This is a genomic window from Nocardia cyriacigeorgica NBRC 100375, assembly GCF_000308555.1.
GTDB classification, from domain to species: Bacteria; Actinomycetota; Actinomycetes; order Mycobacteriales; family Mycobacteriaceae; genus Nocardia; species Nocardia cyriacigeorgica.
On record NZ_BAFY01000031.1, the window covers coordinates 55,659 to 111,873 of the forward strand.

Consider the following 56,215-nt stretch of genomic DNA (forward strand, 5'->3'; position numbering starts at 1 on the left):
GCCGATGACCTGCTCGACGAGGGCGGGGTCCAGATGGGCGCGCTCGAGCAGGCCGCGCTGGGCGAGGCCGATGAGTTCGGCCGCGTGCAGGCCGGACAGCCAGCCGCGGCGCTTGCCGATGGGGGTGCGGGCGGCTTCGACGATGACGGGTGTACCCATCTCCAACCTTTCCTCGAGGACAGAATTGAAACGTGTTCTTGACACTTGTCACCGGCGGATCTGTCCGGTTTCTTTCCTAGTTTTCCCGCCTGTGCTTCAATAATTGTAGAACGTGTTCCAGTGTTGTCGACGGATGCACCTGGTGCTCGGCTCGGCTTGGTTGCGCACTCTCTTAAGGAGGCCACTGGTGGTAGCCCCTCGAACGGTCCGGCCCGATCTGCCGGACGGATTCGACGTCACCGATCCCGAAATCTATGCCCACCGCGTCCCGGTCGAGGAATTCGCCGAGCTGCGCCGGGCCGCGCCGATCTGGTGGAATCCACAGCCACCGGAGGTGGGCGGCTTCCACGACGACGGGTTCTGGGTCGTCAGCAAGCACGCCGATGTCAAGGAGGTCTCGCGGCGCAGCGACGTGTTCTCCACCTACGAGAACACCGCGATCCCGCGGTTCAACGACGACATCACCCGCGAACAGATCGAGCTGCAGCGGTTCGTCCTGATCAACAAGGACGCGCCCGAACACACCAAACTGCGCAAGATCATCTCTCGTGGCTTCACCCCGCGGGCGATCAACAGCCTGCGCGCCGAGCTGTCGGCGCGCGCGGAGGGCATTGTGAAGGCGGCCGCCGAGGCCGGTTCCGGTGATTTCGTCACCCAGATCGCGTGCGAGCTGCCGCTGCAGGCCATCGCCGAGCTGATCGGGGTGCCGCAGGAGGACCGGATGAAGGTCTTCCGGTGGTCCAACGAGATGACCGGCTACGACGATCCCGACAACGATGCCGATCCGGTGGTGGCCTCGGCGGAAATTCTCGGCTACGCCTACCAGATGGCCGCCGATCGCAAGAAATGCCCGGCCGACGACATCGTGACCACATTGATCGAGGCCGATATCGACGGCGACAAGCTCTCGGAAGAGGAATTCGGCTTCTTCGTCATCATGCTGGCGGTGGCCGGTAACGAGACCACCCGCAATGCCATCACCCACGGCATGATGGCCTTCCTCGATCACCCCGATCAGTGGGAGCTGTTCAAAAAAGAGCGCCCGGCCACCGCCGCCGACGAGATCATCCGCTGGGCCACACCGGTGACCTCATTCCAGCGCACCGCATTGGAAGACGTTGAGCTCGGCGGCGTGCAGATCAAAAAGGGACAGCGGGTGGTCATGCTGTACCGCTCGGCGAACTTCGATGAAGACGTCTTCGAAAATCCGGAGAAGTTCGACATCATGCGCGAGGACAATCAGCACCTGTCCTTCGGCGGCACCGGCGCGCATTTCTGTATCGGCGCGAACCTGGCCCGCCTCGAGGTCGATCTGATCTTCAATGCGATCGCCGATCATCTGCCGGATATCAGCAAGCTCGGTGACGCCAAGCGGCTGCGTTCGGGCTGGCTCAACGGCATCAAGGAATTCCCGGTCGATTACAAGACCTGCCCGGTCACCGGCTGAACCAGCGGCTGAACCCCGCCGGGCACGAGAATGCCCCCTCGATCAGTGGATCGAGGGGGCATCGTCGTTATCCGGGCTTCAGGCCGGTCGCGCCGTTTTCATGGCCCGGTCGACCTCCCAATATGCGCGCAAAGCGGCGATCTTGCCCGCCTCGTCGACCCGATAGGTGAACACGCCCTCGGCATCGATCACGTGCCCGCCGAGGGTGCTGCGGATGAGGCCGGTGAACGCGACCTCCGAACCGCAGGCGAACGAGTCACCGAACAGGAACTCGATCGATTCGGTGGCGGCGATCGCCTTGTCCCAGAAGGCTGCGATGGCATCGCGACCGCGGTGACCGCGGCCCTCCGGATCGAAACCCGAGGGCCCGATCGGGTCCTCGACGATGCCGTCCTCGGCGAACAGCTCCAACCAGGCGTTCTTGTCGCGAGCCCGCACCGCCGCCTGGGAGGCCAGGCCCGCGGCGCGCGCCGGATGATCGGTGATGGGGGAGGACTCGACGGTCATGGTTGCCCTTCCGGCTCAGACGATCGGATCATCGATATTGGCCGCCGCGAACTTGCGCAGCGACTCCTGTTTGGCCGACAGCTCCCCGTCGAACCCGATGCCGTCTATCAGCCAGGGCACCACGATCGCATCGGTGACGCCGGCGTCGGCCAGATCCTGATAGCCGGAGCGGCCGAACTTGTCGATGCACACCGCCTGGATCTCGAACGGTTCCTCGGCCCGGCCGTACTCGGCGCGCAACTGCCCCAGCGTCTCGATGGTCTCGCACAGCTGGTCGAACTTCATCATGGCCGAGGTCCAGCCGTCGCCGACCCGGGCCGCCCGGCGCAGCGCGGCGTCGGTGTGGCCGCCGATATAGAACGGCACCGGCTCGGTCGGCGCCGGACTCATCTGCAACGGGTCGAAGTCGAAGAACTCGCCGTGGTACTCGACCATCCCGCCGCCGAGCACCAGCTTGATGACCTCGATCATCTCGTCCACCCTGGCACCGCGCCGCTTGAACGGCACCCCGCACCATTCGAATTCCTCGGGCGCCCAGCCGATGCCGACGCCGAAGCCGAAGCGGTTACCCGACATGTTCGCCACCGACCCGACCTGGCGGGCCAGCAGCAGCGGGTTACGGGAACCGAGTTTGAGCACATTGGTGTAGAAGCGGATGCGGCTGGTCACCGCGGCCATGGCGGTGGCGCCGATCAGCGGATCCACCCATGGCGTCTCAGGGCCCCAGAAGCGACTGCCGTCGGGAGTGTAGGGGTATTTCGCCTCGGCCGTCTTCATGTAGAACAGCGAATCGGGCAGGGCGATGGAGGCAAACCCGCATTCCTCCGCGGTCTTGGCCAGCTCGGGCAGTTGCTCGAGCGGGCTCAGTGCGATGCCGAGGGTGAACTTCATGCCGGACGCTCCGACCCGACCACCCACATCGAGAAGTACTGCGAGCCACCACCGTAGGCATGGCCGAGCGCCTTGCGCGCATTCTCCACCTGGTAGGCGCCGGCCCGCCCCATCACCTGCTTGGCGGCCTCGGCGAAGCGGATCATGCCGGAGGCGCCGATCGGATTGGACGAGAGCACGCCGCCGGACGGATTCACCGGCAGGGTGCCACCGATCTCGGTTTCGCCCTTGTCGGTGAGCTTCCAGCCGTCACCGGGGGCGGCGAAGCCGAGGTTTTCCAGCCACATCGGCTCGAACCAGGAGAACGGGACGTAGATCTCGGCGGCATCGATCTCGCTGAGCGGATCGGTGACCCCCGCCTGCTTCCACAGTGCGGCGGCCGCATCGCGACCGGCCTGCGGGTTCACCTGATCGCGACCGGCATAGGTGGTCGGCTCGGTGCGCATAGCGGTCGCGTGCACCCACGCCACCTTCTTGCCCGCGGCTTCCACCGCGGCGGCCGAACTCTCGCCACCGATGACCACCGCGCAGGCGCCGTCGGAGGAGGGGCAGGTCTCGTCGAAGCGGATCGGATCCCACAGCATCTGGGAGGCCAGCACCGACTCCATGGTGATATCGGGCTGCTTCAGGTGCGCGTACGGGTTCTTGGCGCCATTGCGCCGGTCCTTGGCCGCGACCATCGCGCCGATATGGCCGGGCGCGTTGGAACGGCGGATGTAGGAGCGCACGTGCGGAGCGAAGTAACCGCCCGCGCCGGCGCCGACCGGCATGGTGAACGGCACCGGAATCGACAACGCCCACATGGCATTCGACTCCGACTGCTTCTCCCACGCCACCGCGAGCACCCGCTCGTGCACGCCTGCCTGGACCAGGTTGGCCGCGACGACGCCGGTCGAGCCGCCCACCGAACCCGCGGTATGCACGCGCAGCAGTGGTTTGCCCGGTGCGCCGAGAGCGTCGGCCATGTAGAGCTCGGGCATCATGACGCCCTCGAACAGGTCCGGCGCCTTACCGATCACGATCGCGTCGATATCGGCCATGGTGAGGTCGGCGTCGGCCAGCGCACGGTCGATGGCTTCGCGGACCATGCCGGACATCGACACATCGCTGCGTTTCGTCACATGATGCGTTTGTCCGGTGCCGAGCACCGCAGCCGGGAAACTCATCGGCCAGCCTCCGAATCCAGAACGGTCACAAGGTTTTGTTGCAGCGCGGGCCCGCTGGTGGCGTGCGCCAGCGCGCGCTCGGCGGAGCCGGCCATGATTTCGCGTGCCGCGAAGCCGATGCGTTCGAGCCCGGCCGCGAACATGGGATTGCCTGCCAGCGCGCCGCCGGAGGGATTGATCCTGGTGCGCTTGTCCAGGCCGATCGCCTCGGCGAGGATCAACTCCTGATGGCTGAACGGAGCGTGCAGCTCGGCGATATCGAAACCGCTGGTGTCGCCGCCGGTCACCGCCTCGGCGGCGGCCCGCGTCGAGGGCGAGACGGTCAGATCACGCCCGCCGAGCATCGACGAGTCGATCCGATGCGCCATGCCGGTGATCCAGGCCGGACGCTCGCACAGCTCGCGGGCCCGGTCACCCACCGCGAGCACGATGGCCGCGGCACCGTCGGTGATGGGGGCGCAGTCGTGTTCGCGCAGCGGATCGGCGACATACGGCGCGGCCAGCAGGTCGTCGATGGAGGCGCCGTCGGCGCGGTGCGCCTGCGAGACCGCGGCCATATCCCGTTCGCTCCAGCGGCCTGCGTCCAGACCGGCCCTGGCCTGCAAGCCCGCGATGGACAGCGAATCCGGCCACAGTGGCGTCACCAGATAGGGATCCAGCTGCATGGTCAGGACCTGGCGCAAGGTACCGGCGGAGGACTTGCCGAAGCCGTACACCAGCGCGGTGCGGGCCTGCCCGGAACGCAGCTTGACCCACGCCTCGTACAGGGCCCAGGCCGCGTCCATCTCGACATGCGATTCGTTGATCGGCGGCACGGCACCGATCGAGTCGACCGCCGAGATGAACGAGAAAGCCCGCCCGGCAAGGTAATCGGAGGAGCCCGAGCACCAGAAGTCGATATCGGACTTGGTGATGCCGAGCTGGTCGTAGAGCTGCTGGAAACACGGTTGCAGCATCTCCACGCCGTTGGTGGTGCCGAAGGTCTCCCGCACATGGGGCGCGTGCGCGAAGCCGACGACGGCGATGTCGGTGGCGTTATCGGTCGAACGCTCGGTGATGGTCACTCGGGAGCCCTCTCACAGGTGATGCTTGTAGGTGTCGTAATCGGCATCCGGCTCGCCGGAGGGCTCGAAGTGGTCGACGTTCTCCAGGCCGTAACCCCACTCCTCGCGCGGCTTCCACACCGCGCGCACCCGCATGCCCATCCGGACCTCCTCGGCCGCGCAGCCGAGAACCAGGTGCAGCACCGGGATGTCGGCGCCGTCGAGCAGCACGTAGGCGGCCACATAGGGCGGCTTGATCCGCTGCCCGAGGAACGGCACATTGACGATGCAGAAGGTGGTGACGGTTCCGGTGTCGGCCAGCTCCACCATGTCGTCGGTGGGCCTGCCGTCGGTGGGGTTGGCGCCACGCGGCGGGAAGTAGACCTTGCCGCCCGCGTCGGTGCGGCCGCCGATCAGCTTGCCTTCCTTGAGCCCGCGCAGATACACCGTCTCCTGCGGGGAGGCCGTGTGCTTGTAGCTCATGTCCACCGGCGTCACCAGCATGGTGACCGGCTCGGCGTCCGAATCCCCGGTTCGCTCACCGGCGGTGGAGGTTTCGCCGGGTTCGAAGCAGGCGATGTCGTGGATGGTGCCGGTGGTCTCGGCGGCCCAGCGGGCGCGAACCCGCATGCCGGTGCTGATCTCGTCGGGGCTCGCCACGTCCACCGCGTGCAGCAGGGTGGTGTCGGCACCGTCGAGCTTGATCAACGCGTAGGCGAACGGCCGGTCGAAGGGCTGACCCGGCAGTGGATCACGCACCCAGCTCCAGGAGACGACCGTGCCGACGTCGGCGACGTCGACGAACTCGCTGAGCGGGTCGGCGGTCACCGGGTCGTATTCGGCCGGCGGCACCAGGACCCGGCCGTCGCTACCGCGCACGCCGACGACGCGGCGCTCGCGCAGCCCGGTCAGGAACTTTCCGATGGTCGGTCCCACCGATCGGGTGTAGTCGAACTTCATTCGCAGCGGCGCGCTGAGTACGTCGCTCGGTTTCAATCCCGGCGGGCGATCCTGCGTGATTGCCGTGGGTGCAGTATTCCCATGAGTCACGATATCGAGTAGAACAGGTTCTTATTCTGCTGGCAAGCAGTGAATGTGAAAGGGGACCGATATGCGGTTCGGATTGCAGCTCGGATATTGGGGTGCGGCGCCGCCGCCGCATGTCGGTGAACTCGTGACGGCCGCGGAGGCGGCGGGCTTCGACGCGGTGTTCGCGGCCGAGTCGTGGGGCTCGGACGCCTTCGGTCCACTGGCCTGGTGGGGTTCATCGACCAGCAGGGTGCGGCTGGGCACTTCGGTCGCGCAGCTGTCGGCGCGCACGCCCGCCGCCACCGCGATGCACGCGCTGACCCTCGACCACCTCAGCGGTGGCCGCGCCATTCTCGGGCTCGGCGTCTCCGGCCCGCAGGTGGTGGAGGGCTGGTACGGGCAGCCGTTCGCCAAGCCGTTGCAGCGCACCAGGGAGTACGTCGACATCGTCCGCAAGGTGCTCGCGCGCGAGGCGCCGGTCGTCAGCCAGGGACCGCACTACACGCTGCCCTACGCCGGGCCGGGCGCCACCGGGCTCGGTAAACCGCTCAAGCCGATCGTGCACCCGCTACGTGCGGATTTGCCGATCTGGCTGGGGGCGGAGGGTCCGAAGAACGTCGCGCTGACCGCCGAGATCGCCGACGGCTGGCTGGCCATCTACTACGCCCCGCGGTTGGCCGGTATGTACAACGAATGGCTCGACGAGGGCTTTGCCCGTGCCGGTGCCCGCCGCACCAGGGAGACCTTCGAGATCGCCGCCAGCGCCCAGGTGATCGTCACCGACGATCCGGCCACCGAGATCGAACGGCTGCGCTGGGTGATGTCGCTCTACATCGGCGGCATGGGCGCCCCCGAGCTCAACTTCCACGCCCAGGTCTACCGCCGGATGGGCTACGAGAAGGAAGTCGAGGAGATCGGCAAGCTCTTCCAGGCCGGCCGTAAGGCCGAAGCCGCCGCTGCGGTACCCGACGAGATGGTGCTCGACACCACGATCATCGGCAACGAGGACGAGGTGCGTCGGCAGATCGGCGTCTGGGAGGCGGCCGGGGTGACCATGCTGCTGGTGTCGGTGGCCGACACCGAGCAAATGGGTAAACTCGCACCCCTTGTCGGTACGTAGAACGCGTTCTAAATTCGATGGGGTGACGCAGGAGTCGGCCGAAGTTCTCGGGCTGTGGAATATCGCCGCGGCCCAGCCGGGGCGCATTGCGCTGATCGCACCGTCCGGCCGGGAGGTGAGCTACCGGGAACTGGCCGCTCTCGCCGACCGGTATGCCGGTGGGCTGCGGGCGCTCGGGCTGCGGCCCGGCGACGCCGTGGTGAGCCTGCTGCCGAATTGCGTGGAGGCGGTGGCGTTCTCCTTCGCGGCCTATCGGAGTGGGCTGTACCTGGTCACAGTGGACTGGCATCTGACGGTGCCGGACATCGCCCATGTGCTCATCGACAGCGAGGCCAAGGCTTTCGTGGCGGGCCTGCGATTCGCCGAGTCGGCTCGGCTCGCCGCCGACGCCGCGGATCTGCCTGCCGCCGCGCGGTTTTCGGTGGGCGAGATCGAGGGCTTCAGATCGGTGGCCTGGCTCGGTGCGGCGGGCATCCGGCGGCCGGGTGATCGCACGGCCGGGGTCGAATCGGCCTCCGGCTCGTTGTCGGGCGGGCCGCACCTCGGCGTCCGGAGCGCGCTCGCCGGCACCGATCCCGATGCGGCGGCAGCGCATACCTCCGGCTTCTTCGGCCTGTTCGGGCTCGCGCCGCACGGTGCCCATGTGCATCTGGCCGGCCTGCCGCTGTACCGGTTCGAGGCGCTCGATTTCCTCACGGTTTCCGTGCAATTGGGGCACCGGGTGGTGCTGATGGACGGTTGGGACGCGGCCGAGGCGCTGCGGCTGATCGAACGGCATCGAGTGACCCACAGCCGATTGTCAGCGGCCCTGTTCGACCGGCTCCTCGCACTGCCGGAAGCGATCCGGTCCCGCTACGACCTGTCGTCCCTGCGCCGAATCGTGTACGGACCCGAGCCGTGCTCGCCGGAGCTCGAACAGCGGATGGCCGCCTGGTGGGGTCCGGTCTTCACCGATTACCGGGATGCGACCGCGGGCGGACCGGTCGCCGGCGCCGTCCTCGACGACGCCGGCGACCGTGACCGCCAGTCGGATCTGATTCCCGGCTGAGCCGGACTCAGACGGCTTCGCGCAGCTCCGGCTCCAGGCCGAACAGCGGGAACAACTTCTCGGTATCGAGGAAGAAGTTGAGCCCGGAGATCTCACCGTCGGTGAACTCCAGGACGGTGATCGACCAGGGCACCCAGACGCCCGGCTCGCCGCTGGGCTTGTAGTGGCCGAAGGCGGGCAGGCCATTGGCGCCTTCGAGCCGGACCAGCCGCGAATCGCGGCAGGCCGCGCCGTGGCCGAGCATGAACTCCGCGACATTCGCCGGGCCGGACACCCAGAACTCGAGCGGCGGCATGGACAGCGCCACATCGGTTTTCAGCAAAGTGGTGAGGGTGTCCATATCGTAGGACTCGAAGGCCTTGACGAAATCGTCGACGAGCCGGCGCTGCTGCTCGTCGGTCTCGTCGTAGGTGTCGGTGACCGCGGGCTGGACCTTGGACATGGTGGCGCGGGCGCGTTGCAGTGCGCTGTTGACCGAGGCCGGCGACATGGTGAGCGCCTCGGCGGTCTCGCTGGCGGAAAAGCGCAGCACCTCGCGCATGATCAGGATGGCGCGCTGGGTGGCGGGCAGGTGCTGACAGGCCGCGACGAAGGCCAGCCGCAGCGTGTCCTTGGCGGTGGCGTGCTCGGCCGGGTCCGCCCCGAAGGCGAGCGCGTTGGGGATCGGCTCGACCCACACGTAATCCGGCTGCGGCGCCGACAGCGGTGACTCCGGGCTCGACGGCCCGGACAGATCCATCGGCCGGGCCCGGCGCTGCGGACCGTCGAGCATGTCCAGGCAGACGTTGGTGGCGATCCGGTACAGCCACGATCGCAGGCTGGCGCGGCCTTCGAAGCTGTCGTAGGCCTACCAGGCGCGGGTGAATGTTTCTTGGACCGCGTCTTCGGCCTCGAACGAGGAACCGAGCATGCGGTAGGCGTAGGCGCACAACTCGCGGCGGTGTACCTCGAAGGAATCCATGACTTCCGCGGTGGCGGTGCCCGTCATCTCGCTCATGGATGCCACTGTGGCACACGCCACCGACAACAAACAGACGTCGCGGTGATCGTTTGCCGACGAAAAGACCACGTCAGCCACAGGAACCGCACCAGTACCGCAGGTAACGGGTACGGCGGCTGTCATCGGATTCGGCGGCGGCGATGACTTTCCGGAACCGGCCCCGTCTCTATCTGTGAAGCGAGCACACACCGACCGAGAGGCCGAAAAGACAATGAGCAGCAAGATGATCTTCATCAACCTCCCCGTGACCGACCTCGATCGGTCCAAGAGCTTCTATGAGGCGCTCGGCTGGAAGGTCAACCAGGACTTCACCGATCAGAACGCCGCCTGCATCGTGATCGACGACAACATCTGCCTGATGCTGCTGACCCGGGAATACTTCGCTACCTTCACCAAGCGGCCGATCGCCGACACCGCGGCGACCGCCGCCGCCGGCTACGCGCTCTCGCTGGGCAGCGCGCAGGAAGTCGACCAGCTGACCGACGCCGCCGTGGCGGCCGGCGGCCGGGAAGAGGTCAACGAGGACAAGCGCGCCCAGGAAGCCGAGGTCGGCATGCACGGCCGCACCTTCCTCGATCCCGACGGCCACCAGTGGGAGCCGTTCTGGATGGACTACCCCGGCGCCAACTGAGCGGACGCCACCGAGCGCAGACAGCGAAACGTCCCCGGCGCGTCGAGCCCGCCGGGGACGTTTGTCGTTTCGTGAGCCGCTATTTGCCGGTGAAAGTGGGCTTACGCTTCTCGGCGAAGGCCTTCGGGCCCTCCTTGGCATCGGCCGACTTGAACACCGCCATACCGAGTTCGGCATCGATCTTGAACGCGTCGTTCTCCGGCATGGCCTCGGTATCACGGATGGTCTTCAGGATGGCCTGCACCGCCAGCGGGCCGTTGGCGGCGATCAGCCCGGCCAGCTCCAGCGCCTTGTCGAGCGCGGTGCCGTCCGGCACCACATGCCCGATCAGGCCGATCTCCTTGGCCTCGGCCGCGGTGACGTGCCGTCCGGTGAGCAGGATGTCGGCGGCGACGGTGTAGGGAATCTGGCGTACCAGCCGCACGGCCGAGCCGCCGAGGGGGAACAGGCCCCAACGCGCTTCGGACACACCGAATTTCGCGCTCTCACCGGCGACCCGGATGTCGGTGCCCTGCAAGATCTCGGTGCCGCCCGCGATGGCCGGGCCCTCGACGGCGGCGATCAGCGGTTTGGTGAGCCTGCGGCCCTTGAGCAGTGCCTCGATCTTCGACAGATCCCAGCCGCCGCCGGAGAACGAATCGCCGGGATGCTGGGAGGTCATCGCCTTCAGGTCCGCGCCGGCGCAGAAGGCGCCGCCCGCGCCGGTGAGGATCGCGACCCGGATATCGGGATCGTTGTCGACCTGATCCCAGGCGTCGCGCATGATCGCCATCATCTCGCCCGAGAGGGCGTTCTTCGCTTCCGGGCGGTTCATGGTGACGATGAGAACGTGATCGCGCTTCTCGACGAGGCAGTGCGGCATCGCGGAAATCTCCTGGCTCGAGGACGTGGTGTGAAAAGGCACCCTTGTCAGGAACAGTAACACGTTCTATTTTTAGGTCTGTGAGCTACAACATAGCGGACCTCATCGAGCACACCATCGACCTCATGCCCGATCGCGTCGCACTGGTCGACGACGTTCGCGAGGTCACCTATGCGCAGTTGGAGGAGCGGACCAACAAGCTAGCCCATTACCTGCGAGAACAGGGTGTCCAGCCGGGTGACAAGGTGGGCATCTACTCGCGCAACACGATCGAGGCCGTCGAGTCGATGGTCGCGGTGTTCAAAGCGCGCGCGGTGATGGTCAACGTGAACTTCCGTTACGTCGAGAACGAGTTGCAATATATCTTCGATGATTCGGACATGGTGGCGTTGATCCACGAGCGTCGCTACACCGACAAGGTGACCGCCGTGCGGCCGAATGCGCCGAAGCTGAAGACCGTGATCGTGGTCGACGACGATACCGTCGAACAGGTGCCGCTCGCGGCGGATTCGGTGGAATACGAGGCCGCCCTTGCCGGTTCCTCGGGCGAGCGGGACTTCGGTGAGCGTTCCCCCGACGACATCTTCATGCTCTACACCGGCGGCACCACCGGCATGCCCAAGGGCGTGATGTGGCGCCAGGAGGATTGGTGGCGCGTGCTCGGCGGCGGCACCAACTTCGGCACCGGTGAGAAGATCGAAGACGAATGGACGCAGGCCAAGAACGGTGCCGCCGGCGCGGCGATGGTGCGCTACCCGATCCCGCCGATGATCCACGGCGGCTCGCAGGCCGCCACCTTCCACGGTCTGTTCGACGGCGGTAAGACCGTGATGCTGCCGGAGTTCAGCGGGCACAGCGTGTGGCAGGCGATCGACCGCCACGGCGTGAACATGATCTTCATCACCGGCGACGCCATGGCCCGCCCGATGCTGGACGCGCTGCGCGAGGGCAACCCGGAAACCGGTGAGCCGTACAAACATTCGAATCTGTGGGCGATGGCCAGCAGCGCCGCGTTGTTCTCGCCGACGCTCAAGGATCAGTACCTGGAACTGCTGCCGACCACCATGATCACCGACTCGATCGGCTCCTCGGAGACCGGGTTCGGCGGTTTGGCCGTCGCGGCCAAGGGCGCGACGCACACCGGCGGTCCGCGGGTGAAGATCGACGCCTCCACCGAGGTGCTCGACGAGGACGGCAACCCGGTCGAACCGGGATCGGGCAAGGTCGGCATGCTCGCTCGCAAGGGCCATATCCCGCTCGGCTACTACAACGACCCGGTCAAGACGGCCGCGACGTTCAAGGAGTTCAACGGGGTCCGCTATTCGATCCCGGGTGACTACGCCCGTGTCGAGGAGGACGGCACCGTCACCATGCTCGGCCGTGGTTCGGTGAGCATCAACAGCGGCGGCGAGAAGATCTACCCGGAGGAGGTCGAAGGCGCCCTCAAGACCCATCCGGAGATCTTCGACGCCCTCGTCGTCGGTGTCCCTGACGAGCGCTGGGGCCAGCGCGTCGCCGCGGTGGTCCAGTGTCGCGGGGGCAAGCGTCCCACCCTCGAGGAGCTGCGCCCGATCCTGACCAAGGAGGTCTCCTCCTACAAGATGCCGCGCAGCCTCTGGTTCGTCGACGAGATCAAGCGTTCGCCGGCGGGCAAGCCCGACTACCGCTGGGCCAAGGCGCAGACCGAAGCCCGTCCCGCCGACGAGCACGCCGAGGCGAGCAGCAAGTAGTTTCCCGATGACCGACGGTGAGGGCGCATCGCAAACCAGCGGTGCGCCCCGTGCCATTCGCCGGCTGTCGGCGGTTATGACGGAATTCGATGATGAGGACGCGACGACAGCCATCGCCGAGCGGTAGCGGCTGTTCGACGAGACTGCGACGTATGTCCTCGGCCGATAACTGAATCCTCGCCTGAGGTGAGCAGTGGATCGCACGAGATCGGCCCGCCGGATGATGTCCGGCGGGCCGATCTCGTTTCTCGGTGGCTCAGGCCGAGTCGGCCAGGTGCTCGGCGATGGGGAGCAGGTGGTCGGGGGCCGGGCCGAGGGCGAATTCGTTGTGTTTGGCGGCGGTGAAGTAGTTCTGCACGATGTGGTCGCGGTCGATGCCGACGCCGCCGTGCACGTGGACGACGGTGTGCGCGATGCGGTGGCCGGCTTCGGCGGCCCAGAACTTGGCGGTGTGCACGGCGGGCGCGGCGGGCAGGTCCTCGGAGAGCTGCCAGGCGGCCTGGGTGACGGTCAGGCGCAGGCCGCCGAGATCGATGTAGGCGTCGGCGAGGCGCTGGGCCACGGCCTGGAAGCTGCCGATGGCCTTGCCGAACTGCTCGCGCTCGCGGGCGTAGTCGGCCACCAGTTCGAGGGCGCGTTCGAGGGTGCCGAGTTGCTGGGCGCTGAGCCCGAGCCAGGCACGCAGCAGCAGCCAGTCCAGGATCTCCGCGCCGGTGTCCACGGTGCCGAGCAGCTGGGCCGGGGACTCGGTGAACTCCACCAGGAATTCGGCGCTACGGTCGACCACCTGCTGGGCGCTCACCCGCACCGAGGAATGCGACGGATCGACCAGGAACACCGCGGTCTGCCCGGAGACGGTGGCGGGCACCAGGATCCGGTGCGCCCGGTCGGCGACCGGGACGGTGGTCTTGGTGCCGGTGAGCTGCCAGCCGTCGGCGGTTTCGGTGGCTGTGGCGTCGGGGGTCGCGGTGTCCCAGTTGTGTTCCTCGGTCAGCGCGACGGTGAGGATCAGCTCGCCCGCACCGGCCCGCCTGGCGAGCTCCTGCTGCTCGGCATCGCCGTACCGGGCCAGCGCGCGGCCCCGAGCACGATCGAGGACAGGTACGGGACGGCGGCCACGTACCGGCCGAGTTCGCGCAGGATCGAGGTCTGTTCCAGCACGCCGAAGTCATTGCCGCCAACGGCCTCCGGCAGGGCGGCGGCAAGCACGCCGGTCTCGGCCAGCGACTGCCACAGCGGTTCATCGAAGCGCACGTCGGCGGTGTCGAGTTCGCGCAGCCGGTCGTCGGTGACCAGCTTGGCGCATACCTCGCCGGTCAGCCGGGCCAGATCGCCCTGGGCCTCGGTAGGGGTGAAATCCATGGTGAGTTCCTGCTTTCGAAATCCGGTCTCAGCGGGCGGCGGCGGGCTGCTTCAGCGCGGTCATGGCGATGATGTCGCGCTGGACTTCGTTGGTGCCGCCACCGAAGGTGAGGATCAGCGCGGCCCGGTGCATCCGCTCGAGCCGACCACGCAGCACCGAACCGGGGGAGTCCTGGCGCAGGTAGGCCTGCGGTCCGAGCACCTCCATCAGCAGCCGGTAGGCCTCGGTGGCCAATTCGGTGCCGTACACCTTGCAGGCCGAGGCGTCCCACGGACGCGGCGCGGCGTCACCGCCGGCGTCGGCGCGGCTGGCGATCTCCCAGTTCAGCAACTTCAGGTATTCGACCTTCGCGTGCACCTTGGCCAGGTTCAACCGCACCCATTCGCGGTCGATCACCCGCGAGCCGTCCGAGGACTTGGTCTCGCGCGCCCACTCGACGGTCTGGCGCAGCGCGAGCGCCAGCGGCGCGGAGGAGGTGAGTGCGACCCGCTCGTGGTTGAGCTGGTTGGTGACCAGCGGCCAGCCGCCGTTCTCCTGGCCGACCAGCGCGGTCACCGGTACCCGCACGTCTTGGTAGTAGGTGGCGCTGGTGTCGGGGCCGGCCATGGTGTGCACCGGCGTCCAGGAGAAGCCTTCCGCGTTGGTGGGCACGATCAGCATGCTGATGCCCTTGTGCTTCTTGGCCGTCGGGTCGGTGCGGCAGGCCAGCCAGACGTAATCGGCGTAGGCGATGAGGCTGGTCCACATCTTCTGGCCGTTGATGACGTATTCGTCGCTGTCGCGCACCGCGGTGGTGCGCAGCGAGGCCAGGTCGGTACCCGCGCCGGGTTCGCTGTAGCCGATGGAGAAGTGCAGTTCGCCGGCGGCGATCTTGGGCAGGAAGAATTTCTTCTGTTCCTCGCTGCCGTAATGCATGATGGTCGGCGCGACGGAGTTGATGGTCAGGAACGGCACCGGCGCGCCCGCGATGGCGGCCTCGTCGGTGAAGATCAGCTGATCGAGCATCGGCCGGTCCTGGCCGCCGAACTCCTTGGGCCAGCCCAGCGCCAGCCAGCCGTCGCGGCCCATCTCCCGCACGACCTCGCGGTAGACGTTGCCCTGCCCGTATTCACCGGTCTGCGCGCTGAGCGCGGCGCGGCGTTCGGGGGTGATCAGCGTGGCGAAGTAGTCGCGCAGCTCCGCTCGTAGCTGTTGCTGCTGCGGCGTATAGGCGATGCGCATGGGCGTTACCTCGGGCCTTCATTCATCGAATAGGGACACCCGGATAGGAAACCGGCGCTCCGATCATTGCATATCGAGTGAAACATGTTCCAGTATTGATGGTTGATCCACTCGATGTTCGCCCGCGCGGCGGCATCGGCTTGTTACTCTTCGGCGATAGCCGCGGTGAAGGAGTTCTGATGAAGGTCGTTGTTGATCTCGACCAGTGCGAAGCGAACGGAATCTGCGTCGGAATCGCCCCCGACGTGTTCGAACTCGATGATGAAGACGTGCTGCACATTGCCGAGGGTGAAGTGCCCGCAGATCGCGTCGCCGAGGTGGAGGACGCGGTCGCGCAATGCCCGAAAGCGGCGCTGAAATTGTTGTAATCGGCTCTTGCCGTGAACTGGAACACGTTCTAAAGTCGGCCCGGTGAACGATAACGATGTGAGCCTTGCCGGACGTGTTGCGATCGTGACCGGGGCGGGTGCCGGCCTCGGTCGCGCCGAGGCGCTGGCCCTCGCCGGCGCCGGCGCCTCGGTCGTCGTCAACGACCTGGCCGATTCGGAAGCCGTGGCCCAGACCATGGCCGAGATTCGCGCACTGGGTGCGAAAGCGGAGTTCGTCGCGGGTAGCGTCGCCGAGCGGTCCACCGCCGACGAGCTGATCCGCACCGCCACCGAAGCCTTCGGCGGGCTCGACATCGTGGTCAACAATGCGGGCATCACGCGTGACCGGATGCTGTTCAATATGTCCGACGAGGACTGGGACGCGGTGATCGCCGTTCATCTGCGCGGCCATTTCCTGCTCTGCCGCAATGCGGGCGCGTACTGGCGCGGCAAGTCCAAAGAAGCGGGCGCGCCGGTGTACGGCCGTATTGTCAACACCTCCTCCGAGGCCGGCCTGCTCGGTCCGGAGGGGCAGGCGAATTACGGCGCGGCCAAGGCGGGCATCACCGCGCTGACTTTGTCGGCGTCGCGCGCGCTCTCGCGCTTCGGCGTGCGGGCCAACGCGATCTGCCCGCGGGCCAGGACCGCGATGACGGAGGCTGTGTTCAAGGACGCGCCCGAGGGTGCGGTCGATCCGCTCTCGCCCGACCATGTCGCGCGACTGGTGGCTTATCTGTCCTCGCCCGCGGCCGAAGTGGTCAACGGGCAGGTGTTCGTGGTGTACGGGCCGATGGTCGCGCTGATGGCGGCGCCGGAAGTCGAGCAGCGCTTCGATGCGACGGGCGAACAGTGGTCGACCGGTGATCTGGCCGTCACGCTGAGCGGGTACTTCGCCCAGCGGCCCGAAGGTCGTACCTTTTCTGCAACGTCACTACACGAACTGGGCTGACCAGCCCCGTTGCCCGTCCGTCCGCTCGACCGCTTTCTGAACGGCCGTCCAAGAGTTGATCGGTCGTCCAGCAGTTGGTAGACATGGGGATCGTATGTGCCAGGACTCACAACAGTGATGCTCAACACGTATGAACTAGGTTCCAATCTTACTGTCTGAGATTGGATCGAAATAGCAGTTCAAATAGGGCCAAAAGCCCACCAGAAACTTAGTGAACGTGTTCTACTTGTCCGGGGCGCGGGACGGCTACGGCCGTCGCGTCCGTCAGCGGGACCAGTAGTCAGGCAAGGAGGATCGCCGATGAACGAGGTCCTTGCCGTGCCATTGCGGGCGGTCGGCGGGTTCTTCGACCTCACGGCGGAGGTGGCGCGTGCCAGCATGCGCCGGCCCTTCCAGGCGCGGGAGTTCGTCGACCAGTCATGGTTCATCGCGCGAGTCTCGATCGTGCCGACCCTGCTGGTAGCCATTCCTTTCACCGTGCTGGTCAGCTTCACGCTGAACATCCTGTTGCGTGAGATCGGCGCGGCCGACCTCAGCGGCGCGGGCGCGGCCTTCGGCGCGGTGACCCAGGTCGGCCCGATCGTCACGGTGCTCATCGTGGCAGGCGCGGGCGCCACCGCCATCTGCGCCGACCTCGGCGCCCGCACCATTCGCGAGGAAATCGACGCGATGAAGGTGCTCGGCATCGATCCGATCCAGCGCCTGGTGGTCCCGCGGGTGCTGGCATCGATGTTCGTCGCGCTGCTGCTCAACGGCCTGGTGTGCACCATCGGCATCCTGGGTGGGTTCCTGTTCTCGGTGCTGCTCCAGGATGTGAATCCGGGTGCCTTCGTCAACGGGATCACCCTGCTCACCAACCTGCCCGAGCTGATCATCTCCGAGGTCAAGGCGGGCCTGTTCGGCCTGATCGCCGGCCTGGTGGCCTGCTACCTCGGCCTCAACGTCAAAGGCGGACCCAAGAGTGTCGGTGATGCGGTGAACCAGACCGTGGTGTTCGCGTTCATGGCCCTGTTCGTGGTGAACGTCGTCGTCACCGCCGTCGGCATCAAGTTCGCGGTGCGGTGATCCGATGGCGTTCGTAATCCAGTCCAAGTTTCCGCGCACGGTGCGCCGGGTCCGCCGGATGTCGAACTCGATGGATGAGCTCGGCAAACAGGCGGTCTTCTACGGTCGCGCGATCGGTTCTATGCCGAAGGCGCTGGTGCACTACCGTACCGAGACCATCCGGCTCATCGCCGAGATCAGCATGGGCACCGGCGCGCTCGCCGTCATCGGCGGCACCGTGGTGATCGTCGGGTTCCTGACGCTGTTCACCGGCGGCACCATCGCCGTGCAGGGCTACAGCTCGCTCGGCAATATCGGCGTCGAGGCGCTCACCGGCTTCTTCGCCGCCTTCATCAATGTGCGCATCGCGGCGCCGGTGATCTCCGGTATCGGCCTGGCCGCCACCATCGGCGCCGGTTCGACCGCGCAGCTGGGTGCGATGCGGGTGGCCGAGGAGATCGACGCGCTCGAATCGATGGGTATCCGGCCGGTGCCGTATCTGGTGGGCACGCGGGTGCTGGCCGGGATGATCGCGATCATCCCGCTGTACTCACTGGCCGTGATCGCCTCGTTCGTCGCCAGCCGGTTCGCGACGGTGGTGATCTACGGGCAGTCCGCCGGCGTCTACGACCACTACTTCTCCACCTTCTTGATCCCGAGCGACATCCTGTGGTCGTTCGTGCAGGCGATCTTGATGGCGGTCGCGGTGATGATGATCCACACCTACTACGGCTTCCACGCCGCGGGCGGTCCGGTGGGCGTCGGTGTCGCGGTGGGTAATGCGGTGCGCGCCTCCCTGGTCGCGGTGGTCACGGTGACGCTGCTGGTCTCGCTGGCCATCTACGGCACTTCCGGCAACTTCAACCTCTCCGGATAGCGGCATGGTGAACACGAAAACTTCGGGGCGGTCCTCGGGTCTGGCAGCACGGCTGCGCGGCCCGCTCGGACTGAAACTGGCCGGGCTCGGGCTCGTGCTGTTCATGGTCGCTGTGGTGACCGTGTCGATGATCATGTTCGTCGGCGGGTTCACCCAGACCGTCGCGGTGGCCGTCAAGGCGCCGCGCAGCGGCCTGGTGCTCGACCCGGACGCGAAGGTCAAGGTGCGCGGCGTCGAGATCGGCCGGGTCTCCGATATCGAACTCGATGACGACGGCGCGACCATCAACCTGGCGTTGAACCCGGATCAGCTGAAGCTGGTGCCCGCCAACGCAGGCGTCGACATCCGCTCGACGACGGTGTTCGGCGCGAAATACGTGAACTTCACTGTCCCCGAGGAGCCGTCGGCCGAGTCGCTGAAACCCGGTGCGACGGTGGCGGCGAGCCAGGTGACCGTCGAATTCAACACGCTGTTCCAGCATCTGTCCGATGTGCTGGCCCAGGTCGAGCCGGAAAAGCTCAATGCCACCCTGGCCGCCCTCGGCACCGCGTTGCAGGGCCGTGGTGCGAAGCTCGGCGATCTGCTGGTCAACAGCGAGGCCTACCTGCGCGACATCAACCCGAGCCTGCCGACGCTGCAACGGGATCTGGCCACCACCGCGCAGGTCACCAATATCTACGCCGATACCGTCGGCGATCTGCTGCGCACGGTCGACAACGCGATCGTCACCAGCGGCACCATCGTCGACGAGACCGCGGGGGTGGACGCACTGCTGGCGAATCTGACCGGCCTGGCCGATACCGCGGGCTCGGTGCTGCGCGAGAACGAGCAGCCGCTGGTCACCGCAATGGACCTGTTGCGGCCGACGAGCGAACTGCTCTACGAGTACCGGCCCGCGCTGTCGTGCCTGATCCTCGGCCTCGGCAAGGCGCTGCCGCTGGGTGAGGCGGTCTTCGGCGGACTCCAGCCGGGCGTCGCGCTGAACTCGAGCTTCATGTACGGCCACCCCGCCTACACCTACCCTGAGGATTTGCCGAAGGTGAATGCCACCGGCGGACCGCATTGTGCGGGCACCGTGGACCGCGAGCCGGGTAGCCACGCCGACTACGTCGTCACCGATACCTCCGAGGGCGCGCCGTACGCGCCGTCGACGCAGCTGACGATCAACGCGCCCAAGGTTTTCCAGATTCTGTTCGCCGGGCTTCCGGGGGTGCGCCAGCCATGAGGAATACCGCAACGAAAGTCAAGCTGGGCATTTTCACGCTGGTGATGGCGCTGATCTTCACCGGTCTGGTGATCGTGTTCAGTGAGGTGCGCTTCTCCAGGGAATACGGCTACAACGCCGTGTTCACCAGCGCCTCGGGCATGCTGCCCGGCGACAAGGTGCGCATCGCGGGCGTCCCGGTGGGTTCGGTGACCTCGGTGGAGGTCGGCAAGGATCACCTGGCCCATGTCGAGTTCGACGTCGACCGGAAGTTCAAGCTGTACAGCAGTACTCGCGCCACCATCCGGTACGAGAACCTGGTCGGCGACCGCTACCTGGAACTGCTCGAGGGCCCGGGTTCGGCGGACATCCTGCCCGAAGGCAGCACCATCGGCCTCGAGCAGACCGCACCCGCGCTCGACCTGGACATGCTGCTCGGCGGATTCAAGCCGCTGCTGCGCGGCCTCGATCCGGCGCAGGTCAACGATCTGACCAACGCGCTGCTCCAGGTGTTCCAGGGGCAGGGCGGGACGCTGGTGTCGCTGCTCAACAGCGGCGGCTCCTTCGCCAAGACGCTCGCCGACCGCGATGCCCTGATCGGCAGCGTGATCGACAACCTCAACGCCGTACTGGCCACCATCGACGAGCGCGACGAGCAGTTCACCACCACGATCAACGAATTGCAGCGGCTGGTCAGCGGATTGGCCGCCGACCGCGATCCGATCGGTGCCGCGCTGCCGCGGATCGCCGGCGCCACCGGTGACCTCACCGATCTGCTCGCCCAGGCACGCCCGGACCTGAAGAACACCGTCGCGCAGATCGACCGGGTCGCCACCAATGTCAACAACGGTTCCGACACCGTGCAGTGGGTGCTGGAGCGGCTGCCCGAGACCTATAAGCAGTTGATCCGCATCGGTTCCTACGGATCGTTCCTGCAGCTGTATGTCTGCGAGACCAACTTCCTCGTCGACGGTCCGGACGGCAAGCCCATGAAGGTGGTCTTCCCCGGCGGGCAAGATACCGGAAGGTGTGCGAGCGAATGAGTGAGAAGTCAACGCCCGCAACAACGGTCGGCGTCGTCGGTCTGGTGCTCGCGGTGGCGGTCGCCTTGTCGGCGCTGCAGTTCGACCGGTTGCCGTTCATCCGCTCCGGCGCCACCTTCACCGCATACTTCGCCGATGCCGGCGGGCTGGTCCCCGGCGACGACGTCCAGGTGGCCGGCGTGCGCTCCGGACAGGTCGAGGATGTCGAGCTGGACGGTGCGAAGGTGCTGGTCACCTTCTCCCTGAACGAATCCATCGTGCTCGGCGACAAGACCTCCGCGGCGATCAAGACCAACACCGTGCTCGGCCGCAAATCGCTCAAGGTCACCCCGGACGGCCCCGGCGCGCTGCGCGTCGACGACACCATCCCGCTGGACCGGACCACCTCGCCGTACTCGCTCAACGAGGCGCTCGGCGATCTGGCCGACACCGTCGGCGGCCTGGACATGGACCGGGTCGACCAGACCCTCGACGCACTGTCGGCCACCTTCGCCGACACCCCGGAGCCGCTGCGCAACGCCCTCGACGGCATCACCGCGCTCTCGCGCACCATCAACACCCGCGACCAGGCGCTGTCGGATCTGCTGAGGCGGGCGCAGAACGTCACCAAGATCCTGTCCGACCGCGCGACCCAGCTCAACGCGCTGCTGCTGGACGGCAACGAGCTGCTCGGCGAGCTGGACCGGCGGCGCACCGCGATCAGTCAGCTGATCGTCTACGTCAACGGGCTGGCCCAGCAGCTGTCCGGTCTGGTGGCCGACAACGAGGCCCAGCTGCAACCGGCGCTGGACAAGCTGAACTCGGTACTCGACCTGCTCCAGCGCAACCGGGACAACATCTCCCAGGCGCTCGACGGTCTCGGCCCGTTCGCGGCCGCGCTCGGTGAGCAGGTCGGCAGCGGACCGTACTTCCAGGCCTACGTCGTCAACGCGACCAGCCCCGGCTTGCAGATCCTGGTGGATTCGCTGGTCTGGCCGCAGAACCTGCCCGAATCGCTGCGCGGGTACTTCGACCCGATGCCGTCCATCGGACCCGCTATCCAGGAGCCGCCGCGATGACATCGAGAATTCGCCGTCTGCCCCGATGGGTGTTCATCGCCGCCGCGGTGCTGGTCGCCGCGCTGGCGGTGTTCGCCGGCTACACCGCGCTGAACCGGATCGGCAAGACGAACATCACCGCCTACTTCACCTCCACCAGCGGCCTCTACGCCGGTGACGACGTGCGGGTGCTCGGGGTCAAGGTCGGCAGCATCGACTCGATCGAACCGAGCGCCGATCAGGTGAAGGTCGAGATGACCATCGACCGCGGCGTCGACCTGCCCGCCGACTCTCGCGCGGTGATCATCGCGCCGTCGCTGGTCTCGGCCCGCTTCATCCAGATCGCCCCCGCCTACACCGAGGGCCCGAAGCTGGAAGACGGTGCGACGATCGGCATCGAACGCACCGCCGTCCCGGTCGAGTGGGATGACATCAAGGCCGAATTGTCCAAGCTGGCAACGGCTCTGGGCCCGGTCGGCGAGGACCAGCAGGGTTCGTTCGGCCGCTTCGTCGACACCGCCGCCGAGAACCTCGACGGCAACGGCGACCGGTTCCGGGAAACGCTGCGGGAGCTGTCGGCGACGCTGACCACGCTCTCCGATGGCCGCACCGACCTGTTCGGCACCATCCGCAACCTGCAGCATTTCGTCGAGGTGCTCTCGGCGAGCAATGAGCAGATCGTGCAGTTCGGCGGCAGGCTCGCGTCGGTCTCGTCGGTGCTGGCGGGTGTGTCCAATGATCTCGGCGCGGGCCTGGACAACCTGGATATCGCCGTCGCCGACGTCAAACGCTTCCTCGACAGCAGCGGCGCCGAGCTCACCGAGGGCGTGCTGAAGCTCGCCGACGCCACCCAGATCCTGGTCGACAAGCGGCCGGAGCTGGAACAGGTGCTGCACTCCGGCCCGACCGCGCTGGTGAACTTCTATCAGATCTACAAGCCCGCACAGGGCACGCTGACCGGTGCCATCGGGTTGAACAACGCCGCGGACCCGCTCAGCTTCCTGTGTGGATCGGTGCAGGCGCGCGACGGCTACAACTCCGATCAGAGTGCGGCCCTGTGCGCGGAGTTCCTGGCGCCGGTGCTGAAGTCGCTGGCGATGAACTACCCACCGCTGCTGGCCAATCCGGCCACCGGTGTCACCGCGTTCCCGGACCAGTTGGTGTTCAGCCCGGAATCGCTGGCGGGTACCCAGCAGACCCATGCTCCGGCTCCGGCTCCGGCTCGCGGTGCCGCGCCGGTGACGGTGCCGAGCGGGATCGCCGGGCTTGCCATTCCGGGATTGCCCGCGCCGCCGGCGCCGGGAGGAGGGCGATGATGCGCAAACCAACGGTGCTCGGTGGCCGGTCGATGCCATCGCGTAAGCGTGCGATGCGCCGCACCGCGGCCGTCGCGGTCGGACTCACCCTGGCGCTCGGCGTCACCGGGTGTCAGTGGGACGGGCTGAACTCGCTACCGATGCCCGGTAACGAGGGCACCGGCGAGGGCGCGTATCAGGTGCGGATTCAGATGCCGAATGTCACCACGCTGACCCGTAATTCGCCGGTCCGCGTCGATGACGTCGCGGTCGGCACCGTCACCGGGATCGAGGTGGAGGGCTGGCACGCGCTGGTCACCGTCTCGCTCAATCCCGATGTGGTGCTGCCCGCCAACGCGGTGGCCAAGATCGGGCAGACCAGTCTGCTCGGCAGCAACCACGTGGAGCTGGCGCCGCCGCAGAACGTGGAGCCGCAGGGCAGGCTGAGCGACGGCGACCTGATCCCGCTCGACCGCGCCGGCGCCTACCCGACCACCGAACAGGTGCTGTCGTCGCTGTCGGTGGTGCTCAACGGCGGCGGTATCTCGCAGCTCGAGACCATCACACGCGAACTGAACGCGGCCTTCGTCGGCAACGAGGACGAGATCCGCGATCTGCTGCCGCAGCTCAACGACCTGACCACCAACCTGCAATCGCAGACCAACGACATCATCGCCGCGATGGCCGGGCTGGACCGGCTCGGCGGTCAGCTGAATCAGCAGAAGGACCTGGTGGCCGACGCCATCGAGCAGATCCACCCGGCACTGACCGTGCTGGCCGATCGCCGCGAGAACATCACCCATACGCTCACCGCGCTCGGCGACCTCAGCGACGTCACCCAGCGGATCATCGACAACGCCGGCGACAACCTGAAGGCGAATCTCGCCGCCCTCGGCCCGGTCCTGCAAACCCTGGCCGACACCGGCAACAACCTCACCGAGGCGTTGAAGATCGCGTTGACGTTCCCGTTCCCGATGAAGAACCTCGGCAACGCCATCAAGGGCGATTACCTCAACCTGTTCATGACGGTGGATATGACCGGCAAGCGCCTGGACTCCAACTTCCTCACCGGAACCCCGCTCGGCGGCCGGTTCGGCGGCGTGGAAGGCGTGCTCGGTACCTTCGCGCCGGATACCGCCGGGCAGCAAGGTAATCCGCTGACCACACCGATGCAGCCACCGGCCGGTCAACCCGGTGCGCCCGCACCCACGATCCCCGGGCTGCCGCCGATTCCGGGCCTGCCCGCCATTCCCGGGCTGACCGTGCCGCTGCCAGGCGCGGCCGCACCGGCACCCGCGCCGGAAGGGGGACAGGGGCGGTGACGCTCACCAAATTCGTCAAGATCCAGCTGGCGATCTTCTCCGTACTCACCGTGATCGGCCTGGTCGTCATGGGCGGCACCTACATCGGTGTGCCCGCGATGCTCGGTATCGGCCGCTACAAGGTCACCGTGCAACTCGAGGCGACCGGCGGGCTGTACCAGCAGGCGAACGTGGCCTTCCGCGGCACGAACGTCGGCAAGGTGACCGAGGTCCGGCTGACACCCGAAGGGGTGGAGGCGGATCTGTCCATCGACAGCGACTACAAGATCCCCAGCGACTCCGAAGCGTGGGTGCGCAGCGTGTCGGCGATCGGCGAACAGTACGTCGACCTGGTGCCGATCGAAGGCGGCGGCGACGGAAACCTCTACGACGGCAGCGTGATTCCGGTGGAGCGGACCAAGCTGCCGCAGGATGTCGGCGCCCTGCTGGACCAGACCGACCGGCTGCTGTCCAGTGTCGCCGACACCCGGCTGCGTCAGGTGATCGACGAGGCGTTCCGCGCATTCAACGGCGCGGGCCCGGACCTGCAGCGCTTCATCGACTCGGCGGCCCTGCTGGTGCAGGAGGCCAAGGACAGTGCCGAGCCGACCAAACAGCTGATCGAGCAGATCGGCCCGCTGCTGGACACCCAGGTTCGCTCCGAGGACGCCATCCGCTCCTGGACCGCCGACCTGGCAACGGTGACCGATCAACTGCGCGAACACGATCCGGCGCTGCGCAATATCCTGCGCGACGGACCGGCCGCGCTGGAAACCGTCACCAACCAGTTCGACTCGCTGCGCCCGACCCTGCCGCTGCTGCTGGCCAATCTGGTGAGCCTCGGCCAGGTCGCGGTCACCTACCACGCGGGCGTCGAACAGATCCTGGTCGTCTACCCGCCGCTGGTCGCGGCGCTGCTGACCTCGATTCGCGGGCCGCTGGAGTACGGCGCGATGGTCGACTTCATGACCACCCTCAACGATCCGCCGCCGTGCACCACCGGATTCCTGCCGCCGGATCAGCGGCGTTCGCCGGCCGACCTCACCCCGATCGACACGCCGTCCGGCCTGTACTGCAAGGTTCCGCAGGATTCGCCGGTCGCCGTGCGCGGCATCCGCAACACCCCCTGCGCGGAGTTCCCCGGACGGCGAGCGCCCTCACCGGAGCTGTGCCGCACCGGGTACGTTCCGGAGGGCAACAACCCGCCCTTCGGCCCGCCGCAGCCCGTCGCCCCCGCCTCCGCGCCGCTGATCCCGGGCTCGGCCCCGGCCGGTGCGCCGTCGGTGGGATCGGGCGCAATGACCACGCCCGCCGCCGCCAGGTCCTACGATCCGGGCACGGGCGTCTATATCGGCACCGATGGCCGCACCTACCGGCAGGGAAATATCGAACCTGGCGGATCGGGCACGGTCCCGTCGAGTTGGCAAGCGATGTTCGAGGAGCAGCAACGATGAGCGAAAAGAACAACAGCCGGACTCGTCGGCGCGCGAGCCGTTCCGCGGGCCCGCCGATCGACGACCTGCGCACCGAGGCGCTATCGGCCTCGGATACGGACCGCAGCGATGCGGTCGAGCCCGGTACCGCCGTACCGGGCTCTGCCCGTGTTCGGGGGGAGGAATCGGACAAGACGGACACGCGTTCGGTTGCGGGGGCCGGGGCCGGAGGTGCTGCTGCGGACACGGTGAAGGTGGGGGCGGGCGCGACCGGGTCGGCCGCGGACACGGTCGAGCCGAGCTCCGACACGGCCAAGGCAGATGCTGACACGGTCAAGCTGAGCTCCGACACGGCGAACGCCGATGCCGACACCGTCAAGCTGAGCACCGGCATGGCGAAGACGGATGCCGGCACCGCCGAGGCCGACACGGTGAAGCTGAGCATGGCTTCGGCACAGACCGACGCCGACACCGTGAAGCTGGACAAGGCGACCTCGGGCCCGGCCGACTCGGGCTCCGCCGACGACAAGCGCCCCCGTCGTTCCGCTGCCCGCATACTCGCCGTCGCCGCCTCGACCATCCTCGCCCTCGCTCTGGTGGCCGGTGCGGTGATCTCGGTGTTCGCGATGCGTTCCACCGAAGAACGCGACGCCCTGCGTGCCGAGTACATCCAGACCGCCCGCCAGACCGTGCTGAATCTGACCACCATCCGCGCGGACACGGCCAAGGAGGACATCGACCGCATCCTCACCATGGCCTCCGGTGAATTCAAGGACGAGTTCAACGGCCGGGTCGACCCCTTCACCGAGGTGGTCAAGCAGGCCAAGGTGCAGTCCACCGGCGAGGTCGTCGAGGCCGCACTGGAAAGCTCGGACGACGACTCCGCGCGCGTACTGGTGGCCGCCAAACAGACCGTGACCAATGCGGGCCAGGAAGGTCCGCAACTGCGGTACTACCGATTCCGGATCACCGTCACCAACAGCGATTCCGGTATGACCGCTTCTGATGTGGAGTTCGTGGCATGAGTGCTTTGGGTTTGCGTACCAAGATCTTGCTCGGTGTGACGGCGGTCGTGGTCACCGCGTCGGCGATCATCCTCGGCATCAACGGCTACCGCTACTGGGACGACCAGCGATCCGAGGATTCCCGCGCCGCCGCGGTCGAAGCCGCCAGCCGCACCGTCTCGGCCATGTTCAGCTACGAACACACCACGGTCGAAACCGAACTGCCGAAGGCCGCCGACAACCTCGCCGACCCGTTCCGCAAGGACTACCTGACGCTGATCGAGAAGGCCATCGTCCCCGGCGCCAAGGAAAAACAACTCACCGTAGCCGCCACCACCCAAGCCGCAGGCGTAGTCTCCGCCGACCGCGCCCACGCCGTCGTCATGCTGTACCTGAACCAGGTCACCACCAGCAAAGACAGCCCCCAGGGCACCACCTCGGGCAGCCGGGTGCGGGTGGAGATGGACAAGTCCGACGACCGGTGGCTGGTCGCGTCGGTGACACCGATCTGAGCTGAGCGGACGAGCCCCGACTCATCGCTTACGCGACCGGCCTCGAGGCGCGCAGGTTCACCTCGGCGTCGACTGCCCGCGCGGCAATCGGACGGTGAAGGTGGTTCCCTCGCCGACAGCGCTGTGCACGTCCACGCTTCCGCCGTGTGCGGTGACCAGGGCTTGCACGATCGACAGCCCGAGTCCGGTCCCGCCGCTGTCGCGGCTGCGTGAGGTGTCGGTGCGGTAGAAGCGTTCGAAGATGCGGGCGGCTTCCTCGGCGGGTAGGCCGGGGCCGGTATCTGCGACTTCGAGCCCGACCTCGTCGTCGCCCGGGGTCAGTGCGACGGTGATCGCCGCGTCGGGCGGGGTGTGGACGAGAGCGTTGTTCAGCAGGTTGGCCAGCACCTGGCGGAGCCGGGCGGCGTCGCCGGCGACCTCGTAGGTCCCGGTTCCCGGCCGCGCGTCGAGATCGATGGGGCGCGACGGCAGGTCGGGATGGCGGGCCGCGGCCGCGGCGCGGGCGCTGTGCACGGCGTCGCTGGCCAGGGCCAGCAGATCGACCGGTTCCCGTTCGAGGGGACGCTGGGCGTCGAGCCGGGCCAGCATCAGCAGATCGCCCACCAGCACGCTCATTCGATTGGCTTCGCTCTCGATCCGTTCCATGAACAGGCCCGCATCAGTGGCCGCGCCCTGGCGGTGCAGCTCGGCGAAACCGCGGATAGTGGTGAGCGGGGTGCGCAGTTCGTGGCTGGCGTCGGCGACGAACCGGCGCATCTTGGCCTCGGATCGGCGCGCCGCCTCTTCGGAGGCCTCCGTCGCCGCGAAACCGGCCTGGATCTGGGTGAGCATGGCGTTGAGCGAGGTAGCAAGGCTGTCGACCTCGGTATTATTGCCGCGCACCGGAACCCGCCGATGCAGATCACCGGCGGCGATCTCGGCGGCGATCTCCTCGACCTCGACCAGCCGCCGCAGACTGCGCCGGATGACGAAGTACGCCGCCACCGCCATCGCCGCCAGCACCAACGCGCCGATGACGAGTTCCAGCATGATGAGCCGGTCGATGATGGCCTCGGTTTCGTCCATCCGCAACGCGACCAGGCTCGAGCCCTGCGGGGTCTCGAGATTCAGGACCCGCCAGTTCGACGAATCGCCGTCGGTGGATCCGGTGGTGAAGGGGCCGGTCCCGGCGTCGGCGGGGACATCCGGTGCTCCGGCCGCCCGGTCGTCGAGTTGCAGCACCCGGCCGGACGAATCCTGAACCCGCGCGTAGAACAGCACCGGTGGGCGTTCGAAGCCGGGACGCCCGGGCAACCGGTGTAATGCGGGCCCGCCTGGACTCGCCCAGGTGTGCGCTGCTTCGACCAGCTGTTGGTCGAGACGGTCGACCAGCACCGTGCGCAGCGCGGAGGTGACCGCCACCCCCGAGGCCAGCAGTCCGCCCGCCGCCAGCATGACCAGCGCCAGCACCAAGGTGATGCGGAGCGGAATGGCGGCGAGTCGATCCGATATCGCCTGCTTGGCCGAACCCAGCCAGGTGGCGGCCTGCGCGCCTCCACCGGACGTTTTCTCGGCTCGCGTCTCGGCGTCCGTGGAGATTTTCACCGCCGCCCGCTATCGGGTTCGCGCAGCACATATCCCACCCCACGCAACGTATGAATCAGCCGCTGCTCACCGGTGTCGACCTTCTTGCGCAGATACGACACATAGGTCTCCACCACTCCGACCTCACCGCCGAAGTCGTAGCGCCACACGTGATCCAGGATGCGTGGCTTACTCAGTACCGTGCCCGCGTTGACGATGAAGTACCGCAGCAGGGTGAATTCGGTGGGCGACAACGACACCGGCGCGCCGGATTTCCACACCTCGTGCGTGTCGTCGTCGAGTTCGATATCGGCGAACCGCAAGCGGGCACGCGGCGGTGCCGGGTTCACCTGACCGGCGCGGCGCAGGATCACCCGCAGCCGCGCCACCACCTCTTCGAGGCTGAACGGTTTGGTGACGTAGTCATCGGCGCCGAGGGTCAGGCCGGTCACCTTGTCGTGCACCTCGTCGCGGGCGGTGAGAAACAGCACCGGCGCGTCGAAACCGTCGGCCCGCAGCCGGCGCAGCAGGCCGAACCCGTCCATACCGGGCATCATCACGTCGACGATGAGGGCCTGTGGCCGGAACGTCCGCGCCAGATCCAGCGCTTGCGCGCCGTCGGCGGCGGTGGCCACCTCGAAGCCCTGAAAGCGCAGGCTGACATCGAGCAGTTCGACGATCATCGGCTCATCGTCGACCACCAGCACCCTGGCCTCGGGCGTCTGTTGCGGCGTACCGGTCATGCTACCATGCTGGCCGGTGGCGCTGGGATCCGGCTGCGGACTGGCTGTGTGGTTGCTGTGAACCGCCGTCAGCGATGCGGTTCGGAGTACATGTCCTCCTCGTCGGAGAGCAAGGCGCTGCCCGCGACCTGATCGTGGGCCAGCGCGTCCAGGAACGCGCGCGCCCAGCGGTCGACGTCGTGGGTGAGCACCTGCCTGCGCAGCGACCGCATCCGGCGCCGTTTGGTATCGCGATCGTCGGTCAGCGCGGAGGCGATGGCGTCCTTCACCGAGTCGAGATCATGCGGATTGCACAGATAGGCCTGCCGCAATTCCGCTGCCGCACCGGTGAATTCGCTCAGCACAAGGGCACCGTTGAGTCCGCTGTGGCAGGCAACGTACTCCTTGGCCACCAGGTTCATGCCGTCGCGCAGCGGCGTCACCAGCATGGCGTCGGCGGCGACGAAGAAAGCGATCAGTTCCTCACGCGGAATGGGCCGGTGCAGATAATGCACCACCGGGTAGCCGACCCGGGCGAACTCGCCGTTGATCCGGCCGACCTGACGTTCGATATCGCCGCGCATCTTGATGTAGCTCTGCACCCGCTCGCGGCTGGGGGTGGCCAGCTGCACCATGACCGTGTCGGACGGGTCGACCCTGCCCTCCATCAGCAGTTCTTCCAGCGCGTTGAGCCGGATGTCGATGCCCTTGGTGTAGTCGAGCCGGTCGACGCCGAGCAGGATGTTCTTCGGATTGCCCAGTTCCGCGCGGATCTTGGCGGCGCGTTCGCGCACCGAGCGGCGGCGGGAATGCTCATCGAGTTCGGCCGAGGCGATCGAGATCGGGAAGGCGCCGACACGCACATTCCGGAACCCGACCTGCACCACACCCAGCTTCGACCGCACGCCGACGTTGCCGCGTGAGGTGGGCTGGCCGGCCAGCCTGCGGGCCAGGTACAGGAAGTTCTGCGCGCCGCCTGGCAGATGAAAGCCGATCAGGTCGGCGCCGAGCAGCCCCTCGATGATCTCGGTACGCCAGGGCATCTGCATGAACAGTTCCACCGGCGGGAACGGGATGTGCAGGAAGAACCCGATGGTCAGATCGGGGCGAAGCATCCGCAGCATCTTCGGCACCAGCTGCAGCTGATAATCCTGTACCCAGACCGTGGCGCCCTCGGCGGCGACCTTCGCGGTCGCCTCGGCGAAACGGCGATTGACCTGCACATAGGCGGCCCACCATTTGCGGTCGTAGACCGGGCGCACGATGACGTCGTGGTAGAGCGGCCACAGTGTGCCGTTGGAGAAACCTTCGTAGTAGTCCTCGACCTCCTGCGCCGTCAGCGGCACCGGATGCAGTTCGAGACCGTCCTCGATGATCGGGTCGACGTCGACGTCGGGAACACCGGCCCAACCCACCCAGGCGCCCTTGTTGGACCGCAGCACCGGTTCCAGCGCGGTGACCAGTCCGCCGGGACTGCGCTTCCAGCGCGTGCTGCCGTCGGGCAGTTTTTCCAGATCGACCGGGAGCCGGTTGGCGACCACGACGAACCCGGAGTTACCGCCCCCTGCGCCGATGGGCTGCGCCTGGATCGGTTCGGGCTCGGCGACCTCGGTGTCGATCGGCCCGGCACCGTTGGCTACCGAACCGTTGGGCGCGGAACCGTTGGGCGCCGGAGCGGGCCCGGACGGATCCGGCAGGGCGTAGTCGGAGGAGTCGTTGTCGTTGGACGGCTGGTCGGTCATCTGGTCCACTCACGCATCCTTGTCTGAGGGCGGCGTGCGACTGCCCGTCATGGGTCGGCTGTCGCCTTCGGGCCGTCGCTCACGCCGCGCTGCGCTTCGCTGTTCCCGGTTTCAGTTGTCGAAAGGATCGCCGGACGTGCCGCCGATCCGGTGCGGCGTCTTATTCGCCGCGTGCGCCGGGGCCGATGCCGAGCATCGACAGCAGCATCCGGCATTCGTCCGCGTCGGCCGCGTAGGCGGCCACGACGCGTTGGGCCTGACGAGCGGTTTCGTCGGCCAGCGGCTCCAGATCCTCGTCGGCGATTCCGTTCGCGCTGCTCTTCGTGGCCATCTTCAGTCCTCCCGGCGAAATTGCGCTCGTACGTGCGAGTAGTCAATGGTATCTGGCGCGCGGCCCGGACATACCCGGTGCTGGAGCCCACCCGGTGTACCGGCCTTCGCGGTACCGATACCGTGGGCAGCGCAGTACCAAACCTTACGAAAGGGTATGCGGATGCCACTGGCCACGGTGAACGGAATTTCACTCAACTACCAGGTCAAGGGCGACCGAGCCAAGGGCACCGACGTCAAGGGCGGCGGCCCGCTGGTCGTGATGATCATGGGCACCGGCAGCCCCGGCCGGGTCTGGGAGCTGCATCAGGTGCCCGCCCTGGTGGCGGCCGGTTACCGGGTGTGCACCTTCGACAATCGCGGTATCGCGCCGTCGTTCGAGGCCGCCGACGGGATGACCATCGACCAGTTGGTCGCCGACACCGCGGGCCTGATCGAACTGCTCGACGAGGGCCCGGCCCTGGTCGTGGGCACCTCGATGGGCGCGCGGGTCGCGCAGGAGCTGGCGCTGGCCCGTCCCGAGCTGGTGCGCAAGGCGGTCTTCCTCGCCGGACACGGGCGCCTGGACCAGTTCCAGAAGACGCTCTCGCTCGGCGAACACGAGCTGGACGCGAGCGCCATCGCGCTGCCGCCCAAGTACGAGGCGGCGGTGACCGCGGTGATGAATCTGTCGCCGGCCACGATGGCCGACCCCAATGCCGCCCGCGACTGGCTCGACCTGTTCGAGTTCACCGGCGGACCGGTCACCCCCGGCATCCGCGCCCAGCGGCGCATGGACCACGATTTCGATCGGGTGCAGGCCTACCGGGCGATCACCGTGCCATGCCTGGCGGTCGGTTTCGCCGACGACCGGATGATTCCGCCGTACCTGTCGCGTGAGGTCGCCGACGCTATCCCCGGTGCCCGCTACCAGGAGATTCCCGACGCCGGGCACTACGGCTACCTGGAGCGGCCGGAAGCGGTGAACAAGATCCTGCTCGATTTCTTCGCCTCCTGAGCAGGTCCGGCGAGGTAACCGCCCAGCCGTAACGTATCCCTTGCTAGGGTCGACACAACGCTCGGGGTTTCCGATGCCAGCGGTTCGCGTAACCCGGCGCCGGTCGACCCAGCAGCGATCCCGTACACAGCGCCAGTATCCAGTGAGGTGAAATGAGCACCAATCCCTTCGACGACGAAGACGGCCGCTTCTTCGTTCTGGTCAACGACGAGGAACAGCACTCCCTGTGGCCGGCCTTCGCGGAGGTCCCGGCCGGATGGCGAGTGGTGTTCGGCGAGGACAGCCGCGCCGCCTGCGTCGAGTACGTCGAGAAGAACTGGACCGACATGCGTCCCAAGAGCCTGCGCGACGCCATGGCTGCCGACGAGGCGGCCCGCCAGGGCGCCCAGTCCTGACCGCGGTCGATACTGCGCCTCGGGACACCGTCGACCGGACTGCGTACCGCATGGCACCGTGAAACCCGGTGTCACGCGGTGCGCACACCCGGTTATGATTGCTCCGCTTTCCGCCTCCTTAGCTCAGTGGTAGAGCACTCGCCTTGTAAGCGAAAGGTCGTCAGTTCAATCCTGACAGGGGGCTCAATGCGAAAGAAAGGCTCTGGCCCAGGTCAGAGCCTTTTTTACGCGCTAGCCACTGCCTTCAAACCGGCGTTTGGCCTCACTTTGGACGCACTTTCCTCCAGCCGTTCGGCCACGGCGTCCAAATCGTCATCGAACAAGTCGGCGTAGACGTCCAGCGTCATCGCCGCCGACTTGTGGCCGAGCATCTTCTGAACGGCCTTCACGTTCGCCCCGGCCGACACGGCCAGGGAGGCGGCGGTGTGCCGAAGATCGTGCGCGGTGACGCGGGGGAACGTCTCGTCGGCCTTCATGCACCGGGCGACCGCGCCGGACAGCCACGAGTCCTTGGACGCGGGCGGGCCGAGGTGTTCACCCTTCCGGTTCGTCCAGAGCAGATCGTCACGGCCCTTGCCCCTGCACACCTTCGCGAGTTCATCGGCCACGAACTTCGGGATCGGCACGGGGCGGTTGGTGTTGCCCTTCAGCGAGCCGACGACCACTTTCATGCCGACCATCGGCGCGTTCTCAGTGAGCGCGATCCGGCGGCGCAGGAAATCCACATCGCGCACCCGCAGCGCGGCCAGCTCACCCCAGCGCAGCCCGCAGTAGCTCAGCAGCAGCACGATGGCGCGGTGCTTCGGTGCCTGGTCGGCCAGCGCGGCCACCTGAGCGTGGCTCAGGTACTTGTGCGGCTTGTCCTTTCGTCTGGGCAACTTCACCCCGCGCGCCGGATTGCTGACGATTCGGCGGTCCGATACGGCATCGCCCAGCACCCCGGCGAGCACCCGCAAGCACGTCTCGATGGTGCTCGCGCTCAGGCCCTTTCCTGTCGTCCGGCCGGTCTCCGGGTCGGCGACACCCGTCTTCCGGCCCGTCTTCGGTGCCGTCGCGAGTTCGGTCACCCACGCCTTGACGGCCGTGGGCTTGATGTTGCTGACCGGCGTCTTGCCCCAGTGCGGTTCGACATGGATGCGCCAGGCCGAATCGTAGGACCGGTAGCCGCTGGGCTTCATGTGGCCGCTCTGGTTGCTCAGCCACTTCGGGCCGAGGTCGCCCACGGTGACCTTGCCCGCGCTGGGATCGACGTAGGCACCGGTGTGCTTGCTGACCTCCACACTGTTGGCGAAGCGCTCGGCGTCGCGTTTCGTGACGAACCCGCGCTTGCGGGTCGGGCGGTGGTCGGGGGTGCGGTATCGCACTTCCCAGCGCACGCCGGACTTGTTGGTGTACCGGTGGGTTGTCGCCATCGGTCTATCCCTTCTCTCGTGGTGATTCGTCGGTCAGTAGGTCCAGATCGCGAGCGCGGCGCAGCCAGCTCTTGACGGTGTTCTCGCTGGCCCGCTGCCCGGTGCTCTTCGCCATCTCGGCGGAGATGAATCGGTGTACGGACAGGCCGCGTACGTTCCGCGCGGGATCGCGGGCCGATCGCCATAGCGCGGCCACCTGTGCGTAGAACTCCGGTCGGTGGCCGCGCCGCCCCGGCCGTTTCGATGGTGTGCGGTCGCCCGGCTCAGGGTCGGCGAATGTCCTCATACCGGGTTCGTTGAGCCATGACATGGCCTCCCCGGTGCGCAGCGCCGCGACAGCATGAGCGAGTCGGTCCAACGGGATACGGCGCAGATCGTTCGACGTGATCGGCACGGCCTCACCTTCGGGGGAACGGATTTCGAGTCCAACCACCTGTGGCCCGTCGTCGGTGTCGGCAACCCGAACTCTGTAGACGAACGGGTGGCCCTCCAAGATCACGGTCCCGTCGTCGCGTATCTCGCGCACCTGACCGGCGCGCGCTCCGGGGGCGGTGAAGTCCAGTCGGCTTCGCATGAATAACACCCTAATTCTTGCTTGATCTGGGGTCAATTAAGACGGCAAACTCGGGGTGGCACATCAAGTTGGATCACCGCGAGGGGAATCGAAATGCGTTCCACCACTGTCGAATTGCCCGAACTGCTGACGGGTCGCCAGACCGCCGAATACATCGGCGTCTCGGAGGACACCCTGGCGCAGGATCGCTATCTCGGGCGCGGCCTGCCCTATGTGCGGGTGGGGCGGCGCATCCGCTACCGCGCCAGTGACATCGCCGCCTTCCTAGAGGCGAACGTGGTCAAGGCCGACTGATCTCGCCGCAACGAACGGAATCCGTTGCATTGCAACATCTCTGAGAAATGCGATGGCCGCCCCGGTGACCGAAACCGGGGCGGCCGAGAAAGGCAATTCACATGAACCCTGCGGCCAATCCTACCGGCGACGCTACTCCGGCGAAGTACGTGCCGAACCTGTTGGCGGCGGAACTGCTGAAGGTCGATCCGGTCAACCCACCGGCCGCGCTGGTGATCGAATCTGCGCGGCAATTCGGCGACCAGGATCACGGCTTGCTGGTGGCCGAGTCCCTTGTGAAGTACCTGGGGCGCGTCATCACGGCCGCTGAAGTTGATGCGTGGGAACGGGAGCATGGAATCCCTGACGCACTGCGCGCCGCGACGGTGGAAGCGCAGCATGAGGCAGCGCGGGAGCGTGACGAACGGACGGCGGCGAAGAACAAGGCCGCTCGTGAGCAGGCAGAGACGAAGGCCCGACGGCGCGCCGAGGAAGCGGCGAACCGCATGGTGCGCCGCGCAAAAGTGACGTGGGCCGTCGATATCGAGCCCGAACCGGTGGTGTGGGCATGGGTCGACGAATCGCAAGGTGCCACCGAAGGTGCCGAAGGTGCCAACCTTCGAAACCTGGCACCTTCGGCACCTTCGGCACCTTCGGCGGCACCTTCGCGGAATTCCGGGCGCATCCCCGCCGGGTCGTTGTCCATCGCCGCCGGGCGTGAGGGCACCGGAAAGTCGTCGTTCGGTATCTGGCTGGCCGCGCAGATCACGCGCGGAACTCTGCCCGGATCGTTCTACGGGGCGCCGCGCCCGGTGTTCTACGTCGCGGTGGAGGACTCGTGGAAGCACACCCTTGTGCCCCGCTTGATGGCCGCCGGGGCGGACTTGTCGAAGGTCGGCCGGTTCGAAGTGGTGATGAGTACCGACGACGCGGTGATGCTGTCGCTGCCGTCCGACAACGACTTGCTACAGGCGGAGATCGTCGGCAACGGCGTGGCCCTGGTGGTGATCGACCCGCTCATGTCGGTGATCGGCGAAACCATCGACACGCACCGGACGAGGGAAGTTCGCACCGCCCTGGACCCTCTGGTGAAGATCGCCGACCAGACCGGGGCCGTGGTGCTCGGTATCGCGCACTTCAACAAGTCCGCCGGTACCGACGCCTCACAGCTCATCACCGGATCGGGAGCGTTCAAGGACGTGCCGCGCTCGGTGTTCGGCTTCGCCCGCGACGGTGACGAGCGGGTGATGTCGCAGACCAAGAACAGCCTGGGCCGCGATGATCTGCCGTCACTGAGCTACCGGATCGATGAGGCCGTGGTACCGACCCGCAAGGGCGACGCCGTGACGGGCGTACTCGTCTGGCTCGGTGAGTCGGACGTGTCCGTGCGGGACATCCTGCGCGACGCCGCCGCACCCGACAGGGAACCCGGTGCCGACCGCCCACCCGCTCAGCGGTTCGTCCTGAAGTACATCGCTGAGAACAAGGACGAGAACGGGGAAGTCCCAGCGGCCGAAGTCATCGAGAAGGGGGTGGCCGCCGGATTCACCGAGAACGAAATCAAGCACGCCCGATCCCGTTGCTGCACCCCCAAGATCACCAGCCGCAAGGCAGGCACGGGCAGCGGGTGGGTGTGGTCCGCAGAGGACCCGCTCGAGTTCGACGCATGACCCACCGCCCAGTACCGCATTCACATTGATCCCTCACATGGACCTATCACCTACCGATTGGAGAGGTACGAAATGACCGCATCGAACCCTGACCACGCGGCCGAATCACCGTGCGTGGCAAAGCTTTACGAGTTGTCCGGGCGTGAACGGGTAGCGGCGATCCGGCTGCGCGAGATGGCGGCGAAGTTGAACAGGCTTGCCGATGCTCTGGACGCCGGGGCAAGCGTTGCCGACTACGCCGCCGCCGGACTGCTGACCGATGAAGCGGGAGCCTGACCATGACGGATGACGAACGCCGGGCGAAGGCAACGGAGCTGAAGGTGGCGGGCTGGTCGTACTACGACATCGCGGCCCAGTTGGGTTACGCCGACGCATCCGAAGCGTTCCGGGCAGTGTCCGACGCACTCGCGAGCCGCCCCGTGAGCAGGGAAGCCGTGATCGTGCGTCAGCTGTACATCGTCGCCGACATGGTGAAGGTGCTCACCCCCCTTGTGGCGGCGGGGAACCGGAAGGCGAAGGCCAACATGACGCGGCTGCGCAAGCATGTGGCACGGTTGGACCTGGACGCCGGGCGCGAGTACGCCCGACGCCACGGGATTGCCTTGCCGCCAGAGGTGGAGGAGTTGAACGGATGACCAACGTTGTTCCGCCGAAAACGGATGCCGAACTGGTCGATGAGGTGCGACGGCTACGGGAAGCGGAGGGGTTGAGCCTGACCGCCATCGCCAAGCGGCTCGGGCGTGACAAGGGCGATCTGTCGCGGCTCGCCAAAGAGCACGGCATCCGGTTCGACGCCGCCTCCACGCGAGAGCTGACCGAAACGGCGATCGGTGGCGCGCGCCTGCGCCGGGCGAAGATGGCCGCCGAAGCATTGGCAACCGCCGAGGAAGCGCTGAGCAAGGCCAAGGTCGCTTCGGACGCGACGGAGGCGAAGGGGTGGGCTGTTGTCTTCGGTGTGATGATCGACAAGAGCCTTGTCCTGGAGGGCCGCGAGCACGCCGATCACGGGGCGGCGAAGCGCGCTGAGTCCGAGGAACGCATGGCGGAGATGTTCCCCGGCATCGGGTGGTAGGCACTGCTCGGTACTACAAGCGGCCCCAGGTCATTCCCATCAATTGGGGCCGCTTTGTACCGGAGGGGGTGTGTCGCTGGCCGATGAACTTCCGATACTCACCTGTACCAGCGCGGAACGGGCCAATCGGGCGCGGTGGCATCGTCGGGCCACCTCCGACGCCGTGTCGCCGCATGAAGCAGCATTGCCAAGGCGCGCTCCGGCGAAAGGTTCGACACGGATTCATCATCGAGTTCTGGAGCAGGTCGCGCAGGAACAGAGAAGCTCTCCGCTATGCCGTCACCCGGCCGTTCGAATGCCGTCTTTGTGGCCGTACTGACGATTTCGAGATTCACGCTTGACACCTCGTCAGCTGTAAGCGTGAGCGGTGATCGGTGGTGATGATCCGGCCGTAACATTACGAGAAGCTGATGTGGCCCAAGCGGGTAAATGATCGCCGCGCTGAGCAAACCCAACGACATCGATCGCGGTACGGTCGGTCCTGCAATCGCTATGACTGGATCATCGCAAGTGGCGATAGGCTCGGTGCTTTGATAGATCGCCCATCGGCGCTTGTATAAACCTTGAGCACCTCCATTGCGAGCATCCGCAAGCATCAGGTGAAGTGCCTCACGCTTGGGGTCGGAGTACTTTGGCTTCAGGCTTTCCCTTACCTGTGCAGCTGTGGCCTGTGGGTTCGTGCGCTTGAGCCATTCCCGTTTGGCGACCTCCGGGCCGTTGATGATTACCAGGCTTCTCTCTCGATTAGACGGCGTGCGAGCAAGCTGCAACGCAAGGAATACCGCCATGTCGCGTTTCAGCTCGTCCTCAATAACCTTGCTGGCTCCCATTTCATCCATGCGCGCAAAGTGTTTGATGCAGTCGGACTCGATTCGCGAAAGGTGCTTTTCGACCCACTTCAAGGGAAGGTCCATCGTGTCTTCGGACTGCGGAATGCTGTAGAAGTTGGTCTTCTTGCCCACGTCCTTCGGACGCTGTGGGGAGTACGCGACGCCAGCGTCTACTTGTGTCGGTTGAACGAGACCGTTGATTGTCCATCTATCGAGATAGAAACGGGGTACATAGTGGTGCTCCTTGGAATTCTCCGTCTCCGCCTGCCTTCTCGACTCCTCCGCGAACTCCTCGGATAGCCACTTGTGCTGAAACTGCTCTTGAGTCACGGATTTCAGGTACTTCTCAACGGTCGACATGCTGCGCATACTCCTTCCCCGATTGCACGGACAGCTCAGTCGCTCCCGGCGCCGGGCGCTCGGTGGGTTGCTACTCCATCGCCCGATAGAGCCCTTCCGTTGCATTCGGCCAGTGGAGCTGGACCCGACAAGCTAAGCACCTGCGTTCATCAGCACGGGACTCGTGCGTCATGGCCGCGCGTCGGGCCAGCACGCCGCCCAAATCAGGACCCCGAGAGGGACGCCGACCACGACAGCCCACAGCACCGCGATCACTGGGCCGTCCCTATCTCCGCGTGCCACTGGGCGAAGGACAACCGGGGTAGCAGCATCTCCACGTCGGCCACATCCATGACGCGGTTCAACTCCAACGGGCCGAGGTGGTCCGGGCCGGGGACGAGCACCGCGTCCACCCCGGCGGCGCGCGCCTGGTCGCCCACGGGCAACAGCGAGCGCTCATCCGGCCAGACGATCCGGTAGCCGAGACGCCGCGCGAACCGGGCGAGCTGCGCGGCGTCCCACTCCGGCGCAGTGCTCACTTCGAAGTCGATCCATCCGAGTGCGGTCGATCGCATCGCGCTCCCCTTCGTCGTCCGCTTGGCTTGCACCCGCCGCCGGGGAATCCGGTTCGACCCGGCGACGGGGGCACGAAAAGCACGCTAAGCGTGTGAAACTGGAGCTGATACCCAATCGGTGTTCGCAGGTGTTCGCAGTCGAGAGCTGGGGAAATGGAACCTGGGGCGATGCTTCGGGCCGCGCGGGAGGCGGCGGGGGTCGGGCTGCGCGAGATCGCCCGGCGTACCCACTACTCCCCGGCGTACCTCTCCGATATCGAGCGGGGGAAGCGGCCCGCCCCGGCGGACGTGGTGGCCGCGTACGAAACCGCGCTGGGCTCGAACCTGGATCGGCTCACGTCGTTGACGAAGACTCCGGCCAGCGTGGACACCGCCGCCCTGTCGGACGTGGCCGTGATGCTGTCGGCCACCCGCCGAATAGAGGACGCCACGGGACCGCTCGCGGTGCTCCCAGCCGTCGCGGGCATGGCGACGATGGCCGAGACCTTCGCCGACCAGGCGCGCAGCTGTGCGGCCCGCAAGGCGGCGGGTATGGCCTCCGAGATCGACCAGTACCGGGGATGGCTGGAGCACGCGACCGGGGCCGACAAGGCATCGGGGCGCAGCCTCCGCAAGGCGGTGGACCTGGCCCAGGTGTCGGGCGACCCGGACCGCCTGGTGCACGGGCTGTCCTTCACGGCGTACGTGGACCTGGAGCGCGGAGAACGAACGGAGGCCGCCGCCCTTTCGGACGCCGCGCTTGCTGTGCAGGGAGCGCATCCGTTGATCCGGGTCTATGAGCACTTCCAGCGCGCCCGAATCCACGCCGTGGAGGGAGAGCCCGCCGAAGCACAGCGCCGATTGTGCTTGGCCGACCGTGCGATGGAAGCGGCGGACGGCCACGAACCACCGGAAGCCGGGTACTGGTACACGCCGGGGTTCTTCGGCCTCCAGCGGTCCCGCGTGCTGCGGATGCTCGGGCAGGACGACCGGGCGCGGCAGGAAGTCCGGGCAGCGGTGGACGCGCTGCCGGAGGAGCACCGCCGCGCGGAATGGGCGGCGAAGTGGAGACGGGCGGCGGACGGCGAGACCGACATACCGCACTGAGCCCAGGTCAGGCGGGGTATTCGGTGGCCTCGCGCTGGCCTCACTTTGGACGCAAAGTAGCTTGAGACCGGTATATCTGGGTTGACCTTGATTGAGGTGTTTTCGCAGGTAGAGCGCGAATGAGCCCCCTGATCAGGACCAACCCGAGAGTTCAATCCTGACAGGGGGCTCGAAGACAACGAGCGCGACATTACGTCGCGCTCGTTTCGTCTATCCAGGGTCGGCCGGGGGAACTCCCTCACCCCTTCCGGGCGACGTAGTAACTGTTCAGCGGATCCGCCTCCTCGTGGTGGATCCGCACATCGGTGAAGCCGGCGTCGGCGAGCATCGACAGGGCCTTCTGTTCGCCCCAGACGGTGCCGAGGCCGTCGCCGTCGAGGCCGAGGGAGACGGTCATGCAGTGCATGGTCGACACGGTGTAGAGGAAGGGGCCGAAGGGGAGGTCGGCGTTGTCTTCGAGGCGGCTGGAGGCCTGGATGTCGACCATGAGGAAGACGCCGTCGTCGCGTAGGGCGCGGGCGATATTCGCGAGCACGGTGGCGGGATGGGCCTGGTCGTGGATGGCGTCGAAGACGGTGATCGCGTCGAAGGCGTCGGTGGCGTCGAGTTCGGCCACGTCGAGCACGTCGAAGCTCGCGTTGGTCAGGCCGAGTCGGGTGGCTTCGGCGCGTGCGGCCTCGATCGCTTCGACCGAGAAGTCGTACCCGATGAAGCGGCTGTCCGGAAACGCTTGCGCCAGTAGGTTGATCGCGTGGCCGCGACCGCAGCCGATATCGGCGAGGTCGATACCTTCACGCAGGCGCTCGGTCAGGCCGGGCACCATCGGCAGGATGCTGTCGATCAGCGCCGCGTCCAGTGTGCCCGCGCTGAACTCGGCCATGAACTGGTGGAATCGCGGATAGTTGTCGTAGGACAGGCCGCCGCCGGCCCGGAAGCATTCGGTGATAGCGGGTTCCACTTCGCCGAGCATCGACACGACCTGCATGAAACGGGCGAGATTGTTCGGGCCCGCCGCACGGGTCAGGACCGCGGCGTGTGCGGCCGGAAGCCGGTAAGTCTGTGCGGCAGCGTCGAATTCGACGATGCCGGAAACGGTCATCGCGCCCAGCCATTCCCGTACGTACCGTTCGTTGAGGCCCGCCGTGGCGGCCAGTTCGGCGCAGGTCACCGGGCCCGGCAGGGTGGACATGGTGTCGAACAGTCCGGTCTGATGGCCGATGCTGGTCATCATCGCGGTACACCCGTCATTGAGTACGCCGACCGTCCTGGCGGCGAACTCTTCGGTGGCGGTTTCGGTCGGGGCCGGATGGACAGTGGTCATGATGCGCTCCTCGTCGACTCGCCGCAGGATTCGCGGCCGGATGCCGTCACCATCGAGTGCGGCAGCGTGAGGAACTACGGGGCGGGCCCGCGGATCGGTTCATCGAGTGGTAGCGGGCGACGTCGAGGAGGCGGCCACCACCTCGACGTCGCAGCGCCTCAGTCCGGGACGTTGGCGCCGTACCCGAGCTCGCGCAGCGCCTGCTTGATCTTGGCCTGGGCTTCGTCGAGGGATTCGGGGGAGGGGTTCGGGTCGGCGCCGGAGATGTCGAAGTTACCCATGGTGAACGCCGGGAAGACGTGCACATGCAGGTGCGGCACCTCGAGACCGGCGATCAGCAGACCGGCACGCGGCGCGTCGAAAGCGGCGCGCACGGCCTGGCCGACCTTCTGCGCGACGCCGTTGAGGCGGGCGAAGGTCTCCGGTTCGACGTCTTGCCACTGATCGATCTCCGCGCGCGGAACCACCAGGGTGTGGCCCTGGGTGACCGGCGCGATGGTGAGGAAACCGACGAATTCGTCGTCCTCCCATACGAATCGACCGGGAAGCTGACCAGCGATGATCGCACTGAAAACAGAAGCCATGCTCGCAGGTTACGCGCCCGGCACCGGACCGCGACGGCACCGGGCGCGCCATCGCCTAGACCGCGACGAAGTGCGACAGCAGTCCCTGTACCTCGTAGATGTCGACCTGCCGGTTGAACTTCTTCTGCAACGGGGTGGAGCTGCCGGATATCCAGATGGCGAGTTCGGCGTCGAGGTCGAAGGTGCCCGCGGTCTCCACCGAGAAATGCGTGATCGAACGGTAGGGGATGCTGTGGTAGCTCACCTTGCGGCCCGACATGCCCTGTTTGTCGACCAGGATCAGGCGCCGGTTGGTGAACAGGATCGCATCGCGGATGAGGAGAAAGGCGGCATAGATCTGTTCGCCGTTGCCGAGGAGTTTGGCGTATTCCTGCTGGGCCTGGCCGGGGTCGATCCGCCCGGCGTTGCCCATGATTCCGTCCATCAGACCCATGGCCCGCACATCCTCCGCGTGCTCGGGTGAGGGAGCGCCCCCACTTCGGTTGTCAGCAACCATCATCCATGTCTTCGTCGGGTGTGGTCGCCGCGATGGGGCCGACCTGCGGTGTTCAGCGTGAACGTGGGTTCGCGCGTGCGTGCGGTGGGCTCCGCGAGCCACGAACCTGACACGCGGAGCGGGACCGATACCCCTATAAGCTGTCTGCCGTGCGCGTACTCGTCATCGGTTCCGGAGCCCGTGAACATGCCCTTGTCCTCGCCCTGCGTCGCGACCCCGCGGTGCAGGCCGTGGTGGCCGCACCGGGCAATGCCGGCATTGCCCAGCACGCGCAGATCCGCCCGGTCGATCCCAGTTCCGCCGAGGCCGTGGTCGCACTGGCCACCGAGCTCGCCGTCGATCTTGTCGTGATCGGCCCCGAGGTGCCGCTGGTGCTCGGCGTGGCCGACGCGGTGCGCGCGGCCGGCATCGCCTGCTTCGGTCCGTCCGCGGCCGCGGCCAGGATCGAAGGTTCCAAGGCGTTCGCCAAAGATGTGATGGCCGCCGCCGGTGTGCGCACCGCGCACAGCGAGGTCGTCGATACCCCGGCCGAGCTCGACGCGGCGCTGGACCGCTTCGGCCCCACCTGGGTGGTCAAGGACGACGGCCTGGCCGCGGGCAAAGGCGTCGTGGTGACCACCGATCGGTCCGCGGCCCGCGATCACGGCGCGGAACTGCTCGAACAGGGGCATCCGGTGCTGTTCGAATCGTTCCTGAATGGCCCGGAAGTATCGCTGTTCTGCCTGGTCGACGGGGAAACCGTGGTGCCGCTGCTGCCCGCGCAGGACCACAAGCGCGTCGGCGACGGCGACACCGGCCCGAACACCGGCGGCATGGGTGCCTACACCCCGCTGCCCTGGCTGCCGGAGGAGACGGCGCGCGCGATCGTCACCGATGTGGTGGAGCCGGTGGCCGCCGAAATGGTGCGCCGCGGCTGCGGTTTCTCCGGCCTGCTCTACGCCGGCCTCGCTATCGGCGCCGACGGCCCGGCCGTGGTCGAGTTCAACTGCCGCTTCGGCGACCCGGAAACCCAGGCGGTGCTCGCGCTGCTGGACAGTCCGCTGGGCGAGCTGCTGTACGCCACCGCCACCGGCACACTCGCGCAGGTGCAGCCGCCGCGCTGGAAGGAAGGGTCGGCGATCACCGTGGTGCTCGCGGCCGAGAACTATCCGGGGCGGCCGCGCGTCGGCGATGTGATCACCGGTGCGGGCGAGAGCTCCTCCGATGACACCGCGACGGTGCTGCACGCGGGCACCGCGCAGCGTGCGGACGGCGCCCTGATCTCCGCCGGTGGGCGGGTGCTCAACGTCGTGGGCACCGGCCCCGATCTGGCCGCCGCCCGCACCTCCGCCTATGAGCGGATCGCCGCCATCAAGCTCCCCGGAAGCCACTACCGCACCGATATCGGGCTGGCCGCCGTCGAGGAACGCATCAGCGTTTAGCTGCGGCGAGGGCGTGATCGGCCGATTGCCGTTCGGGTCCGGTCCGTCCGGCGGGGCATCCCAGCGATGTGCTGACGAGCATGGCCGCATCGGCGTGGGGGTGTGGGGTGGCCGGTTCAGCGGGGCGATGAGCTCATGAAGGGTCGGCACTGCGATCCATACCTGGCCGAGCATGACCCGCATCGGCGTGGGGTGCGCCGGTTGGGGCGATGTCATGAGGCGAGAGTGCACGCCAGGTGCGCTCAGCTGGAGGTGAGACCGCGTAGCGCCGGTCGGCGCTGCGGTCGACGGCGGGGTGGCCGGTTCAGCGGGTCGATGAGGTCATGAAGGGGTCGGCACCGCGGTCCATGCCTGGCCGAGCATGACCCGCATCGGCGTGGGGTGCGCCGGTTGGGGCGATGTCGTGAGGCGGCACTGGACGGCCCGTGCGCTCAGCTGTAGGTGAGCCCGTGTAGTGCCAGCCAGCGCTGCGGGTCGACGTGCTGGCCGCCGACGATGACCTCGAAATGCAGGTGGGGCCCGGTGGAGTCGCCGCGGTTGCCCATGCGGGCGATCTGCATGCCCGCCGGGACGCGTTCGCCGACCGAGACGAAGAAGTCGTACATGTGGCCGTAGACGGAGATGCTGCCGTCGTCGTGGCGGATGCGGACCCAGAGGCCGAAGCCTTGCGCGGGACCGGCGTCGATGACGGTGCCATTGGCGACGGCGTAGATCGGCGTGCCGATCGGCCCTGCCACGTCGATGCCGTTGTGGAAGGTGCCCCAGCGCTGACCGAACCCCGAGGTGAATACGCCGATCGCCGGGAGCACGAAACCGCCCGCACCGGGCGCGATACCGCCGGGCAGCACCTCGCCGGGCGTCATCGTGATGGCCGGTGGCGGCGGGGTGCCCATCCACGGTTGGCGTTCGCCCGCCGCGGCCGCCGCCGCCTCGTTGCGCGCGCGTTCGAGAGTGGCGCGGGCCGCCGCGGCCACCACGGCCGCTTCGCGCAGGCGTTCGCCGTGGTCGACGGCGTCGAGGTATCGCCGCACCGAGGGCGTGGTCGTCTGCATCTGCCACGGATAGGCCACCGCGATCCGCTGCACCTGTCCCGGTGCGGGCCCGCGGTCGGAGACCAGGTCGGCGAAGCCGGAATCGGCCGCGGCGAACAACGCGACTACGGTGACGCCGCCGATCAGCACCCGATGCTTGCGCAGGGTCGCGCGCACCTCGTCGCCGGTCGGTCGCTTCGCGGCCAGTTCGCGCAGGTCTTCGCGGGTGGGGCGCTTGGCGAGCAATGCGGTGACGTCCGCGCCGGTCGGCCGACGGGCGGCCAGCTGCCGGGCTTGTGCCATGCGAGACGCGAACACGCCGCGCAGATCACGTCGCGGCGCCTTACTGCGGGTCCGCCAATCCGATGCCAGCACGACACCACCGGCGATGGTCACTTCGTGTAAGCGGTTGGGTACGCCGGTGCGGCGCTTGCCGGCGTCGGGTTCGTCGGCGGGCGCCTCGTCAGCGGGTACGCCGTTGTCGGCCGGTTCGGTGGGCACGTCGTCACCGTCGAGTGCGTCGGTGAGTGCGTTGTCGGTGGTGGGGACGTCTACGTGTCCGTCGCCGTCGCCGACCGAGTGGGCGTGCGGCTCGTCGGCGGGCAGGTCGTCGCTGGGTGCCTGGTTCGTGTCGGGTGGCTCGGGGGGTGTGGTGTCGGTGGTTGGCGCGTTGGTGTGTCCGTCGCCGTCGCCGACCGAGTGGGCGTGCGGCTCGTCGGCGGGCAGGTCGTCGTCGGGTGCCCGGTCGGTGTCGGCCGGCGTGTTGTCGGCGGCGAGGGGGTCCGCGCCGACGTCGTCATCGTCGACGGGGTACGAGTGCGTCTCGTTGCCGGCGCCGACACTCGGGGAATCGTCGCCTTCGATGACGGTGTCGGCGGCCGCGGCCCGTCGGCGCCATCGGGGGAGACGGAGGGCGCGGGTTCCGGAGCGGGGCTTGCCGTCGGGGGTGGCCCGCGCGCTGTCCGGGTGGCGCTGCTCATCGAGCCCGGCGCCGCCGGCTTCGGTGCCGTCGGTGGCGGGCTCTTCGGCGGAGTCCTGGTCGAGGGGCGACCGGGGGGCCTTCTCGAGCATCAGGTGCGACCATAGCGCCCGACGCCGGTGAGCGTGTGCTCTACCGTCTGTCGGGTGTTCACAGAATCTCGGCGGTCGACCATTCCACCTTTCTACGTGATGGATGTCTGGAAAGCCGCAGCGGAACGAGCCAGGACGCACGGCGACGTGCTCGTGCTCGCGGCCGGGCAACCCTCCACGCCCGCGCCCGCGCCGGTGCTGCGCGCGACCAAGATCGCCATCGACGCCGAATTGCTCGGTTATACAGAGACTTTCGGCATCCTGCCGCTGCGTGCGGCGATCGCCGAACACCACAGGGCCACCTACGGCTATCCGGTCGACCCCGATGACGTCGTGGTGACGACCGGTTCCTCGGGTGCGTTCACCCTCGTTTTCCTGGCCGCTTTCGATCCGGGCGACACCGTGGTCGTGGCCCGACCCGGCTACCCCGCCTACCGCAACACCCTGACCGCGCTCGGCTGCCGGGTGGTCGAGCTCGACTGCGGCGACGAGACCCGTTTCCAGCCGACCGTCGCCATGCTCGAGGCGCTGCCGCAGCCGCCGAAGGGGCTGGTGGTGGCCAGTCCGGCCAACCCGACCGGCACCATGATCGACCCCGACGAGCTGGCCGCCCTCGCGCGCTGGTGCGAGACCAACGGCACCGTGCTGATCTCCGACGAGATCTACCACGGCATCACCTACGGCGGAGAGCGCACCGCGTCGGCGTGGGAGACCTCGCGCGAGGCGGTGGTGATCGGCTCGGTCTCGAAGTACTTCTCGATGACCGGCTGGCGGCTCGGCTGGATGCTGGCCCCGACCGGCATGCGGCCCGCCTTGCAGCGACTGGCCTCGAATATGACCGTCTGCCCGCCCGCCATCTCGCAGTACGCGGCGCTGCACGCGTTCGGCGCCGAGGCCAAAGCCGAACTCGACGGCCACGTCCGCCGCTACGCGACCAACCGAAAACTGCTGCTGGACGGCCTCGCCGAGCTGGGCATCACCGATCTGGCCCCCGCCGACGGCGCCTTCTACGCCTACGCCGACATCGCCCACCTCACCGATGATTCCCGTGCCTGGTGCGCGCAGGTGCTCGAGCACACGGGGGTCGCGCTGGCGCCTGGGCTGGATTTCGACACCGTCGCCGGCAACCACACCGTGCGCTTCTCCTTCGCGGGGGCGACCGCCGACATCGAAGCCGCGCTGGAACGGCTGAGCCGATTCCTGCGACGCTGAGCACTAACCGGGCGGTCGAACATAGTGTCCGGCAACAACTTTGCACAGTACGACACCATCGCCGCGCGGATGCGGTAAAAACATCGATGGCTGCTAATTCCTTCCGATTCCGCACGGATGAACTGATGATGACTGGCACGATGGCACGGTGATAACCGCGACGACCCCGAAAGGCGAACGGCGTCGCCAAGCTCTGGTAGCGGCCGCTGCCGAGCTCCTACTCGAAGGTGGGTTCGATGCAGTGCGGCATCGCTCCGTCGCGACCCGGGCAGAGCTGCCGCTGGCGTCCACCACCTACTACTTCGAATCGCTGGAAGATCTGATCGCGCGGGCGGTCGAGTTCAGCGGTAACGCCGAGCTGGAGGCGATGCGGCGGCGGATCGGCGAGGTGAGCCACCGTAGACGTGGCGCCGAGGCCACCGTCGAACTGGTGCTCGATCTGTTGATCGGCACCGACGGTCAGGACGAGGGCGCGCGCGGGCAGTTGATCGCCCGCTACGAACGCACCGTCGCCTCGGCCCGTCACCCGGAGCTGCGCGAGGTGCAACAGCGGCTACGCGCCCAGCTCGACGAACTGCTGGCCGACGTGCTGCGCCGCTCCGACCGGGTGGTCCGGTCCGAACAGCTGCGCAGGCTCGTCGCGGTGGTCGACGGCGCGGTGGTCGCGGCGCTCACCGAACGCGACCCGCAACCGCGGCGGATGGCGCGCGGGGCGCTGCTGGAGGTGATCGACATCGTCGCTCCGCCGACGCCGCAGCAGGTCGACCGGTTCCGAGCACTAGACTGACCGGACGTGAGCCTCGTCCCGAACGTCCTAGCCACCCGCTACGCCAGCCCCGAGTTGGTGCATCTGTGGTCACCCGAGAACAAGATCGTGCTCGAGCGGCGGCTGTGGCTGGAGGTGCTGCGGGCGCAGTCCGAGCTCGGCATCGACGTGCCCGACGGCGTGCTCGCCGATTACGAGCGCGTCATCGACCAGGTGAACCTGGCCTCGATCGCCGAACGCGAGCGCGTCACCCGCCACGACGTGAAGGCCAGGATCGAGGAGTTCAACGCGCTGGCCGGGCACGAGCACGTGCACAAGGGCATGACCAGCCGCGACCTCACCGAGAACGTCGAGCAGTTGCAGATCCGGCTCTCGCTCGAGCATGTGCACGCCCACGGTGTCGCCATCGCGGCCCGGCTGGCCGAGCGCGCCGCCGAATACCAGGTGCTGGTGATGGCGGGCCGTTCGCACAACGTCGCCGCGCAGGCCACCACCCTCGGCAAGCGGTTCGCCTCCGCCGCCGACGAGCTGCTGATCGCGCTGACCCGGCTGCGTGAATTGATCGACCGCTACCCGCTGCGCGGGATCAAGGGCCCGATGGGCACCGCGCAGGACATGCTCGATCTGCTCGGCGGCGACGCGGCCAAGCTGGCGACCCTGGAACAGCAGGTGGCGCGCCATCTCGGCTTCGCGAACGTGCTGACCAGCGTCGGCCAGGTGTATCCGCGCTCGCTGGACCACGATGTGCTCTCCGCGCTGGTCCAGGTGGGTGCCGGGCCGTCGTCGTTCGCGCACACCATCCGGCTGATGGCCGGCCACGAGCTGGTCACCGAGGGCTTCCAGCCCGGCCAGGTGGGCTCCTCGGCCATGCCGCACAAGATGAACACCCGCTCCTGCGAGCGGGTCAACGGGTTGCAGGTGGTGCTGCGCGGTTACGCATCGATGGCCGCCGAACTGGCCGGGGCGCAGTGGAACGAGGGTGACGTGTTCTGCTCGGTGGTGCGCCGGGTCGCGCTGCCCGACGCCTTCTTCGCCATCGACGGCATGATGGAGACGTTCCTGACGGTGCTCGCCGAGTTCGGCGCCTACCCGGCCGTCATCTCCCGCGAACTGGACCGCTACCTGCCGTTCCTCGCCACTACTCGCATCCTGATGGCGGCCGTGCGCAGCGGCGTCGGCCGCGAGACCGCGCACGAGGTCATCAAGGAACACGCGGTGGCCGTGGCGCTGGCCATGCGGGAACAGGGCCGCGAACCGGATCTGCTCGACCGCCTCGCCGCCGATTCCCGCATGCCGCTGGACCGGGCCGCGCTCGAGGCCGCGCTGGCGGACAAGTCGGCGTTCATCGGGGCGGCCGGCGCGCAGGTCGGCGATGTGGTGGCGCAGGTCGACAAGCTGGTCGCCGCCTATCCCGAGGCCGCCCGCTACACGCCGTCGCCGATTCTCTGAGATCTCGCTGACCGTGCGCGGGACGCCTGTCGCTGGCGTCCCGGTGGATTCCGGTGGCAGGCGGCAGCGATAGTGGGCGGGTGAATCCTTACACGATCTTCGCCGACATCATCGCGGGCACCGAGCCCGCCAGCCGCGTCTACGAGGACGACGACGTCATCGCCTTCATGGATATCCGCCCGCTGACGCCGGGGCATCTGCTGGTGGTGCCCAAGGTGGTGGCGCGCAGCCTGGAGGAACTCGACCCCGAGATCGGCGGCAAGCTGTTCCAGGTGGGGCAGAAGCTGGCTGCGGCGCTGCGAGCCAGCGAGGTCGCCTGCGAAGGGGTGAATTTCTTCCTCGCCGACGGTGTCGCTGCTGGTCAAGAGGTGTTTCATGTGCATCTGCACGTCATCCCGCGCACCATCGGCGACGGCTTCGGTTTGCAGGCCAGGCCCACCTCCCCGCACCGGGAGGATCTGGACTATCTCGCGGCGTCGATCAGGGGTGTGCTCGATCGCTGACATGCGGAATCCCTGAAAGCTGTTACGTACCGGACAGTTTGCTGACGAAACGCCGAATCCTCAAATGATCACTCGCAACTCGCCCCTGGGTTAGTTTAGAAACCCATTGTCATGCGCTGATGCAGGAGGGGAAGTGCGTAGAGCAAGAATTGCTGCCGTGGTGCTGGCGTTCGCGGCGGCACTGATCGGCCCGGCGGTGGTGCAGCCCGCGCCGGCGTCGGCGGCCCGACTGGTCCGCGTCGACGAGCTGAGTCCCACCCGATCGGCGATCTTCATCGACTCCGCTGCGATGGGCCGCACCATCCAGGTGCAGGTGCTGCACCCGGCCGGTGGCGGTTCGCGCGGCTCGTACTACCTGCTCGACGGGCTCGACCCCGGCGTCGGTCAGAGCACCTGGACCAATGCCACCGACGCCGAACGCTTCTTCGCCGGCCGCAACGTCAACGTGGTGCTTCCGGTCGGCGGCCAGGCCAGCTACTACACCGACTGGATCAGCGACGACCCGCGGTTCGGCCGGTACAAGTGGGAGACCTTCCTGACCCAGGAGCTGCCGCCGATCATCGACGCCCAGTTCAACGGCAACGGCGTCAACGGCATCGGCGGCCTGTCCATGGGCGGTAACGCGGCCTACATCATCGCCGCCCGTCATCCCGGGCTCTATCGCGCCGTCGCCGGCTACAGCGCCTGCCCCGACACTGCCATGGCCCAGGGTGCGGTGATGTTCTCCATCGCCAATCGCGGCGGGAATCCGCTGAACATGTGGGGACCGCCCGGCAGCCCGGCCTGGGCCGAACACGATCCCGCCCTGATGCTGGAACGGCTGCGCGGCAAGACGCTCTATCTGTCCACCGGCACCGGCATCCCCGGCCCGCACGAAGCCGAGATCAAGCCGCAGCTGGCGGAGAACATCTTCCTCGGCGGCCCGGTCGAGCTGGGTGTGAACCTGTGCACGGTGGCGTTCGAGCAGAAGTTGCGTGCCGCCCGCATCCCGGCCCGCATCGACTACAGCCCGGTCGGTACGCACTCCTGGTCCTACTGGCAGGACACCCTGCACGCGTCGTGGTCGACGATCGGGCCCGCTCTCGGCGCCTGACCTTTCTCGACCCGCGACCGGCCCGCCACTCACGAGTGGCGGGCCGGTCCTTTCCGCTACAGACCCCGACCGACGGCGGCTACCCGGAAGCGCCGCCGCTCCGGAACCAGGGCCGCGTCCCGCGACGCGCTCGGCACCGCCATCCCGGCCCGCGACGAATCCGGGCGGGCGCCGCACCGGCGGTCCCGGCTACGGTGGTGCGCATGGCTCTCGACAGTGGTAGCGGATCGACAACCGACCAGGCGGTGGCGGCGCCGATCGCCAAGACGGTGCCCACCGAGCGGGTGCATCACGGCGACGTCTTCGTCGACGACTACGAGTGGCTGCGGGACAAGGACAACCCCGAGGTCATCGCCTATCTCGAGGCGGAGAACGCCTACACCGAGGCGCAGACGGCGCATCTGCGCCCGCTGCGGGACAAGATCTTCGACGAGATCAAGGCCAGGACGCTGGAGACCGATCTGTCGGTGCCGACTCGGGTCGGCGACTACTGGTACTACTCGCGCAGCTTCGAAGGCAAGCAGTACGGCGTGCACTGCCGGTGCCCGATCGATACCGCCGCGACGGGCATCGACGCCTGGACCCCGCCGCAGCTCGAGGCGGGCACCGAGATCGAGGGCGAACAGGTCCTGCTCGACAGCAACGCCCTGGCCGAAGGCCACGACTTCTTCGCTCTCGGTGCCTTCTCGCTCAGCTACGACGGCAACCTGCTGGCGTTCTCCGTCGACACCCAGGGCGACGAGCGCTACACCCTGCGGATCAAGGATCTGCGTACCGGCGAGCTGCTCGGCGACGAGATCCCGCGCACCGCTCCCGGCGCCACCTGGTCGCTGGACGGCACGCACATCTTCTATCAGACCGTCGACGAATCCTGGCGCCCCGACACCGTCTGGCGCCACCGCCTCGGCACCGCCACCGACGCCGATGTGAAGGTCTTCCACGAGCCCGACGAGCGCTACTGGGTCAGTGTCGGCGCCACCCGCTCGGAGAAATACCTGATGATCTGGGTCGGCTCCAAGATCACCACCGAGGGCTGGGTGCTGGAATCGGACAACCCGGAGGGCGAATTCCGGGTGCTGCTGCCGCGTCGCGAGGGCGTGGAGTACTCCGCCGAGCACGCCGTGATCGCGGGCCGCGACCGGTTCCTCATCCTGCACAACGACGTGATTCCGGAGGGTAAGCCGGGCGCGGGCAGCAAGGCGGAGAACTTCGTTCTCGCCGAAGCCCCGGTGGACGACCCGGCGGAGATGACCGTGCTCATCGACCATCGCGACGACGTGCGACTGGAAGACGTCGACGCCTTCGCCGGGCACCTCGTGCTCAGCTACCGTCGCGAAGCGCTGACCCGCGTCGCGGTCTGGCCGCTGGGTCCCGACGGTTACGGCGAACTGCGCGAACTCGACTTCGGGCTGGAACTGTTCGCCTCCGGCGTCGGCGCCAGTCCGGAATGGACGCAGCCGACGCTGCGTCTGGGCGTCACCTCGTTCATCACTCCCATGCAGGTGTTCGATTACGTGCCCGCCACCGGCGAGCTGCTGCTGCGCAAGGAGCAGCCGGTGCTCGGCGGCTACAACCCCGACGACTATGAGCAGCACCGGGATTGGGCCGTGGCCGAGGACGGCACCCGCATTCCGATCTCGGTGATCAAACGCAAGGATCTCGACACCGCGACGCCGAAGCCGCTGCTGCTGTACGGCTACGGCTCCTACGAGGCCAGCATGGATCCGTCGTTCTCGGTCTCACGGCTGTCGCTGCTGGATCGGGGCATGGTGTTCGCGGTCGCGCATGTGCGTGGCGGCGGCGAGATGGGCAGGCTCTGGTACGAGAACGGCAAAACGCTCACCAAGAAGAACACCTTCACCGACTTCGTGGCCTGCGCGCGTCACCTCATCGACAACGGCACCACCGCCGCCGACCGGATGATCGCCGACGGCGGCAGCGCGGGCGGGCTGCTGGTCGGCGCGGTGGCGAACCTGGCGCCGGAACTGTTCGCTGGAATCCTCGCGAACGTGCCCTTCGTCGACCCGCTGACCTCGATCCTGGACCCGTCGCTGCCGCTGACCGTCATCGAATGGGACGAATGGGGCAACCCGCTGGCCGACAAGGACGTCTACGACTACATGAAGTCCTACTCGCCGTATGAGAACGTCGAGGCCAAGGACTACCCGGCCATCCTGGCGATCACCAGCATCAACGACACCCGGGTGCTCTATGTCGAGCCCGCGAAATGGGTCGCCAAACTGCGCGCCACCGCGACCGGAGACGCGCCGATCCTGCTCAAGACGGAGATGAGCGCGGGCCACGGCGGCGTCAGCGGGCGCTACGAGAAGTGGAAGGAAGTGGCGTTCGAGTACGCCTGGGTGCTCGACACCGTTGGCCTCGCCGCCTGATCGGTCGGGCCCGGAGCAGACAGCGCAGCGTCACCACGGAGGGCTCGGATCAGGTGCCCTCGGACACAGCCCGAAGGACCAGGTGGATAGTTCGTCGGGCGGTCATCCGCACAGCACGCCGAATACATCTGCGGCTGCCACCGTGGGTTCATGAACGCTGAGCTGATCGTGTCGGTTTCCGGTATCCGGGACACCACCCGGGATGCGGCGATCGAGTTCGCCGCGGAAATGGATCGGCGTGACGTGCGGCTGTCGCTGCTGGTGGCGCCCCGGTTGAAGGGCAAATACCGCCTGGTGGACGACCCGGCGACGCAGGCCTGGCTGCGTGGGCGCCGGGCCGAGGGCGATGCCATCGTGCTGCACGGCTACGACCAGGCCGCCACCAAACGCAGGCGCGCGGAATTCGCGACCCTGCCCAAACACGAGGCCCTGCTGCGGTTGACCGCCGCCGACCGGGTGCTCGAACAGGTCGGCCTGCGTACCCGGCTGTTCGCGGCGCCACGCTGGGATGCCTCGGCCGGCGCCATCGCGGCCCTGCCGCAGGTCGGTTTCCGGCTCGCGCTCGGCCTGACCACCATGCTCGACCTCGAACGCGATATCGCGCAGAAGGCCAGGGTGTACGGGATCGGTGAGGGATTCCGGGCCGAACCCTGGTGGTGTCGCGCGCTGGTGATGGGTGCCGCCCGCACCGCCCGCCGCGGCGGCGTCCTGCGGCTGGCCGTGTCCGGCGCCCAGTTGAGCCGCCCCGGCCCGCGTCAGGCCGTGCTCGACGCCGTCGACCTCGCCCTCTACCACGGTGCGGTCAGCGAGGTGTATCGCTGGCAACCGTTCACCGCGGCGCGGGCGGCATGAGACGTCGCCGCCCCGGCCTGGCGAAACGAGGGGCGGCGACGTCTTCGCCCCTGATCACGATTTGGGTGATGGTTGCGCGCCAATAGCCCGAATCCGCCGGATGCTCGCCTGGTTTCGTGCCACAGTGGTCACGGCGGCGTGCTGTCGGCCGCTTCTTGATTGCTGGATCGGATCGCACCGAGCGGGCAGGAGACAGCGGTGACCGCGACCACGACAGGCGCTACCACCACCAAATACATCACCTGGGTGACCCTGGCGCTGATGACCACCAGCTCGGTGGCCAGTCTGCGGTCGGCGCCGACCATGGCCGTCTACGGCCTGGCTTGTGTTTTCCTCTATCTCGTTCCCGCGCTGCTGTTCCTGTTGCCGACCTCGCTGGTCGCGGCCGAACTCGCCTCGGGCTGGCAGGGCGGGGTGTACCGGTGGGTCGGCGACGGACTGTCCAAACCGCTGGGCTTCCTCGCGGTGTGGTGCCAGTTCGCGATGACGATCTTCTACTACCCGAGCCTACTGGCCTATGTGGCAAGCACATTCGCCTACATCATCCACCCGTCGCTGGCGTCCAACGGCGTCTACGTCGCTATCGTCATCATCACCGTGTACTGGGCCGGGGTGTACATCTCCTCGCAGGGCACCAAAACGGTGGCGGGACTGTCGAGTATGGGGCTGGTGATCGGAACGCTGATCCCCGGCACCGTGCTCATGCTGCTGGGATTGGTGTTCCTGGCGCAGGGCAATGCCTCCGCCGCGCCGATGGATGGCGATCACCTCCTGCCCGCGTGGGCCGGCCTGGCCAGCCTGGTGCTGATCGTGAACAATTTCCTCAGCTATGCCGGGATGGAAATGAACGCGGTGCATGTGTCCAGCCTGCGTAATCCCGGACGGGAATTCCCGAGGGCGATGTTCCTGGCGTCGGGGCTGGTGCTGCTGATCTTCATCCTGCCCGCCCTGGCGATCAGCTGGGTGGTGCCCGCCGCGAATCTGAGCCTGACCGCCGGTGTGATGCAGGCCTTCGACGGATTCTTCGGACATTTCGGGATCGACTTCCTGACTCCGATCGTCGGCATCGCGCTGGTGGCCGCGGCGCTGGGCGGAATGTTGACCTGGCTGGCCGGACCGTCGAAGGGGCTGCTGCTGATCGGACGGTCCGAGGGCTATCTGC

At 67.4% G+C, this 56,215-nt stretch carries 55 protein-coding genes, 1 tRNA gene and 2 pseudogenes (2 of these 58 only partly in view); 35 read left to right on the forward strand and 23 right to left on the reverse strand.

The features are described 5' to 3' along the window. Nucleotides 1-159: the 5' portion of a steroid 3-ketoacyl-CoA thiolase gene (locus RJ05_RS02625; RefSeq protein WP_036532698.1), read on the reverse strand. Its footprint begins 1,005 nt before the window's first position; only the first 159 of its 1,164 coding nucleotides appear in the window; its start codon is at nt 157-159; the stop codon falls past the left edge of the window. Between the two features lie 187 nt (nt 160-346). Between RJ05_RS02625 and RJ05_RS02630 the strand changes: the two genes are divergently transcribed. After that, nucleotides 347-1,606, forward strand: a complete 1,260-nt coding sequence (locus tag RJ05_RS02630) for a cytochrome P450 (RefSeq protein ID WP_036532700.1) — start codon at nt 347-349, stop codon at nt 1,604-1,606. Between the two features lie 78 nt (nt 1,607-1,684). Here RJ05_RS02630 and RJ05_RS02635 read toward each other — a convergent pair whose 3' ends face one another. From RJ05_RS02635 to RJ05_RS02655, 5 genes are read right to left on the reverse strand one after another with little or no spacing between them, the layout of a single operon-like run. Next, entirely contained in the window at nt 1,685-2,113 is a 429-nt protein-coding gene (locus tag RJ05_RS02635) for a nuclear transport factor 2 family protein (RefSeq protein ID WP_036532703.1), read from the reverse strand. 15 nt (nt 2,114-2,128) lie between these two features. After that, complete coding sequence (locus tag RJ05_RS02640) at nt 2,129-3,004, reverse strand: TIGR03619 family F420-dependent LLM class oxidoreductase (protein ID WP_036532706.1); 876 nt, start codon at nt 3,002-3,004, stop codon at nt 2,129-2,131. Further along, nucleotides 3,001-4,170, reverse strand: coding sequence for a thiolase family protein (locus RJ05_RS02645; RefSeq protein WP_036532708.1), 1,170 nt, complete (start codon nt 4,168-4,170; stop codon nt 3,001-3,003). The genes RJ05_RS02640 and RJ05_RS02645 overlap by 4 nt, the downstream gene beginning before the upstream one ends. Next, nucleotides 4,167-5,234 carry a thiolase family protein gene (locus RJ05_RS02650; RefSeq protein WP_174343887.1) on the reverse strand — a complete coding sequence of 356 codons (1,068 nt, stop codon included), beginning with the start codon at nt 5,232-5,234 and terminating at the stop codon, nt 4,167-4,169. The genes RJ05_RS02645 and RJ05_RS02650 overlap by 4 nt, the downstream gene beginning before the upstream one ends. 12 nt (nt 5,235-5,246) lie before the next feature. Further along, nucleotides 5,247-6,263: a Zn-ribbon domain-containing OB-fold protein gene (locus RJ05_RS02655; protein WP_373365047.1), complete on the reverse strand. Its 1,017-nt coding sequence runs from the start codon at nt 6,261-6,263 to the stop codon at nt 5,247-5,249. Between the two features lie 61 nt (nt 6,264-6,324). Here RJ05_RS02655 and RJ05_RS02660 point away from each other — a divergent pair, with 61 nt between their 5' ends. Both RJ05_RS02660 and RJ05_RS02665 read left to right on the forward strand, forming a co-directional pair. Further along, nucleotides 6,325-7,362: an LLM class F420-dependent oxidoreductase gene (locus RJ05_RS02660; protein ID WP_036532712.1), complete on the forward strand. Its 1,038-nt coding sequence runs from the start codon at nt 6,325-6,327 to the stop codon at nt 7,360-7,362. 22 nt (nt 7,363-7,384) lie between these two features. Beyond that, nucleotides 7,385-8,410, forward strand: a complete 1,026-nt coding sequence (locus RJ05_RS02665; protein WP_051016137.1) for an AMP-binding protein — start codon at nt 7,385-7,387, stop codon at nt 8,408-8,410. 7 nt (nt 8,411-8,417) lie between these two features. Here the strand turns inward: RJ05_RS02665 and RJ05_RS02670 are convergent. Together RJ05_RS02670 and RJ05_RS32100 are read right to left on the reverse strand one after the other, a co-directional pair. After that, nucleotides 8,418-9,245, reverse strand: a pseudogene (locus RJ05_RS02670) (RNA polymerase subunit sigma-70); the annotation flags it as partial. Nucleotides 9,246-9,257: 12 nt separating this feature from the next. After that, a complete protein-coding gene (locus tag RJ05_RS32100; protein WP_249040504.1) occupies nt 9,258-9,407 on the reverse strand; it encodes a sigma factor in 150 nt (49 codons plus the stop codon). Between the two features lie 214 nt (nt 9,408-9,621). Between RJ05_RS32100 and RJ05_RS02675 the strand changes: the two genes are divergently transcribed. After that, nucleotides 9,622-10,041: a VOC family protein gene (locus tag RJ05_RS02675; protein ID WP_036532714.1), complete on the forward strand. Its 420-nt coding sequence runs from the start codon at nt 9,622-9,624 to the stop codon at nt 10,039-10,041. A 79-nt stretch (nt 10,042-10,120) separates the two neighbouring features. Here RJ05_RS02675 and RJ05_RS02680 read toward each other — a convergent pair whose 3' ends face one another. Further along, nucleotides 10,121-10,903: a crotonase/enoyl-CoA hydratase family protein gene (locus tag RJ05_RS02680; protein ID WP_051016139.1), complete on the reverse strand. Its 783-nt coding sequence runs from the start codon at nt 10,901-10,903 to the stop codon at nt 10,121-10,123. Nucleotides 10,904-10,983: 80 nt separating this feature from the next. On the opposite strand from RJ05_RS02680, the gene RJ05_RS02685 reads away from it, so the two are divergent. Further along, nucleotides 10,984-12,633, forward strand: a complete 1,650-nt coding sequence (locus RJ05_RS02685; protein WP_036532718.1) for an acyl-CoA synthetase — start codon at nt 10,984-10,986, stop codon at nt 12,631-12,633. A gap of 256 nt (nt 12,634-12,889) precedes the next feature. Here RJ05_RS02685 and RJ05_RS02690 read toward each other — a convergent pair. Beyond that, nucleotides 12,890-13,995: pseudogene (locus RJ05_RS02690) on the reverse strand (acyl-CoA dehydrogenase family protein). 28 nt (nt 13,996-14,023) lie between these two features. Then, nucleotides 14,024-15,217, reverse strand: a complete 1,194-nt coding sequence (locus RJ05_RS02695; RefSeq protein WP_036532721.1) for an acyl-CoA dehydrogenase family protein — start codon at nt 15,215-15,217, stop codon at nt 14,024-14,026. 179 nt (nt 15,218-15,396) lie between these two features. Here RJ05_RS02695 and RJ05_RS29770 point away from each other — a divergent pair, with 179 nt between their 5' ends. The 12 genes from RJ05_RS29770 to RJ05_RS02755 all read left to right on the forward strand — a co-directional run bounded on the left by RJ05_RS29770 (nt 15,397) and on the right by RJ05_RS02755 (nt 27,284). Further along, nucleotides 15,397-15,585 (forward strand): ferredoxin, encoded by a 189-nt coding sequence (locus tag RJ05_RS29770; protein WP_081597139.1) that lies wholly within the window; start codon nt 15,397-15,399, stop codon nt 15,583-15,585. A gap of 43 nt (nt 15,586-15,628) precedes the next feature. Beyond that, a complete protein-coding gene (locus RJ05_RS02705) occupies nt 15,629-16,534 on the forward strand; it encodes a 3-oxoacyl-ACP reductase (protein WP_036532725.1) in 906 nt (301 codons plus the stop codon). Nucleotides 16,535-16,834: 300 nt separating this feature from the next. Further along, a complete protein-coding gene (locus tag RJ05_RS02710) occupies nt 16,835-17,599 on the forward strand; it encodes an MlaE family ABC transporter permease (RefSeq protein ID WP_036532728.1) in 765 nt (254 codons plus the stop codon). A gap of 4 nt (nt 17,600-17,603) precedes the next feature. After that, nucleotides 17,604-18,455, forward strand: coding sequence for an MlaE family ABC transporter permease (locus tag RJ05_RS02715; RefSeq protein WP_014348838.1), 852 nt, complete (start codon nt 17,604-17,606; stop codon nt 18,453-18,455). 4 nt (nt 18,456-18,459) lie between these two features. Then, the gene (locus RJ05_RS02720) at nt 18,460-19,680 is read left to right on the forward strand and encodes an MCE family protein (RefSeq protein ID WP_174343888.1); all 1,221 of its coding nucleotides are present in this window, start codon (nt 18,460-18,462) and stop codon (nt 19,678-19,680) included. After that, nucleotides 19,677-20,702 (forward strand): MCE family protein, encoded by a 1,026-nt coding sequence (locus tag RJ05_RS02725; protein ID WP_036532730.1) that lies wholly within the window; start codon nt 19,677-19,679, stop codon nt 20,700-20,702. The genes RJ05_RS02720 and RJ05_RS02725 overlap by 4 nt, the downstream gene beginning before the upstream one ends. Beyond that, nucleotides 20,699-21,760: an MCE family protein gene (locus RJ05_RS02730; protein ID WP_036532732.1), complete on the forward strand. Its 1,062-nt coding sequence runs from the start codon at nt 20,699-20,701 to the stop codon at nt 21,758-21,760. Before RJ05_RS02725 ends, RJ05_RS02730 begins: the two co-directional genes overlap by 4 nt. After that, complete coding sequence (locus tag RJ05_RS02735; RefSeq protein ID WP_036532734.1) at nt 21,757-23,055, forward strand: MCE family protein; 1,299 nt, start codon at nt 21,757-21,759, stop codon at nt 23,053-23,055. The genes RJ05_RS02730 and RJ05_RS02735 overlap by 4 nt, the downstream gene beginning before the upstream one ends. Before the next feature lie 53 nt (nt 23,056-23,108). Further along, nucleotides 23,109-24,356: an MCE family protein gene (locus tag RJ05_RS02740; RefSeq protein WP_081597134.1), complete on the forward strand. Its 1,248-nt coding sequence runs from the start codon at nt 23,109-23,111 to the stop codon at nt 24,354-24,356. After that, nucleotides 24,353-25,789: an MCE family protein gene (locus tag RJ05_RS02745; protein WP_036532736.1), complete on the forward strand. Its 1,437-nt coding sequence runs from the start codon at nt 24,353-24,355 to the stop codon at nt 25,787-25,789. The genes RJ05_RS02740 and RJ05_RS02745 overlap by 4 nt, the downstream gene beginning before the upstream one ends. After that, nucleotides 25,786-26,793 carry an Rv1363c family protein gene (locus tag RJ05_RS29170; RefSeq protein ID WP_051016141.1) on the forward strand — a complete coding sequence of 336 codons (1,008 nt, stop codon included), beginning with the start codon at nt 25,786-25,788 and terminating at the stop codon, nt 26,791-26,793. The genes RJ05_RS02745 and RJ05_RS29170 overlap by 4 nt, the downstream gene beginning before the upstream one ends. Then, the gene (locus RJ05_RS02755) at nt 26,790-27,284 is read left to right on the forward strand and encodes a hypothetical protein (protein WP_036532737.1); all 495 of its coding nucleotides are present in this window, start codon (nt 26,790-26,792) and stop codon (nt 27,282-27,284) included. Before RJ05_RS29170 ends, RJ05_RS02755 begins: the two co-directional genes overlap by 4 nt. Nucleotides 27,285-27,341: 57 nt before the next feature. On the opposite strand, the gene RJ05_RS02760 is transcribed toward RJ05_RS02755, so the two are convergent. The 4 genes from RJ05_RS02760 to RJ05_RS31600 all read right to left on the reverse strand — a co-directional run bounded on the left by RJ05_RS02760 (nt 27,342) and on the right by RJ05_RS31600 (nt 31,642). Beyond that, nucleotides 27,342-28,868 (reverse strand): sensor histidine kinase, encoded by a 1,527-nt coding sequence (locus RJ05_RS02760; RefSeq protein WP_373365048.1) that lies wholly within the window; start codon nt 28,866-28,868, stop codon nt 27,342-27,344. After that, nucleotides 28,865-29,590, reverse strand: a complete 726-nt coding sequence (locus RJ05_RS02765; RefSeq protein WP_036532739.1) for a response regulator transcription factor — start codon at nt 29,588-29,590, stop codon at nt 28,865-28,867. The genes RJ05_RS02760 and RJ05_RS02765 overlap by 4 nt, the downstream gene beginning before the upstream one ends. Before the next feature lie 68 nt (nt 29,591-29,658). Further along, complete coding sequence (locus tag RJ05_RS02770) at nt 29,659-31,311, reverse strand: alpha,alpha-trehalose-phosphate synthase (UDP-forming) (RefSeq protein ID WP_228785001.1); 1,653 nt, start codon at nt 31,309-31,311, stop codon at nt 29,659-29,661. A gap of 160 nt (nt 31,312-31,471) precedes the next feature. Then, complete coding sequence (locus tag RJ05_RS31600; protein ID WP_165448960.1) at nt 31,472-31,642, reverse strand: hypothetical protein; 171 nt, start codon at nt 31,640-31,642, stop codon at nt 31,472-31,474. Nucleotides 31,643-31,804: 162 nt separating this feature from the next. Here RJ05_RS31600 and RJ05_RS02775 point away from each other — a divergent pair, with 162 nt between their 5' ends. From RJ05_RS02775 to RJ05_RS02785, 3 genes are all read left to right on the forward strand, one after another. Next, complete coding sequence (locus RJ05_RS02775; protein WP_036532741.1) at nt 31,805-32,638, forward strand: alpha/beta fold hydrolase; 834 nt, start codon at nt 31,805-31,807, stop codon at nt 32,636-32,638. A 152-nt stretch (nt 32,639-32,790) separates the two neighbouring features. After that, nucleotides 32,791-33,033 carry an MbtH family protein gene (locus tag RJ05_RS02780; protein ID WP_036532743.1) on the forward strand — a complete coding sequence of 81 codons (243 nt, stop codon included), beginning with the start codon at nt 32,791-32,793 and terminating at the stop codon, nt 33,031-33,033. Between the two features lie 112 nt (nt 33,034-33,145). Beyond that, nucleotides 33,146-33,217 (forward strand) — tRNA-Thr (locus tag RJ05_RS02785). A gap of 40 nt (nt 33,218-33,257) precedes the next feature. Here RJ05_RS02785 and RJ05_RS02790 read toward each other — a convergent pair. Together RJ05_RS02790 and RJ05_RS02795 are read right to left on the reverse strand one after the other, a co-directional pair. After that, on the reverse strand, nt 33,258-34,445 hold the full coding sequence (locus tag RJ05_RS02790; protein ID WP_036532745.1) for a tyrosine-type recombinase/integrase: 1,188 nt from the start codon (nt 34,443-34,445) through the stop codon (nt 33,258-33,260). A gap of 4 nt (nt 34,446-34,449) precedes the next feature. After that, complete coding sequence (locus RJ05_RS02795) at nt 34,450-35,019, reverse strand: hypothetical protein (RefSeq protein WP_036532748.1); 570 nt, start codon at nt 35,017-35,019, stop codon at nt 34,450-34,452. 93 nt (nt 35,020-35,112) lie between these two features. Between RJ05_RS02795 and RJ05_RS02800 the strand changes: the two genes are divergently transcribed. The 5 genes from RJ05_RS02800 (at nt 35,113) to RJ05_RS02815 (ending at nt 38,034) form a co-directional block, all read left to right on the forward strand. Further along, entirely contained in the window at nt 35,113-35,313 is a 201-nt protein-coding gene (locus tag RJ05_RS02800) for a helix-turn-helix domain-containing protein (protein WP_036532750.1), read from the forward strand. A gap of 101 nt (nt 35,314-35,414) precedes the next feature. After that, nucleotides 35,415-36,962: an AAA family ATPase gene (locus RJ05_RS29175; protein ID WP_051016143.1), complete on the forward strand. Its 1,548-nt coding sequence runs from the start codon at nt 35,415-35,417 to the stop codon at nt 36,960-36,962. A 72-nt stretch (nt 36,963-37,034) separates the two neighbouring features. Beyond that, nucleotides 37,035-37,238, forward strand: coding sequence for a hypothetical protein (locus RJ05_RS30665; RefSeq protein ID WP_138445616.1), 204 nt, complete (start codon nt 37,035-37,037; stop codon nt 37,236-37,238). 2 nt (nt 37,239-37,240) lie between these two features. Next, on the forward strand, nt 37,241-37,597 hold the full coding sequence (locus tag RJ05_RS02810; protein ID WP_036532752.1) for a hypothetical protein: 357 nt from the start codon (nt 37,241-37,243) through the stop codon (nt 37,595-37,597). Then, nucleotides 37,594-38,034, forward strand: a complete 441-nt coding sequence (locus RJ05_RS02815; RefSeq protein WP_036532755.1) for a helix-turn-helix domain-containing protein — start codon at nt 37,594-37,596, stop codon at nt 38,032-38,034. The genes RJ05_RS02810 and RJ05_RS02815 overlap by 4 nt, the downstream gene beginning before the upstream one ends. Nucleotides 38,035-38,132: 98 nt before the next feature. Here RJ05_RS02815 and RJ05_RS02820 read toward each other — a convergent pair whose 3' ends face one another. Together RJ05_RS02820 and RJ05_RS02825 are read right to left on the reverse strand one after the other, a co-directional pair. After that, the gene (locus RJ05_RS02820) at nt 38,133-39,224 is read right to left on the reverse strand and encodes a DUF4238 domain-containing protein (protein WP_162140620.1); all 1,092 of its coding nucleotides are present in this window, start codon (nt 39,222-39,224) and stop codon (nt 38,133-38,135) included. A 251-nt stretch (nt 39,225-39,475) separates the two neighbouring features. Beyond that, complete coding sequence (locus RJ05_RS02825; protein ID WP_036532850.1) at nt 39,476-39,778, reverse strand: hypothetical protein; 303 nt, start codon at nt 39,776-39,778, stop codon at nt 39,476-39,478. Nucleotides 39,779-39,946: 168 nt separating this feature from the next. Between RJ05_RS02825 and RJ05_RS02830 the strand changes: the two genes are divergently transcribed. Continuing rightward, nucleotides 39,947-40,864, forward strand: coding sequence for a helix-turn-helix domain-containing protein (locus RJ05_RS02830; RefSeq protein ID WP_162140621.1), 918 nt, complete (start codon nt 39,947-39,949; stop codon nt 40,862-40,864). Between the two features lie 238 nt (nt 40,865-41,102). Here the strand turns inward: RJ05_RS02830 and RJ05_RS02835 are convergent, their stop codons facing one another. The 3 genes from RJ05_RS02835 to RJ05_RS02845 all read right to left on the reverse strand — a co-directional run bounded on the left by RJ05_RS02835 (nt 41,103) and on the right by RJ05_RS02845 (nt 43,202). Continuing rightward, entirely contained in the window at nt 41,103-42,185 is a 1,083-nt protein-coding gene (locus tag RJ05_RS02835) for a class I SAM-dependent methyltransferase (RefSeq protein WP_036532759.1), read from the reverse strand. Between the two features lie 158 nt (nt 42,186-42,343). Further along, nucleotides 42,344-42,769: an HIT family protein gene (locus RJ05_RS02840; RefSeq protein WP_036532761.1), complete on the reverse strand. Its 426-nt coding sequence runs from the start codon at nt 42,767-42,769 to the stop codon at nt 42,344-42,346. Between the two features lie 55 nt (nt 42,770-42,824). Then, nucleotides 42,825-43,202: a PH domain-containing protein gene (locus RJ05_RS02845; RefSeq protein ID WP_014348859.1), complete on the reverse strand. Its 378-nt coding sequence runs from the start codon at nt 43,200-43,202 to the stop codon at nt 42,825-42,827. A gap of 212 nt (nt 43,203-43,414) precedes the next feature. On the opposite strand from RJ05_RS02845, the gene purD reads away from it, so the two are divergent. Next, nucleotides 43,415-44,686 (forward strand): phosphoribosylamine--glycine ligase, encoded by a 1,272-nt coding sequence (gene purD, locus RJ05_RS02850; protein WP_036532764.1) that lies wholly within the window; start codon nt 43,415-43,417, stop codon nt 44,684-44,686. 431 nt (nt 44,687-45,117) lie between these two features. On the opposite strand, the gene RJ05_RS32855 is transcribed toward purD, so the two are convergent. After that, a complete protein-coding gene (locus tag RJ05_RS32855) occupies nt 45,118-46,788 on the reverse strand; it encodes a M23 family metallopeptidase (protein WP_081597136.1) in 1,671 nt (556 codons plus the stop codon). Between the two features lie 54 nt (nt 46,789-46,842). Between RJ05_RS32855 and RJ05_RS02860 the strand changes: the two genes are divergently transcribed. The 8 genes from RJ05_RS02860 to gadC all read left to right on the forward strand — a co-directional run. Further along, the gene (locus RJ05_RS02860; protein WP_081597137.1) at nt 46,843-48,000 is read left to right on the forward strand and encodes a pyridoxal phosphate-dependent aminotransferase; all 1,158 of its coding nucleotides are present in this window, start codon (nt 46,843-46,845) and stop codon (nt 47,998-48,000) included. A gap of 148 nt (nt 48,001-48,148) precedes the next feature. Further along, entirely contained in the window at nt 48,149-48,787 is a 639-nt protein-coding gene (locus tag RJ05_RS02865; protein WP_036532768.1) for a TetR/AcrR family transcriptional regulator, read from the forward strand. Nucleotides 48,788-48,793: 6 nt separating this feature from the next. Then, nucleotides 48,794-50,215, forward strand: coding sequence for an adenylosuccinate lyase (purB, locus tag RJ05_RS02870; RefSeq protein WP_036532769.1), 1,422 nt, complete (start codon nt 48,794-48,796; stop codon nt 50,213-50,215). An 80-nt stretch (nt 50,216-50,295) separates the two neighbouring features. Then, nucleotides 50,296-50,718, forward strand: coding sequence for an HIT family protein (locus RJ05_RS02875; RefSeq protein ID WP_036532772.1), 423 nt, complete (start codon nt 50,296-50,298; stop codon nt 50,716-50,718). A 133-nt stretch (nt 50,719-50,851) separates the two neighbouring features. Then, nucleotides 50,852-51,811, forward strand: a complete 960-nt coding sequence (locus RJ05_RS02880) for an alpha/beta hydrolase (protein ID WP_036532774.1) — start codon at nt 50,852-50,854, stop codon at nt 51,809-51,811. Between the two features lie 203 nt (nt 51,812-52,014). Continuing rightward, nucleotides 52,015-54,201 (forward strand): S9 family peptidase, encoded by a 2,187-nt coding sequence (locus RJ05_RS02885; protein WP_036532776.1) that lies wholly within the window; start codon nt 52,015-52,017, stop codon nt 54,199-54,201. A 150-nt stretch (nt 54,202-54,351) separates the two neighbouring features. Next, complete coding sequence (locus RJ05_RS02890; protein ID WP_036532777.1) at nt 54,352-55,053, forward strand: DUF2334 domain-containing protein; 702 nt, start codon at nt 54,352-54,354, stop codon at nt 55,051-55,053. Between the two features lie 198 nt (nt 55,054-55,251). Then, nucleotides 55,252-56,215, forward strand: partial view of a glutamate/gamma-aminobutyrate antiporter GadC gene (gene gadC, locus RJ05_RS02895; RefSeq protein WP_036532780.1) — the 5' portion only. The gene runs 455 nt beyond the window's last position; 964 of the gene's 1,419 nt are visible here — the first part of the coding sequence; its start codon is at nt 55,252-55,254; its stop codon lies beyond the right edge, outside the window.

Coding starts and splice junctions, on each gene's coding strand:
- RJ05_RS02635 (WP_036532703.1), bottom strand. CDS start 2,113: ATGACCGTCGAGTCCTCCCCCATCACCGATCATCCGGCGCGCGCCGCG.
- RJ05_RS02640 (WP_036532706.1), bottom strand. CDS start 3,004: ATGAAGTTCACCCTCGGCATCGCACTGAGCCCGCTCGAGCAACTGCCC.
- RJ05_RS02645 (WP_036532708.1), bottom strand. CDS start 4,170: ATGAGTTTCCCGGCTGCGGTGCTCGGCACCGGACAAACGCATCATGTG.
- RJ05_RS02660 (WP_036532712.1), top strand. CDS start 6,325: ATGCGGTTCGGATTGCAGCTCGGATATTGGGGTGCGGCGCCGCCGCCG.
- RJ05_RS32100 (WP_249040504.1), bottom strand. CDS start 9,407: ATGAGCGAGATGACGGGCACCGCCACCGCGGAAGTCATGGATTCCTTC.
- RJ05_RS02675 (WP_036532714.1), top strand. CDS start 9,622: ATGAGCAGCAAGATGATCTTCATCAACCTCCCCGTGACCGACCTCGAT.
- RJ05_RS02680 (WP_051016139.1), bottom strand. CDS start 10,903: ATGCCGCACTGCCTCGTCGAGAAGCGCGATCACGTTCTCATCGTCACC.
- RJ05_RS02695 (WP_036532721.1), bottom strand. CDS start 15,217: ATGCGCATCGCCTATACGCCGCAGCAGCAACAGCTACGAGCGGAGCTG.
- RJ05_RS29770 (WP_081597139.1), top strand. CDS start 15,397: ATGAAGGTCGTTGTTGATCTCGACCAGTGCGAAGCGAACGGAATCTGC.
- RJ05_RS02710 (WP_036532728.1), top strand. CDS start 16,835: ATGAACGAGGTCCTTGCCGTGCCATTGCGGGCGGTCGGCGGGTTCTTC.
- RJ05_RS02715 (WP_014348838.1), top strand. CDS start 17,604: ATGGCGTTCGTAATCCAGTCCAAGTTTCCGCGCACGGTGCGCCGGGTC.
- RJ05_RS02720 (WP_174343888.1), top strand. CDS start 18,460: ATGGTGAACACGAAAACTTCGGGGCGGTCCTCGGGTCTGGCAGCACGG.
- RJ05_RS02725 (WP_036532730.1), top strand. CDS start 19,677: ATGAGGAATACCGCAACGAAAGTCAAGCTGGGCATTTTCACGCTGGTG.
- RJ05_RS02730 (WP_036532732.1), top strand. CDS start 20,699: ATGAGTGAGAAGTCAACGCCCGCAACAACGGTCGGCGTCGTCGGTCTG.
- RJ05_RS02735 (WP_036532734.1), top strand. CDS start 21,757: ATGACATCGAGAATTCGCCGTCTGCCCCGATGGGTGTTCATCGCCGCC.
- RJ05_RS02740 (WP_081597134.1), top strand. CDS start 23,109: ATGCGCCGCACCGCGGCCGTCGCGGTCGGACTCACCCTGGCGCTCGGC.
- RJ05_RS29170 (WP_051016141.1), top strand. CDS start 25,786: ATGAGCGAAAAGAACAACAGCCGGACTCGTCGGCGCGCGAGCCGTTCC.
- RJ05_RS02755 (WP_036532737.1), top strand. CDS start 26,790: ATGAGTGCTTTGGGTTTGCGTACCAAGATCTTGCTCGGTGTGACGGCG.
- RJ05_RS02765 (WP_036532739.1), bottom strand. CDS start 29,590: ATGACCGGTACGCCGCAACAGACGCCCGAGGCCAGGGTGCTGGTGGTC.
- RJ05_RS02770 (WP_228785001.1), bottom strand. CDS start 31,311: ATGACCGACCAGCCGTCCAACGACAACGACTCCTCCGACTACGCCCTG.
- RJ05_RS31600 (WP_165448960.1), bottom strand. CDS start 31,642: ATGGCCACGAAGAGCAGCGCGAACGGAATCGCCGACGAGGATCTGGAG.
- RJ05_RS02775 (WP_036532741.1), top strand. CDS start 31,805: ATGCCACTGGCCACGGTGAACGGAATTTCACTCAACTACCAGGTCAAG.
- RJ05_RS02780 (WP_036532743.1), top strand. CDS start 32,791: ATGAGCACCAATCCCTTCGACGACGAAGACGGCCGCTTCTTCGTTCTG.
- RJ05_RS02790 (WP_036532745.1), bottom strand. CDS start 34,445: ATGGCGACAACCCACCGGTACACCAACAAGTCCGGCGTGCGCTGGGAA.
- RJ05_RS02795 (WP_036532748.1), bottom strand. CDS start 35,019: ATGCGAAGCCGACTGGACTTCACCGCCCCCGGAGCGCGCGCCGGTCAG.
- RJ05_RS02800 (WP_036532750.1), top strand. CDS start 35,113: ATGCGTTCCACCACTGTCGAATTGCCCGAACTGCTGACGGGTCGCCAG.
- RJ05_RS29175 (WP_051016143.1), top strand. CDS start 35,415: ATGAACCCTGCGGCCAATCCTACCGGCGACGCTACTCCGGCGAAGTAC.
- RJ05_RS30665 (WP_138445616.1), top strand. CDS start 37,035: ATGACCGCATCGAACCCTGACCACGCGGCCGAATCACCGTGCGTGGCA.
- RJ05_RS02810 (WP_036532752.1), top strand. CDS start 37,241: ATGACGGATGACGAACGCCGGGCGAAGGCAACGGAGCTGAAGGTGGCG.
- RJ05_RS02815 (WP_036532755.1), top strand. CDS start 37,594: ATGACCAACGTTGTTCCGCCGAAAACGGATGCCGAACTGGTCGATGAG.
- RJ05_RS02820 (WP_162140620.1), bottom strand. CDS start 39,224: ATGTCGACCGTTGAGAAGTACCTGAAATCCGTGACTCAAGAGCAGTTT.
- RJ05_RS02825 (WP_036532850.1), bottom strand. CDS start 39,778: ATGCGATCGACCGCACTCGGATGGATCGACTTCGAAGTGAGCACTGCG.
- RJ05_RS02830 (WP_162140621.1), top strand. CDS start 39,947: ATGCTTCGGGCCGCGCGGGAGGCGGCGGGGGTCGGGCTGCGCGAGATC.
- RJ05_RS02835 (WP_036532759.1), bottom strand. CDS start 42,185: ATGACCACTGTCCATCCGGCCCCGACCGAAACCGCCACCGAAGAGTTC.
- RJ05_RS02840 (WP_036532761.1), bottom strand. CDS start 42,769: ATGGCTTCTGTTTTCAGTGCGATCATCGCTGGTCAGCTTCCCGGTCGA.
- RJ05_RS02845 (WP_014348859.1), bottom strand. CDS start 43,202: ATGGGTCTGATGGACGGAATCATGGGCAACGCCGGGCGGATCGACCCC.
- RJ05_RS32855 (WP_081597136.1), bottom strand. CDS start 46,788: ATGCTCGAGAAGGCCCCCCGGTCGCCCCTCGACCAGGACTCCGCCGAA.
- RJ05_RS02885 (WP_036532776.1), top strand. CDS start 52,015: ATGGCTCTCGACAGTGGTAGCGGATCGACAACCGACCAGGCGGTGGCG.
- RJ05_RS02890 (WP_036532777.1), top strand. CDS start 54,352: ATGAACGCTGAGCTGATCGTGTCGGTTTCCGGTATCCGGGACACCACC.